Here is a 56,810-nt window from a genome sequence, read left to right as displayed (position 1 = left end):
GGGCTGGTGCCGCGCTTCGAGTACCTGCTGGATGACCTGACTGCGGAGCGGGAAGAGGCCCTGTTGGCCCGTACTGGCCCGCCGTTGGTACGACTGGCATGGCTGACCCTGCGCTATGGGCGGACCGAGGAGCTGGCCGAGCGGATGCCGGACTGGGTGGCACTGTTCGCGGAAGTCCATGCCACCCCCGAGGGTGCCGAGCACCTCGGGGTAGTGGTCCGTTACCTGCTCTATATCGGGGACAAGGCCGCCCGCGAAGCAGCGAGGCGGGTGGTAGATTCAGTCATGGATGCGCAACGAGCGGAGGAGCTGATGCGAAGCTACGGCGAGGAGCTCATCGAGCAGGGCGTGGCGAAGGGGCGTGCCGAGTATGTGCTGCGGGTTCTCGCCGCGCGAGGAGTGCACGTCGGCGACGAGGCCCGGCAGCGGATTCTCACGTGCATGGACATGGCGACCCTGGACCGCTGGTTCGATCGGGCCCTGAACGCCAGCACCCTCTCGGAGGTGCTGGACGACGTGGCTCGCTGAGGCTGCATCGTCTCCCCTGCCCCGCCCGCTCGACCCAGGGCCTCACTCCGGCCCGGCGGCCGAGCCGAGGGGCTTGACCACGGGGGCGCCCATCTCGGTGGGTTCCACCGCGAGCGCGCCCAGGCCGTGGTAGCCCTTGGTGCGCACCTCGCCTCCTGATTGGGTCCGGATCAGAGCGGCGGGCAACCTCTATTGGAGGCGGCGGGAATCGAACCCGCCGCTTGGTACGACCAGAGCGGGCCTGACGGAGTTTCGTAGGAGCCTGGCGGTAAGAAGCGGATGGGGTTTTTGCCGTTTGCGTCTTGAACACGTCGAACATCCAGGGGGGGCGATTCCACGCCTTCGAGCGCTTCAGCCGGAGCGCCCTGGGGCTCGCGGGGGCACGGACCGAGCCCTTCCGGGTGTGGCTGGAGGACTGGAGCGCGGACTCGGCCAACACGTACAACGGGACGGCGGGGCGAGCCTCCGCGAAGGCAGTGAGTGACTCATAACCAAGCTCGCGGACCCGCTCATACAGGCGAACCTTCCAGTTACCCTCCCAGGAACGTCCGTCGCTCATCGCCTTCTCCAGAGAGAGAATCTCACAGCCCCTATCCAACCCATACGAACAGGCATACCACGGCAAATGCCATGCGCACCGCCGGCCGAACGCCCACCTGTTTGTAGAATCCGCGAATACCAGGACTCTGTTTTTTCATATCGACGCGAAGGGAGAGGGCACCAGGTCCCATGCCGACTCCTTCGCGTGAAGGGATGGAGCCTCGGCGTCGTCACTTCAGCTCGCTCACGCGCCCTCGGGCTCGGGGCTCGGCCACGCGATGAGCCCCGCCCGTTCGAGCAGCTCGCGCACGCGGGAGGTAAACGCCACGTGCTCGGGGTTGCCCGCCGTCATGGGCTCGGGGGAGAGGACGAGGAGCCACCCCAGCGTTCCCACCGGCTCGATGCGCACAGGCGCGGGCAGCGGGGGCAGCCGTCCCCGGCGGCGCGACAGATAGGTCAGCCAGCCCACCCGCACCTCGACCCCCTGCTTCTCCAACAAGTCCACCATCTCCGAAGAGCTGGCCATGGCGAAATCAGGGTCCCACGCCGTGGCCATGGCGATGAGCACTTCGGCCAGAACCGAGACGCGCAGGAGCCGCTCCCGTATCGGGCTCTCCCGGGTCACCTTCAACAGACATGAATTGGGCGCCCACGAAGTATACATGCCACAATGGATGCTGATGTCCGTGGCCTCCTTCTTCGCATTCCACATTGTTTGACTGAAGCCCAGATCCTCGATGACATGCTTACCAACGTCCGTGCGATTCCTCCCCTTGAGGAGCCACTTCTCCAGTGCCTCCACTTCCATGCGAACCGGGTGGCCTGGCAACTCGCGGGGGAAGCCCCGGCCCGCCCTGTACCACTGAACGAAGGACGGGTCACACCGCGCCAGCATGTGGAAGAAGAGTTCCGCGCGCCGCGCACACTCCAGCGCCGTTTCCTTGCGCGGTCCCCAGTACGCACCCACGTAGTAGTCTTCTGTCATGCGTGCTCCTCCGTTTAGCGCGTGAGTGATGTATGATGAATGGTGGTGTTGTGCCATCTTCTCCGCACGAATTCCTTTCGAAGGAATTCCGCGACCTTGGCATCGGCGACATGCCACGTCAGCGGCAGTCCCAAGTCGTGGGCCAATTTTGCCTGTCTGCCGGCTTGTGTCATCAGCTGGTCGAATTTGCCCGAGTTCTTGTACCAGTACTTGGGGGTGCCATCCGGATTGAAGAAGGAGCAGTAGCCGGGACCCTTGGCTTCCAACAGCTCTTTGCCCCGAATGCCATCGAACTCCAGCTCTCCAATCATGTAGACCCACCACGCGGGCCGTCCCGTTATCTGCTCCTGGTACTCTCGGGCTCGCTGGGACTCGGTGGTGGGCTTCTTGTACGTCCACCTGCCGGGACCCTTCGCCACGGTCGTCTGGACGGACTTCCCCTTCTTGCCGCTCGTGCCTCCGGGGCCCCTGTCCCTTCCCCGCCATGTGGAGGAGGGAGAGGTCTCCCAGTGCCAGGCCCCCGGTGGTGCTCGCGGCGCCTCCCACCACGACCGCTCCGCCCAGCACCAGCTCGCCTCTGGCCGTGAGTGACAGCACAGGCAGTTGCGCCGGAGCCTCCCGCCGCCTCTCCGGGCACGGGAATGGCCTCGGGCCGCCGAGATGCGGAGTGCTCTCGGAACGAGGAGGCCCTCGAGTGGAGGCTGATGCCCGTGGTCAGGCTCCCGAGCGGAGCGCCCGTGGCGCACCCGGCCAGGAGAACGACGGCGGCCAGGGCCAACAGCGCCTCACGACGGCCCACCTTCACGACATGTCCACTCCCGGGAACGAGCCCGTAGGTCGTTGACGGCAACATGAGGAACCCCCGTTGGTCATACCGCTCCAACAGGGTAGTCCCCTTCCCTGACTCCGTGCGTTTCTACAGGTCCTTCGCGGCGAACGTCGGTTTCGCGAACATCGGCAGCGGCAACGTCACGCTCGACGGCAGCCCTTCCATGCTCCCTGTCCGCATGAACGCGAAAACGGCGGCCTTGGCTTTGGCATCCTCGCGCAACAGATAGAACGTCCCATCCCCGAGCCGTCAGCCGGCAAAGGAGTCTGGCTGACACCTTCTTGACAGTCCTGCCACATCAGGAACACGTCAGCATCCGGGAGGGATAAACTCCCTCTGGGATTCATGCGGGGCGCTTCCTCTTGGAAGCACGCGCAATCCCCGGGGGGCAGCAATGAAACACACGGAGCAGGCCATGTCGGCCATTACCTCGATTCACGGCGGAAAAGCTGGCGAATCCACCACCCACCGCTGGACGGATGCGCTGCTCGAGCCCTTCCGTTCCGTGGGAGACCCCGTGGCCGATCCGGTGGTCGAGTCGATCTTCGCCAACAACGAGGCCGCGGTCGTCACCCGCATGCTCAGGAGCCTCGCGGCCAATGAGCACCTCGTCCCGGCGGAGATGCCTGACGCGGTGGAGCACTACCTGAACCAGACGGACGACTGGCCGGCCTGGGCCGAGCCCGAGAAGGTCCGCATCGGCCAGCGGCTCTTCGGCCGCTACGGCATGCAGATGGCGTTGGCCCTCTTCACCTGGTCTCTTCCCAGTTGCTATGCGTGCGCCAAGGGAGCGCAGGTGCTGACGTCGACCGGACGCATCGACAAGTACGTGAACCACCGCATCATCGAGACGTCTCAGTTCCTCCTCGATGTGATGGCCGAGGGCGGATTGGAGCGGGGCGGCCGCGGAGTCCGCACGGCCCAGAAGATCCGGCTCTTGCATGCGACCATCCGCTACCACGTGCGCCACTACCCGAAGTGGCAGCCCGAGTGGGGAACGCCCATCAATCAAGAGGATCAAGCCATCACGCTCCTCACGTTCGCGCTGCTGCCCCGCACGTTGACGAAGCTCGGGCTCGACTTCACCCCAGAGGAGGAGGACGCCTTCTTCCATTGCTGGCGGGTGATTGGCCATATCCTGGGCATCGACGCGGCCCTGCTGCCCCGCGACCCGAACGAGGGCCAGCAACTCTGGGACGCCATCACCCGGCGCCAGGTGGCCCCGTCGGAGGCCGGGCGCACGTTGACCCACGCCCTCATCAACTACATGAAGGAGCTCGTTCCCGGGACGATGTTCGATGGCCTGCCGGCGGCGCTGATTCGCGAGCTGTGCGACAAGCCAATCGCCCAGGCCATCCTGACCGAGGAGCCGGACTGGGCCCGCCATCTGCTGGAACCCATGCGCGTGTTCTTCAACCTGACGGACGAGGCGCAGGACAGCTCCGGTATCGTGGCCAGGATCTCAGGAACCTTCTCACGCAAGCTGCTCGAGGGGCTCTATTCCATCGAGCGAGGCGACAAGCAGCTCATGTTCCACATTCCCCAGTCGCTCCAGGACGCGTGGGGCCTGGACACGCCGGCGACTCGCCACGTGTGAATCTCGAGACGAACCTGTCCACTCGAGTGGACAGGTCCGTTCGAGAGCGCTCCCTCACTTCCGCCGAGGCGCGCCTGGCTACTCGAAGATGGCCTTCACGTCATAGGAGCCACTGGTCCAGTCGGTCGCGAGGTACCACGTTCCCACTGTCGGGGTGGTCCAGCTGCACCCCTGCGAGACGCCCGTATTCGTCGAAGCACAGTTGTACTTCGTGCTCGATGCGGGCTTGAGGCCCTGGACGTACAGGATGAGCTGTCCCGGGTCGCTCGACGTCTCCGTGGGGCCCCGGGTGGTGATGGTCAGCTTCGTCGCCCCCGAGGGCACCTCGATCTTGAACCGGCCGTTACCGGTGAGTTCCGTCACGGCCACTCCATTCATCAATGACGCGTAGGTCGTGTCGTCGTTCCAGCCATCGATGCCATCGTTGATGGTGACCATGTTTCCCCAGGACGCGGTCGCGGGCGTCTTGGATTTGATGGACACGCGCCGCTGCCCCGTGGAGCTGTACGAGAAGGACTCCGGGCACAGGGTGAAGCGACCAGACGTCGTGCACGTGAAGACGTTGTTGTAGGACATGTCCGCGAAGCGCACGTCGGTCGGCGGATTCACGCCCGACTGGATGTCGACCCGCATCATGTCCGAGGCCGAAGGGATGGTGACGGAGAAGAGCTGGGCTTCATTGGGACCGATGTAGATGTTGGGAACCGGTGTGCCCAGCGTCAGCGGGATGATCTCGTTGGTGATGCTGTACCGGGCGGTCAGCACCACGTCCTTGAAGTCCGTCCTCCCCTCGACGCGGATGAGCCATGTCCCCGGTGCCGGGTTCTCGAAGACACAGACCTCCAGGTTGGTGGAGTCTTCGCTCCGGCAATCCGCTTCCGAGAGCGTCGGGCGGGCGCCCTGGCGGACAGCGAGGTCCGCATTGCCCCGGCCACCGGACATGCCCACCACCAACCGGTTCTTGCCCTGAGGCACCTCCACCTTGAAATACTGCACGGAGCCCAGGGGGCCCTTGAACGCCACCACGTTCTCCCCGCTGGCCAGTGCCCTCACGCCCTCTCCGGGCGTCGTCGCGAAGGTCGTTACCAGGCGGGCACCCGTGAAGGACCCGGTGCCCCGGACGGCCACGTACCAGGTGCCCGGCCGCGGGTTGGCGAACTCGCAGCTCTCCTCGTTGTTGGGATGGGTGGACGCGCAGTCGGACGTCGTGCCCGGCGCCTCGCCGTACTTCACGTACAGGTCCGCGTTGCCCGCGCCGCTGCTGAGCATCACCCGGAAGTCGCTGAGCCCGGATGGGACTTCGACCTTCCACACGCGCTCACTGGTCGGCGAACCCGCGAACGGCTGCTCCTCGAAGCCCGGCGTCAAGAGCGGGAGGTTGGAGGAGGTCGTCGCCCGGACGATGCCCTCCAGCGCGGCCTTGCTCTCCACCAGGACGTACCACGCACCCGCCTGTGGATTGTCGATGACGCAGGACCGGCCGGCCGGGACGTCGTTGTACGTCCAGGACGTCCCCTTGCACGTGAACAGGGATGTCGCGGGAACGGCCCCGTACCGGACATACAGTTGCGACGGGGTTCCGCCCTGGAAGACATGGTCCACGCGCAGTTGTGCCTGTCCCTCCGGAACGTCGATTCGCCAGTACCGGAACTCCCGCAGCGCGCTGGCGGTGAAGGCCACGGGAATGCCGTCCGCCAGCGGGGAGACCGGGCCGCCCCCGTACCACGCGGCCAGCATGCCGTAGACGATTCCCGGCGTGAAATACACCGTGACGTAGTAGCGCCCGGGCAGGGGATTGGCCAGCGAGCAGGGAGTCCTGCAACCGTCGCTGAGGTTCGTCGGCCAGGTGCCGTACTTCACCATGGCCCAGTTGCCGTGCTCGTTCGTGAGCGTGAAGTTGGCCTCCGACTGCCCGTCCGGAACGTCGAAGGAGTAGTGGAGGCGTTCGCCGCCGTACTGCACCGGCTGGTCCTGCGACAGCGCATACACCGGGGGATATCCCGCGGAGAAGCTCAGGCCCGAGAACGAGGTGAAGCCGCGCACCAGGATGTACCAGGTGCCTGGCGCCGGAGCCTGGAACCTGCAACCGGTGCCGCAGGCCGTACCCTGTCCCCGCGTCGGTGGAGTGCCATGCTGGACGAACATCTCGGCGACGCCCGTCCCCTGCGTCGTCTGGACGTTCAGGTACGGCAGGCCCTCGGGAACGGTGATGGAGTAGTAGCGGTCCTCGACCGGGCTGCCGGAGAGGCCGGTCACCTGCTGGTAGTTCTGCAGCGGTATCACCGTTCCGTTGCTCGTGGAGGCCACCACACGGGCAGTCAGATTCAAGTTGTAGAGCGCGGTGTCTGCCCGGAGTATCAGGTACCACGTCCCCGCTTGTGGATTGTCGAAGGTGCACGAAGCGGGGCCGCTCGAGTAACTGGCGAGACAGTCCAAAGCGCTGTTCCCGGGGAACGGGTCTCCCCGCTGGACGTAGAGCGAGCGGATGACGGACGAGGTCTCCACCACGAGCCGGGACTGCCCCGAGGGGACATTGAGCGTGTAATAGACCAGGTCATCCTTCGCCGCGCTGATGCCCGTCACCATTTGCCCATTCGTGAGCGCCACGGGCGTCTTCGTCGTTCCGGTCACCCAGGGGAGGATCTGCGTCGGAGACTTGTTGGTCGTCAGCAGGACGTAGTACCGGCCCGCCTTGGGCTTGAAGATGTCACACGTGACGTCGCAGTCGTAGAGCGTATCCGTGGGACGAGCGCCCAGCCGCGCCCTCACCGTGCTGGTGCCCGAGGAGTCGATCTTGAACCGGCCCTTTCCCGCGGGGACGTCGACGAAGAACATCGTCGGTTTGTTGGAGTAGTGGAACAGGTTGACGTTGGGGGCGAGCGGCAAGGGCTGATTGAAATAGACGACCAGCTTCGCATTGTCGTACGCCGACTGGCCTTCCACCCTCACGCTCCAGGTGTCGGCGGCTGGAGCCTGCACGTTGCACCGCTCCTCGTTGCCGCTCCCGCGTGAGCTGCAGTCGTAGAGGATGTTGGTGGGAATCTCACCGCGCTTGACGGCCAGGTTCGCGTTGCCGGTGCCACCCATCAGCGCGAAGGAGACTTCCGAAAGACCGGCGGGAAGGTTGACGTAGAAGTAGGTCAGCGAGCCGGTGGCTCCGCTGAGCGTGATGGGAATGCCGTCCTTGAGTTCCGTTCCAGGCAGCGTGACGGCGCTCGCCACCTGGGATTCGAGGGGGGGTGGATCTCCGGTTCCTTCCGTGCGGCCGCAGCCCACGGCCAAACTCCACATGAGACCAACGAACAGGACACCGTGACTTTCGATGCGCATGGTTTCGTTCCTGGGACCTTCATGTCCTCGAGATGCGGCGAGGACGGATTATTCACGGAAGGTCCGACATGAACGGTCACGTGGAGTAGGGGAAGGAAGAGTTCCTCTACCTGCCACCTGGTCACCGCTCCGAGAGGGTCGTGCCTGAAAGGCGTTCGCCCAGGCTCCAGAGGCGCCGGGCCGCTTCGGGGTCGACGGCATAGGGCATCACGCCGGTCTGCCGCGCCGATCCCTCGAGTTCCCCACCGGCCGTGGCCTTTTCATCTTCCACCCGGGCGATGTCGCAGTTCTCGCAGTAGACACCTCCCAGACCGTCGAGCCGCGGGCTCGTCGCGCACCAGACGCTGGTCGCGGCTCCCTGCGCGACCGTCTTGATGTTCCTCGCTGGGTCGACAATGGGCTCGCCGTGCGCGTCGAGGACGCCCACCGCCTGGAGTTCCTCCCGCGAGAGGTGTTTGCCGAGCCCCGTGGCCACGATGCTACCCGGGTGGACGGCAAAGGCACGCACCCCATATGACTCACCACGCGCGTCCAACTCGAGCGCGAAGAGGATGTTGGCTGTCTTCGATTGCCCATAAGCCGCCCAGCGGTCATAGGCCCGCCGCTCGAAGTGGGGGTCCTCGAACACGACCGGAGAGTAGTGATGGCCCCAGGAGGAGACCGAGATCACTCGCGCCCCGTTCGCCCGGCGCAGGGCGGGCCAGAGCCTCGCCACGAGCTGGAAATGACCCAGGTAGTTCGTCGAGAACTGTGACTCATATCCCCGTGCATCGCGCGCCAGGGGACACGCCATGATTCCCGCGTTGTTCACCAGGAGGTGCAGCGGCCGGCCAGTCGCCAGGAACCTCCCGGCGAAGGCGTCGATCGAGGCGGGGTCGAGCAGGTCCATCACTTCGAGTTCGACGTTGGCGAGCCCCTCGAGCGCGGCCCGGGCATGGTTGGGATTCAGGGCCGGGACGATGACCCTGGCGCCCGCGGAACCCAAGACCCGCGCGGTCTCCAGACCGAGGCCAGAATCGCCTCCCGTGACAATGGCGATCTTGCCGGTCAGGTCCCGGCCATGGATGACCTCGGCCGCCGTGGATGCGGCACCGAAGCCAGACTCGATTGGAATTTGGGGAGTAGGCATGCGAGGGAAATATCCCCGTGCCTCCGGATTTTTAATGCTTGAACGTCCTGAAAACATGCGTGATCGTTCGAAGATGAGCGATGATCCTTTCTCCGACATCCTCCGGCTCGCGAATGCCCGCTCGGTCTTGTCGGGCGGCTTCACGGCTGGAGGTTCATGGGCGATCCGTGTTCCGGCGCCCGAGAACATCAAGTTCTTCGCGCTCGTGAAGGGTGGATGCCAACTTCGCATCGATGGCGAGGGGGCTCCCGTGCGAGTCGAAGAGGGAGATGTGGTCTTCATCTCGGCGCAACGCTCCTTCGTGCTCTCGAGCGATCCACGGGCCATCCCAAAGGACGGGACGCGTGTCTTCGCCACGAGCACCACCCGGTTCCCGAAGCTGGGCGAAGGCGAAGACTTCTTCCTGCTCGGCGGACACGTGCGCATCGACGCGGCGAGCAGCGGCCTTCTGGAGGAGCTGCTGCCCTCGCTGATGCATGTTCGAGCCGCTTCGCCGCAAGCGACGATGTTGAACTGGCTCATCGACCGACTCGTTCACGAGCACGAGACGAACCTCTCGGGGGTCAGCCTCGCGTCGGAGCTGCTCGTCCAGCTCATGCTCGTGCAGACCCTGCGCGCGCATCTCGCGACAGCCAGCACCCTGCCGGCCGGGTGGCTCCGGGCCATGGGCGATCAGCGAATCGCTCCGGCGCTCCGGTTGATGCATCGCGAGCCAGGTCATCCCTGGCGGCTCGAGGAGCTCGCCAAGGCGTCCGCGATGTCCCGGACCAACTTCGCCGTGCACTTCAAGTCGGTCGCCGGGGTCTCGCCTCTGGCCTACCTGACCGCATGGCGGATGCGTCTGGCCCAGCGGGGATTGCGAGACGAGGACGCCTCGATCGCCGAGCTCGCGCGGTCGTTGGGCTACACGTCGGAGAGCGCGTTCAGCAACGCCTTCAAGCGCGTCACGGGCCGTGCACCCAAGCACTACCGAAGCGCGGCGAAGGCCGCGCGGCCCAGTGGGTAGTGAGTCGGACGCGGCACACCGCTACCCCAACGGCAACAGCAGTGTGGCCGTAGCCCCCCTGCCCGGCCCTTCGCTCTCCAGCGAGAGCTGCCCGCCCAGCATCCGCGCCGCCAGCGCGCTCGAGTGCAGGCCCAGACCATGTCCCCCCTCACGGGTGGTGAAGCCCTGGGTGAAGAGATGCTCGCGGAGCTCCGGCGCGATGCCCACGCCACTGTCCACCACCTGGATGCGCGCCATGTTGTCCGCCGCTTCGAGCCGCACGTGCAGCTGGCGCTGGCTGGTGGGAATCGCGGTCATCGCGTTCTTGGCGTTGCTGATGAGGTTGATCAGGATCTGCAACACCTTGTGCTTGTCCACCCGCACCGCGGGGAGTGCGGACAGCGACTGGACGATGTGGACGTCCTGGCGCTTGAGCGCGGGCAGCTGGATGCTCAAGGCATCCTCGACGAGGCGCGACAAATCACACTCCTCGGTGAGCAGCGTGCTGCGGGCGTAGGTCTGCTGCACCTGGACGATGGCCCGCACGTGCTCGATGTGCTTGTTCATCGCCTCCAGGCCCTCCTGCAGCGTCGAGTGCTCGCGGAGCAGCTCCTCGGCGAGGTGCGAGAGATAGTGCGGCAGCTGGGTGCCGAGGGGGTCGCGGGTGAGGAAGTCGGCCAGGGCGCCCTCGTGCTCATCGAGCATCGAGGAGACCTGCTTCACCCGCAACATGCGGGAGGTGCTCACCGTCTGGGTCAGCACCTGGGCGTTGATGACGGCACTGGTGAGGACGTTGCCCACGTTGTGGAGCACGTTGGTGGCCACCTCGGCCATCCCCGCCGCGCGCGCCGTGTCCACCAGCTGGGCCTGGGCGTGCCGGAGCTCGCGTGTGCGCTCCTCCACCCGCTTCTCCAGCTCGTCGTTGGCGCGGCGCAGGGCGACCTCGGCCTGCTGCAGTTCCGTGTACAGCCGCGCGTTCTCGAGGGAGATGGAGGCCTGGGAGGCGAGGTGGCCGAGCAGGGAGATGCGCGCGGGAGTGAAGGCGTTGCTGGCCAGGCAGTTCTCCAGGTAGAGCACCCCCCGGAACTCCTCCTGGCGAACCAGGGGCAGGCACAGCACCGAGCGGGCCTCGCCGCGCTGGAGCCACGCATCGGCCGCGAACGGGTGGGGCTGGGAGGCATCTCCGATGAGCACGTGCTCCCGGGTGCGCCGGACGTAGGAGAGAAGGGTCCACGGTAGGCGCTCGTCCCGAGGGCCGGCGGCGGGCCCCTCCGGCGCGGGGTCCACGAGGGCCACCACCGAGAGCTTGTCACCCTGGGGGAACAGCAGGGCGCCGCGCTGGGCCCCGGCGTTCTCGATGGCCACCCGCAGCAGCGTGTCCCCCAGCCTGTCCAGGACGATCTCCCCGGAGATGGCTTGCTGGGCCTTCACCAGGGTGAGCGCGTCGAGGTGCGTGGAGCTCGTGTCCGTGCTGGTCTCCTCCGAGGACGGGAGGGAGGGCGGGTGCACCCATTGGGCATCCAGGTGCTGGACCTTGCCCAGGGCACCCCAGCGCAGCCAGGCCTCCCGCGCCTTGCGGGCGTAGGCCTCGGCGATGGTGGGCACCGCGCGCTCGGACCAGAAGCGCGACGCCAGCTCGCTGGCCAGGGCCAGGTCATGGATGTGCCCCTGCTCGCGCGCGGCCTGGATGGACTCCTCGTAGGCGCGCAGGGCCTCGGCCTCATGGCCCAAGAGGCGCGCCAGCTCCGCGGACACCATGCGCTCGAGCGCGCGGAAGTTCTCGGGACAATGGCTCGTCCACTCCGCCAGCCGCGCCTGGTGCTCGCGGATCTGTTCGAGGGCCGGCCCTCGCTCCTCGGGTGTCATCTTCCCGAAGCAGGCGGCCAGGGTCAGGGCATGGAAGAAGTGGAAGTGCTGGAGCTGGACGCGGCCCAGCAACGACCAGCTCAGCTGGGCGGTCCGGTCCGCCGCCTCCCGCGCCTCGTCGTACGCCCCGCCCAGGAAGCGCGACTGCATCTTGATGAGCCAGTACATGCACCGGGCGATGGCCGTGCGCTCCGGGGTGAGCCGGGCTTCGAAGGACGCCTCGGTGAAGTCCTCTCCGTCGAGCGACTGGAACGAGGCGGTGCGGCCCCGGAGCTGCTGGGTGAGCCGCTGGTAGACGTGGACGACGTCGCGCACGTCCACGAAGCCGCTCGTCCGCGCGAAGTCCAGCCGCGCGACCGACTCCTGGTAGACCTCCTCCAGGGCGTGCCCCAGGGTGAGCCGCTGCGAGACGATGTGCGTGCAGCAGAAGCCGGCGATCTGGAAATCGCTGGCCTGGAGCGCGTACTGGAAGGCCGCGCGCAGGCTGTTCAGGGACTCGGGGATGGGCTGGAGCCAGTGGCTGAGCATCCCCATGCCGAAGAGCGCCCTGCCCCGGAGCGCGGCCACGTCGTAGCGCTCGGCGAGCGCGCACGCGAGCTGACCAAACGCCAGGCTCTCCTGGTAGCGATTGAAGGCCAACCCCAGCACCATCCCATACGTGGAGTACCCGTGGACGGAGGCCGGCGTGTTGCCGTGCCGGATGCTGAAGCAGACCAGCTTGCAGAGGTGGAGCAGGTACAGGTGCCGGTCCGTATTGAGCGCCGACGTGTTGAGGGCCACCAGGAGGCTCATCGTCGCCTCCTTCACCGGATCGCTCAGGCGGGGCAGCTCGACGAGGCTGGCGATGGACCTGTCTCCCAGCAGGGCGCCCACCTCCTGCTGGGCGGCCACCACCTCCTCCCAGGAGGGGTGCGGTGAGAGCGGCATCCCCATCATCGCCAGACCCTCCAGGAGGCTGTCGACAGCCACCTGGTTCTCGCCGGCGGCCACGTGCAGGTCGCACTTGAGCCGGTAGAGCGCGGCCATCTCCGCCGGAGTGCGCGGGCGGCCGCGGAGCTCCTCCACCATGCGGCGCGCGTGGGCGGCGTTGCCGCTCATGAACTCGCAGCTCGCCAGGTCCAACCGGAGCTTGAAGGCCAGCGCGTGATCCACCTCCCAGGGGTCTCCGGGGAGGAGCTGGAAGGCCATCGCCAGATAGGTGATGGCCGAGCGGTAGGCCGTCGACGCCTTGGCCCTCGCGCCGGCCTCGGCGTTCAGGCGCGCGACGCGGTGGCGCTCCTCGGGCTCGGTGAGCAGCTCCGCGCCGGTATTGAGCTGCCCCACCACCTCGAAGAGGTTCTTGCGCACCTCCTCCGGCGACAGACTCGCCAGCAGCAGGCGGCCCACGCGCAGGTGGACGGCCTTGCGCTGCGCCTCGGGGATGAGGGTGTGGGCCGCCTGGTGGATGCGGTCGTGGAGGAAGCGGTACTGCTCCGGGCCGGTGGTGGCCAGCACCCCCTCCTGGAGCGCCAGCTCGAGGCCCTGTTCCACCTCGTCCGGCTCCTCCATTCCCGAGATGAGCAGCAGGGTGCTCAGCGAGAAGGTGTTTCCCACGCAGGCCGCCAGCCGCAGCAGGTGCTGCGTCCGGGGGGGGAACTGGCGCAGCTTGGCCACCATGAAGTCGACGACGTTGTCGGAGTAGCCCTTCTGCCGGGCGCCCTGCTCATCCCAGCGCCAGGGGCCCTCGGGCGTGCGCACCAGCAGCCCGTCCTGGTGGAGCGTCTGCAGGAAGCGCAGGAGGAAGAAGGGGTTGCCTCCGGTCTTCTCACGGGCCAGCGCCGCCAGCGGCCCGACGAGCTCCGCGCTCGCGCCGGGCAGCGTGTCCAGGACGAGCTGCTGGACATCCTCGAGGCTCAGCGGCTCGAGCTGGACGTGGGACATCCGCGCGCCCGCCTGGCGCAGCTGCTCCAGCGTCTGCGTCAGCGGGTGGGCGGAATGGACCTCGTTGTCGCGATAGGCGGCGATCAGCAGGAGCGGCGGTGTCTCCGGGTGGGTCAGCAGATGCAGCAGCAGTTGGAAGCTGGCCAGATCCGCCCACTGGAGATCATCCATGAAGATCACCAGCGGGTGCCCCAGCGGGGCGAAGACGCCGAGGAACCGGCAGAGCACCCGATGGAAGCGCTGCTGGAGCTGGGAAGGCGGCAGCTCCTGGACGGGGGGCTGTCTGCCCGCGACGAGCTCGAGCTGGGGGACGAGATCCACCAGGACCTGGCCCTGGCCCTCCCACGCCTCGCTCAGGCCCTGACGCCACCGCGCCAGCTCCTCATCGGTGCCGCCGAGCAGTTGCCGCACCAACTCCTGAAGGGCCTTGGCCACGGTGGCGTAGGGGATGTCCTGCTGGAACTGGTCGAACTTGCCGCTGAGCAGGAAGGAGCGCTGCCGCACCACGGGCTTGTGCAGCTCGTTGACCACCGAGGACTTGCCGATCCCCGAGTAGCCGCTGACCAGGACGAGCTCCGGGCGGCCACGCTCGGCGACGCGCTCGAAGGCCTGGAGCAGGACCTTCGCGTGGCTGTCGCGCCCATAGAGCCGCTGGGGGAGCTGGAAGCGGCTGGGGTAGTCGTGCCGGCCTGGCACGAAGTCCTCGAGCACCCCCCGGCTCAGCCCCTCCCGGCAACGCTCGAGATCGGCCTTGAGGCCCTCGGCGCTCTGGTAGCGCTCCTCGGCGACCTTGGCCAACAGCTTCATCACGATGGCGGACAGCACGGGCGGCAGCCCCCGCACCCGCTCCGACAGGGGCCGCGGGGCCTGCGCCATGTGGGCGTGGAACCACTCGAGCGCGTCGCGACCCTGGAAGGGGCGCTCGCCCGCCAGCAGCTCGTAGAGGGTGATACCCAGGGAGTAGAGGTCCGTGCGGTAGTCCACCGAGCGGTTCATGCGCCCGGTCTGCTCCGGGGACATGTAGGCCAGCGTGCCTTCGACCAGGGAGGCTTGCGTCATGTCCACATGCTCGACGAGCTGGAGGCTGGCGATGCCGAAGTCGAGCAGGCGCGTCTCGCCCGAGGGCGTGAGGATGATGTTGGAGGGCTTGATGTCCTTGTGGACGATGCCGCGGCGATGCAGCTCCGCGACCGTCGAGGCCAGGGCGATGGCCAGCTCCACGGCCCGGGTCACCTCGAGCGGCTCGCCGGTGGACTCGGACAGGGGCGTGCCGTCCACGTCTTCCAGCAGGAGCACCGGCCGGCCCTGGAGCTGCTCACACGCGTGGGCCCGGATGACGCCGCGCGCGTCCTGGAGCCGCCGCAGGATGCCGAACTCGCGCAGGTAGTTCTCGCGCTCACGAGGGCCGGGAGCTGAAACCCGCGGCGTCTTGAGGATGAGCCGCAGACCATCGGCACCACGCACCGCGCGAAACAGCAGGCTCGTGCCCGTGGTCTTGAACGCCCCGAGCAGGGAGTAGCCAGGAATATTCAGCATCCAGGCGGAGCCTAGCGCCTCGGGTGCGCTTCCTTGAAGTGCCAGAAGCCTCCGAGCAGGCAAGTGCCACGCCCCTGACCACGGCCTCCCTCGGCCTCTTCCCCCCCTCGACAGGTCCCCATCCGCACTCGGCGTAGCACCCGAACCGTCCACTCGAGCGTCGACGGGGGGCGCCCGGCGACGTCACCGTGCCGCCGCCACGGAAGGCGGATGGAGTTCGCCGTCGAGCCATGTCCGCAGCTGCGTGAGTGCGTCGCTGAAGCGTGCGTGGCCCACCTCCGGCTCGAGGTCCTGGTTGGCGCGCAAGGACTGGTTGGGAATCCGGCCCTGGATCCACGCGTCGCAGAGGGAGTCGATGAGCAGCACGTGCTCCTTCATCACGGCGTCCATGCCGAGCTCCGAGACCCGCTGGTAGAAGCCGGGGTCGATCTTCTCCGGGTACATCCAGCGGCCGTTGCGTTTGACGGGACGCAGGACGGGGCTCAGCCGGATGACCGGCCCATCCTGGACGACGTCGCGCTCGTCCCGGGGCAGCCGGTGGCCCAGCGTGACGTGCGCGACGAAGCTGGCGGAATCGGGCGGGTCATCGACGATGCAGAGCGCCGCCTTGCGGATGTCACTGGCGAGGCCCGGCTCCTCGGGGACGTGCAACAACCGCTTGTCCTCCACCTCTCCGGTGGCATCGGGAGGAAGGGACAGCACCATGCCCGTGCCCAGACTGAGCACGCGAATGGCGGAGGGCTCCACTCGCGCCGCGCCATCTCCCACGTGGCTCAAGGCCTCCACCACCCCGGCCATCGTGGGGTTGTTGTAGCCGCCCATCGCCCCGTCCCAGAAACGCCGATCCAGGAAGGTGGCGGGCTCGTCGAAGAAGGTAATGGGCGCGTTGCTCGAGGCATGCACCGCCTGGGCGAAGGTGGGATTCCTCGCGGGCGAGCGCGAGGCCGCCGGGCTCCCCGATCGGGTCCGGAAGAAGATGGCACGCCGGCGGTCATAGTCGAACGCGGTGATGACGATGTCCGCCAGGCCCTGACCGGCACGGGCCTTCCACTCCTCCATCGTCAGCCGGGCGAAGCCCTCCTGCTTCGACTCCGAGAAGGCCCGCTCGAGCCCCTCCAGCTTCTTGCGTGCCGCGTAGCGCGCCTCCAGGTCCTGGAGCGCGGGAATGGCCGCCAGCATGCGCTGGTACCACGGCCGCTCGACGAAGATGCTCCGGCGCTTCGCCTCGTCGCGGAAGAGCTGCAGCAGTTGCCCCAGGGTGAAGTCCGCCGCCAGGCCCGCGGCGACGATGCTCCCTCCCGAGTTGGCCACGACGAGCTGGAACCTGCGAAGCACCTCGTGGCCGCGCGTCTCGGGACCGAAGAGCTCGATGAGCGCCCGAACCTCGATGAGTGCCCAGGTGCCTCCTCCATCCAGCGACAGAATCTTGAAATGCTCCATGGTGCGCCCCCTCATGCGCCAGGACACCTGGAGGAGGGCCCTGAGTGGAAGCAGGCCTGGCCCAGGTCGTCGGCTCCCGAACGACCGCCTGCCTGGATTGGAGGCGATGACGGCTCCCCCGAACCGACTTCCCCGTAGCGGAGTCCGCTGACCAACAGTCCGCCCAATCCAGCCATGGCAGCCATCCCCAGTATCTTCTCGTTTTACTTGATTTCAAGAACTAATCGACTATACAAGTTTCCCCATCATCGGCAGGAACCTGCATGAGGGGAAAAGAATGAGGGGAGCAAAGCTGCGACTCACGACGCTGCTGGCATCCACCGTGATGGTGGGCTGCGGCGGTGCACGCGATACAGACAACGCGGACCCAGCGAACCACGACACCGAGGCCGCCACGGTCCAAGCCGCCGTTGTCAGTGCTGCTGCGCAACCGGTCAACACCGTCCTGTCCTGGGTACCGCTGCGGCTGAACGTCTACTACAGCTTTGGCGTCACGACGCCGAACTATACCAACCGCGTCCTGCGTCATTATGACAGCCTGGCGCGCACGGACGTCATCGGAACTTCGGCGACCGAGAAAGCGGACTCGAGCTTCCGCGTCGTGGCCGGTCTGGCCGACAAGGATTGCTATTCGCTGGAGTCGCAGAACTACCCGGGCAAGTACCTGCGGCACGCCAACTCACGGATTCGCCTCGACAGCCGCGACAACACCCGCGTGTTCGACGAGGATGCCACGTGGTGCACGCGCCCTGGCTTGTCGGGGCAAGGCGTCAGCCTGGAGTCGTTCAACTTCCCCGGCCGCTACATGCGCCACGCCAACGCGGAAGTGTGGCTCGCGCAGCGGGGCGGTTCGCTGCCCAGCGATACGGCGGTCAGCTTCAACGAGGACTCGAGCTGGAAGGCCATCAGCCAGGCCAGCAGTGACTTCAAGGCCTGGGGAGACGAAACCCTCAACAAGATCGAGCAGGACTTCAGGAAGCCCGGCAGCAACCTCTACTACGAGGGCACGGATCGCCAGGCGACGGCCTTCAATTGGGACGCGGGCACCCAGCTTCACGCCTTGATCGCGGGCGGTAGAATCCAGCAGGCCGAGGCCTTCGCCAACGAAATGCACCAGGCCTACTGGTGCTACACGAAGAACCGCTGGGCGTACAACGCCGTGGCCTATGGATGCGGTGATCGGTACTACGACGACAACGCCTGGGTGGCCAAGGGCTTGATGGAGCTGTACCAGAAGACCAACAACGCCACCTATCTGAACAGGGCCAAGGAGGTCCTGGCGTTCAGCATGAGTGGGGAGAACACCCCGACCAGCAACCCGAACGGCGGCATTCGTTGGCATGAGGGGGACACCGGCGGCCATTGCCTGTGCGCCACGGCTCCGACCATGGCGGCCAACCTCATGATCTACCGGGCCACCGGAACCCAGCAGTACCTGACCGACGGCTTGCGGCTGTACAACTGGGTGAAGGCCAATCGCTTCGGCTACGGCCCTGGCTACCGAGGGTATGAGAACGCCGTGGTGGCCCAGACGGCCCTGCTGTTGTTCAAGATCACGGGCAACTACACCTACCTGGATGACGCGCGCCACATGGCCTACGCCATGGAGTCGACGTACATCGACTGGCAGACCCGCGCGCTGAGGGAAACCGGGCAATGGGGGGGTCACGACATGACCAATGCCTATGTGGACCTCTACGAGACGGATGGCGACATCAACTGGTTGAACATCGTCGCGGGCTACCTCCAGTTCGTGCGTGACAATGGCAAGGACGCGAACGGCAGGTACCCCGAGTGGTGGAACAGCGTGGGGCAGCCCGGCAACCCCGTCCTGCTGTACCAGGCCTCCGCCGCCCGCGCTTTCGCCCGGATGGGGAACACCCGCGGGGGAACGATCAAGCCGAGGGATCCGGTCGCGATCTTCAGGGACTGCAACTACACGGGAGACTGGAGGGCGGGCCTCTGGGTGGGCCGCTACAAGCTGAGCGACCTCCAGTTCCGCGGAATCGCGGGCAAGGACATCTCCTCGGTGCGGGTGCAGCCCGGCTACAAGGTGACCTTCTACGAGAATGCCGACTTCACGGGCGCCTCGATCGTCAAGACCGCGGATGACAGCTGCCTCGTCGCCGCGGGGTGGAATGACCGTGCCAACTCGCTGGTCGTCGAACCGGTTGCGCCCACCGTCGTGGTCCACAATGACTGCAACTTCACCAGCCCGGGCATCAACCTCCCCGTGGGCAGCTACGATGAAGACACCCTGAGGACCCTGGGGTTCAGCCCGGATGTCATCTCCTCCCTTCAGGTGGCCGACGGGTACGAAGCGGTGCTGTACGACGGTGGCCGGTTCGATCAGACCTCCCTCACCACCGGCACCAACAGCTGTCTGGTGGGCGCGGGCTGGAACGACAAGGCCGCCTCGCTCATCGTGAGGAAGAAGGCCGCCAGGTAGGCCGCCCGTCCGGGTGTCAGTCCAGGTGTCAGGGGAGTCGGGTTGGCGCCTGCTGCTCGCGCTAGACGAATCCTCTGACACCTTTCGCGGCGTAGCGCGGCAGCAACACGGTGAACGTGGTCCCCTCCGCCTCGGTGGAGCGCACCTCGACGAGGCCCTCGTGGGAGCGGGCGATCTGCTGAACGATGAAGAGGCCCAGACCCAGGCCGGACGTCGGATGTCCGCCGTCCGTGGCCCGCCGGAAGGGCTCGAAGATGAGCGGGAGCAGGTCCGGAGGGATGGGCGCGCCCCCGTTGCGAACCTCCACGCACACGGTCTCCCCCCCGTCGCGCAGCACGAAGTCCACGGGAAGTCCCTCGGGGCTGTAGTCCAGCGCGTTCTTGCCGAGGTTGCCCAGGAGCTGCGCGAGCCGGTCCGGGTCCCACTCGCCCTGGAAGTTTCCCGCCATGCTCAGCCGGAGCTGCCGCTGGGGGTTGCCGACCTCGAGTTCCTCCACCACCTGCCGGCAGATGGCGAGGAGATTGGCCGGGCGGGGGTTGATGGGAATACCGCCGCCCAACCGTCCGCGGGTGAAGTCGAGCAGGTCGCCAATCATCCGCCCCATGCGCTCGGCGCTGTTGGCGATTCGGCGCACGGCTTTCACGTGGTGCTGGACCTCGCGATCCGAGCGCATCATCGCGTTGACGGACAGGAGGATGGCGTTGAGCGGATTGCGCAAGTCATGGGAGACGATGCCGATGAAGCGCTCGCGGAATTCCGCCGCCTGCCGCAACTCCGTCTCGGCGCGCTTGCGGTCGGAGACATCGGTGTTGACGGCGACCGCGCCCACGATGTCCTCCCCCATGCGAACGGGGGCGGCGGCGCAGCGCACCACCATGTCCTTGCCTGTCAGCAGATGGCGGACAATGACTTCTTGAGTGGTCGGCTGCCCATGGATGGCCCGCATGAAGGGCTCCTCTTCCATCGTGAGCCGGTGGCCGTCCTCGGCGGAGCGGTTCTGGAGTCGATCCCCCAGGGTGGCGACGTGCTGATTCAGCTCCGCCAGTGATTCAAAGCCCAGCATCTCCAGCGCCGGAGTGTTGGCCAGCCGGATGCCGGTGGCATCTCCCACGTACAGGGCATCCGGGATGCTCTGGATGATGGCCTCGAGGATGGCCGCGTTGCGCGCCAGTTCCCGCGCGGCACACTTGCGCTCGGTGATGTCCAGGGCCGTGCCCAGGAAGCGGATGGGCCGCCCCGAGGCATCGCGGTGGACCCGGCCTTGAGCGCTCACCCACCGCTCCTCCTGGTTCTCGAGGGGACGGGTGCGAAACTCCATGGCGAAGGTCCCCGGACTGCCCGGCGCGAGGCTCTCCCCCACGCGGTGCTCCACCTGGAGGCGGTCCTCGGGATGCACGCGCGAGAGGAAGGTGGGGTAGTCCACGGGAGCACCCACTGACAGCCCGAAGAGGGCGCGCAAGCGCTCGTCCCACTCCAGCGCGCCCGTAGTGGGGTCCATGTCCCAGATGCCCAATTCCATGGCCTCCGTCGCCAGGCGGAGCCGTTCCTCGGCGACGCGCACCTTCTCGGCGGCGAGCGCATCCCTCCGTCGGCGTGCCCACACCAGCTCCGTCACGTCCGAGGCAACGGCGATGACGGCATCCACCTGGCCCTGGGCATCGCGCATGGGCTCGTAGACGAAGTTGAAGTACGCCTCCTCGATGCCCCCGCCTTCCAGACGCGCCAGCCTGGCGGGCAACTCCGTCCCGACATAGGGCACTCCGGTGGCGAGCACCCCGTCCAGTAGCGCCTCGAATCCCTGGCCCGCGGTTTCGGGCAGGGCCTCGAACAAGGGCCTGCCCAGCACCTGCTCGGGGCGGCGGCCCCAGAGGCAGCACATCGAAGGATTGGCCAGCTCGATAAGGCAGCGGGGGCCCCGGAAGATGGCGATGGCGGTGGGCGCCTGCATGAACAGCGAATGGAGCCACTCCCGCTGGCGCTCGGCGTGCGCGCGGGCCTGGGCGGTCAGGGCCAGGGAGTCGTCGCGCTCGCGCACCGCCTCACGCAGTTGCTGGTTGGCGGCCTGGAGTTCCTGGCCCCGGTGAAGCAATTCCGCCTCTATTTCCAGGTTGCGATTCTGGAGGGCCGCCGTGCGCTCGCTCTCTTCCTCGCGGCGGCGGGACAGGCGCACGAAGTCCGTCACGTCCTCCACCCGGTGGAGGAGGAAGAGCACCTCGCTCTCGGGGGAGAGGACGGGGGTGTTGATGGGACTCCAGTAGCGCTCCTCGAAACCACCGCCTTCGGCCTCGGGACGCCGGATGTCGTACTTCTGCACGGCCATGGTGTCCGGCGCGCGAGTGGCCATGGCCCGCTCGAGCGAGGCGCGCAGGTTGCGCACCCCGGTGGCGTTCGGATCCGCCGGGTTGTCGGGGAACACCTCGAAGAAGGGGCGGCCGAGGATACCCTCGCGAGTCGTCAAGGTGGCACGCAGGTAGGCATCGCTCACCGCCACGAGGGTGAAGTCCGCGTCCGGGATGGCCACCAGGTAGGGGCCCGGGCTCTGCTCGAAGAGGAGCTGGAAGTCAGGTGGGGACAGCGGGGGCATGGAGCACGGGGCGGAGGGAGTCAGGGAAGAAGTCGCGGGGAGGAAGTCATGAGCGGAGTGGCTCGCCAAGGGCTGGCGACACCCTCCGCCATATCCCCCCGTGTTTCAACAGAGGGCTTCGTGCGCGGCTTCTGGCGATGGCCCCGAGGGCCGAGCACGCAATCGATTGACCTCCGCGCGGCGCCGGAGAGGTCCAGACCATTTCACACCCCTCGGCGCGCCGGGTCATGGAAGATTCCAGCCCATGGACCAGACCACACGCGGGCACTTCACCCAGTTGCACAGCACGGACGCCGAATCCCGCGCGGCCTCCTTCATGCACCTCCTGGAGCTCACCCAGCAGCCAGTAGCGTGGGCCTACGAGGTCTGGGATGAGCTGCTGACGCTGCTGCGCGAGGGCGACAACCACCAGCGGGCCATCGGGGCGCAGTTGCTCAGCGGTCTGGCCAAGAGCGATCCCCAGCAACGGATGCTGAAGAATCTCGATCAGCTCATGGCCGTGACGAAGGATGAACGGTTCGTCACGGCGCGGCATTCCCTCCAATCGCTCTGGAGGGTGGGGACCGCCAGCCAGGCCCTCCAGAAAGAAGTGGTGGACCGCCTGAGCCAGCGCTTCCGGGACTGCGCCACCGAGAAGAACGGGACCCTCATCCGCTACGACATCCTGGAAGTCTTCCGGAAGATTTACGACCAGGTGCACGACGAGCAGCTCAAACAGCATGCCCTGGCGCTGATCGAAACCGAAGAAGACCCGAAGTACCGCAAGAAGTACTCGGGGCTCTGGAAGGACCTCGTCGCCAAGAAGCGCGGCGCGAAGGGATAGTGCCTCGGCGGCACTTGCTCTCGCTCACTCCGCCGCGGGAGCGGGTCTCGGCCACGCGATGAGGCCCGCCCGGTCGAGCAGCTCTCGGATACGGGAGGAGAACGCCACGTGCTCGGGGTTGCTCGCCGTCATGGGCTCGGGGGACAGGACGAGGAGCCACCCCAGCGTTCCCACCGGCTCGATGCGCACGGGCGCGGGCAGCGGGGGCAGTCGGCCCCGGCGGCGCGACAGGTACGTCAGCCAGCCCACCCGTACCTCGAACCCCTGTTTCTCCAACAGCTCCACCATCTCCGATGAGCTGGCCATGGCGAAGTCCGGGTCCCACGCGGTGGCCATGGCGGTGAGCACTCCGGTCAGAACAGAGGCACTCAAGAGCCGCTCCCGTATCGGGCTCTCCCGGGTCACTTTCAACAGACATGAATTGGGCGCCCACGAAGTATACATACCACAGTGGATGTTGATATCCGTGGCCTCTTTCTTCGCATTCCACATCGACTGACGGAAGCCCATATCCTCGATGACATGCTTACCGACGTCCGTGCGACTCCTGCCCTGGAGGAGCCACTTCTCCAGAGCATCCACCTCCGTGTTGACCGGGTGGCCTGGCAGTTCACGGGGGAAGCCTCGGCCCGCCCTGTACCACTGGACAAAAGACGGGTCACACCGCGCCAGCATGTGGAAGAAGAGTTCCGCGCGCCGCGCACACTCCAGCGCCGTCTCCTTGCGCGGTCCCCAGTACGCGCCCACATAGGATTTCTCCGTCATACCTATCTCTCCGCTACTTTACTGGGCGCGTATAGTGGACGGTGGTGCGAGAAGGCCTCTTGAAACAGCGGCGGGCCGCCCCCTTTTCCGAGGGCTCACCCGCCGCGTTGCTTCACTTCGTCTCTTCGGCGAAACCCATGTAGAACGACTCGGGAGTCCCCTCGTCAGTCAAGTCTATCCGCACATAGACGCTCCGGGGAGACTGGATGATGTCGTAGCTGTATATCCGATCGAGGTAACCGCGCGAGAACGGCTGCCCCTGCTTGGTTCGATTCACATCCTCGATCCGCGAACTGGGGGTGATGTCACTTCCATCTACGCAAAGCCGTCCCTTGAATGTGCTCTTTGGCCAGTATTGAGGAGCCCCGCGGAAGGGGTCGGTATTCGAATGCAGGACAACAGCGAAGCTTTGAAGTGCCTCATCCGAAGACGGTGCGATGGCGTAAACCCCTGCCTCGTCCCACACATAGACGTTGGAAGAGGTGTCGATCATTCGTGAGTGCTTGCCAAAAACCTGCTCCCACGCAGTCAACGAGCCCGGAAGAGGAAGCGCACGGCCATTGTATTGAATGCTCGTCCCTCGAACCAGCAAGTCACACGTGGCATCCTTTGGCTTCTCCCGAGTACAGGAGAAGCTGCCCGCCCCCATCGCGAGCGCCATCGTGAGAACGATTTGTTTGAGAAACCTCATGCCAGTCCTTCAATACCTTGCAAGGTGCCACGAACTTTCGCGAGTAGGGCCTCGGGAGCGCCATACGCCTCACCTTGCGCGCGAATGCGGGCCTCAGCTTGCTTCGCTTCCGTGAATTGGCGGTTGATGATGGCTCCCCGCTCCAGGAGTTGGAGCTTCGCGGGGTTCGTCCTCGCCCATTGGCGAGCCCATTCAAAAACCCAGGACCGGCCATCCGTGGCCGCGTTCTGGATGTCCTCCGGGTGAACGAAGTACTTGAGTGCTTCCCGGACAACTGTCTCCACAGTCCCCTTCCCCGTCCAAACCCCGGCAATGAGACCACCGATCTCCCGCACCACTTCCATCGCCAATGCGGCGGCCAACAGATGCAACGGGTGATCGTCGTGGTCCTTGGAGAGTTGGCTATGAGTAGGATGGAGAAAGGAGGGATTGCTCAAGAACTCCTCTTGGGATTTCGTCACGTTCGTTGCATGTTTTCTGGCCTGGGCCGAGAGGATCGCGTTCGGCAATTTGGACATCAACTTGGAGAGTTCATCGATCATCCTGCCCATCAGAGGATGATTCTTCACGAATTCCTCCTTGAACCCCAGGAGTACCTCCAGTCGTCTCACCTGCTTCTGGTCAAGGTACTCGGAAGGAATGTCCTTGAGGAGAATGAGCAGGATCTCCGTGGAGGCAGTGCGCTGACCCGGCACATATTCCTTGGTTGCCGTCAAGTTCTCGTTGAGGACATACGCCAGGCTGACCTGGATGTCGTTCGATCCAAATTTGCCCGTGACCAGGGGATACCTCGGACTGGGAGCCTGGACTTTCCTATGAGCCCAGGGGTAGACCTGCAGGTGTCCTAGTTTGAGGAGCAGCAACTCCGTGAAGTTGCTATGGGAGTAGAAGTCCTCGAGGGTGTGAAGCGCGTTTCCCAGGAAACGCAATCCTTCCGGCGTCATACCGAGAGCAGCGGCCGCACGCAGTTCATTCTCGACATAAGCCGCGGAGGTGACCCAATCGCCCTTGCGGTTCGCGATGTAGTTGAGCATGCCCGTTGCCGGATCGATGGCGACCTCCTCTTGCGTCCATTTCTTGCGGAAGTCTTTGTCATCCCGGGAATGGTCCTCAATGCCGTGAGGATTGTCGATGTGCTCTTCTGCCCGATACACACCGAGCATTTTCGGCGTGACCCGGAAGGTGTCCAGATTCCCGAACTCTCCACGTGCCATGACATCCAAGACTCGAGTCAATGCGCCCCGGGTGAAGCCCTCGAGGATGTTCCGGCTGTTCGCAGGACGTATCAACGCCGGATCGATGGCTTGTGAGTGATCCCGGAGCCAGTTTCCGAAGTAGATCTGACGCCGACGTTCAGGAAGAGGAAAAGCGTCTCTCAGAGCATCTTCGATGGACTCATGCCCGAAGGACAGCCCTGGCGCCGTGCCCACGTCCAGCACCGAAGAACTGGAGCGGGCCCGCCTTCTCGTCACGGGCGCGCTCTTGCACGCCCGTGTGCCGCTGGAGCGCCTTCTGGAAGAAAGCAGCGTCCGTGCTCAACCGCTGGACCCGGCCCGCGCGCACGAAGGTGGCGAACGGGCCGGAGGGAGGAGGAGCCTGCCAGGAGAAGAATAGTGCGTGCGCGAACTCGGCCCCTTCGTCGCGCGGCCCGTCCCCTTCCTGGCTCGAGTACTCGGTGCGCAGCAGGTTGTCCACGTGGTGGCCGAACTCCTCGACGAGTGCGAGGAGCAGGGTCGCCGCCTTGGACTTGTCCCGTTCCGCCAGGAACACCAGTTGCCGGTCCACGAGGATGACCCGCCGTGCGTTGTCGTAGCCGGCCTCGTGTCCCACGAGCCCCGAGGCCACGACCTCGATCCCCGGTGTGAGCAACGTCCTGCCCAGCAGCGCCTTGTGCAGCGCCTGGTAGGCCGCCACCGGCACGTCCGCGCCAAAGACCTTGGCCAGCTTCGACGCGAAGGTGGCCTCGGCTCCGCGAGCCGCGACCGCGCACAACGCCGCGCGGGCCACGTCGCTCTCCAACCGCTCCACCGGGAAGAGGGGCTCGCACGGCGACGAGTCATGGGCCTTCGCCAGAGGGCCAACTCCAAGACCCTCCCACCCACTCCGGATTGATGGCCTCTCCGCATGGCTCTTCATCGGCTCCCCCTCGGGATGCGCAGCCGCGCACATGAGCGCGCTCGACAGCATCGGCTCGGAGATTAGCCAAGGAACCCCAAGGGAAACATACGACCAAGGGGCCACGGCGCCTGGATGAAAGCGGTTGGCGCGCGGAGACAAGGCCCCCAGGCCGAGCCCAAGGAGATTGAATCGGCCACTCGCGGCAGCCCATCGCCGCGAGCGGCTTCCGAAAGACAACCTACAGCGCGAACACCTGCTCGGGAGGCGCGTCGCGCGCGTCGCGGGGCCGCGAGTTGTAGGCGAGCGACTCGGCCAGACGCTCGGGCTTCTCCGTGCGCGGCGCCCTCATCAACTGGAGGAAGGCCTCGCGATCCAGGCGCAGGCGCGGGTTGGAGACGCGCTCGTGGCCAATCGTGCTGAACGTGCGCCCGCCGTAGTCATGCGCGGGGAACACGAGCGTGTCGTCGGGCAGCGACAACAAGCGCTCCAGGCTCTCGTACTCGGCCTCGGGGTCACCCGTGGGCAGGTCCGTACGGCCCGTGGCGCCGATGAGCAGCGTGTCACCCGTCAATACCCGGTCGTCCAGCACCAGCACGAGCCCATCGGCCGTGTGGCCCGGGCTCGCCCAGACCCGCACGCGCACGTCGCCCACCGCGAGTTCGTCCCCCTCGCCCAGCGGCCGTTGCACCGCGTGCGCGGGCGCCCCCATGTGCACCGCGCCCATCATCCGCGCGAGCTCCCGCCCCCCGGACAGATGGTCCGCGTGGGTATGGGTGTCCACCACGGCGATCAATTGCAGCCGGTCCTTGCCCAGCCGCCGCAGGTAGCCCGGCACGAGCTCCAACACCGGATCCACGATGATCGCCTCGCGCGTCCACGCGCTGGAGATCAGATACGTGCGACAACTGGCCCCGCCGTTCAGCTCCTCGAAGATGAGCCCCTTCACCCCAACCCCCGTCCGTGCCGCGAGTGGTACCCGCGTCAAGCTAGGCACGGTCCACCCCCCGGCGAGGTCCAGCGGCCCGCCAGCCTCCCCAGGCGCTCGGAAGTCGACGCTCCGGAGCGGACGTCAGCGGGCGGCGGTGGGCACGGCCGCGTTCAGGTGCGCGTGAAGTGTCTGGGTGCTGACATACAGGAACTGCGCGTCCCCGAAGGCCAGCCCGTCCCCGTCGAGCAGCGCCTGCTCCTCGCCGCCGAGTTGCACCGAGTTGACGTAGGTGCCGTTCATCGAGCCCGCGTCGCGCAGGGTGCACCCCCCATCCGCCTCGCTCCAGCGCAGCATGGCGTGCACCTTGGACACGGACGGGTCATGCACCACGACGGAGCAGCTCGACTCCAGCCGGCCCACGGCGAAGACCTCGCCATCCTGCTTGGGGTGGAGGAAGAGCACCTGCAGGTGCTCGAAGCCCTGCAACATGGCGAGCAGCCGGTCCGTCAACCGCGAGCGGTGCGCCATGAACACCGTGCGCGAGCCGCCCATCTGCTGGGCCACCATCTGGAACACGAGCGAGGGCGGCTGCTGGATGAGCGCCACGGGGCCATGTTCGGCCACGAACGTCTCCACCTCCACCCGGGCCCGCGCCCGTAATTCCTTCACCGAGGGCATGGCGCGCCACGCTAGGCGCGCGCGCCGCGCGTGCCAAGAGCCTTGGCTCGGGTATGGTGCACCCCCACACCCTCCAGGCAGCCGCAGGAGAGCGCACTCATGGCGAAGGCGAAGTACGTGCTGGCAGTGGACCAGGGGACGACCGGGACCCATGTCTCCATCCTCGACGACAGACTGCGGGTGGTGGGGAGCTCCTACCGGGAGTTCCCCCAGCACTTCCCCAAGCCCTCGTGGGTGGAGCACGACCTGGACGAAATCTGGGCCACGGTGGAGCAGTGCATCCGCTCGGCCCTCAAGGACGCCAAGCTGTCGGGCAAGCAGATGGCCGCGGTGGGCATCACCAACCAGCGAGAGACGACCGGGCTGTGGGAGCGCTCGACTGGCAAGCCGCTCTCGCGCGCCATCGTGTGGCAGGACCGGCGCACGTCCGAGCACTGCGCCAAACTGCGCGAGCAGGGCGAGGAGGCCCGGGTGCGCGAGACGACGGGCCTGGTGTTGGATCCGTACTTCTCCGCCACCAAGCTCTCCTGGCTGCTCGAGCACGTGAAGGGAGCGCGCAAGCGCGCCGAGAAGGGCGACGCGTGCTTTGGCACCATCGACACCTGGCTCGTCTACAAGATGACCGGGGGCCAGTCGCACGTCACCGACGTCACCAACGCCAGCCGCACCCTGCTCATGGACGTGAAGCGCCTGGCGTGGGACGACTCGCTGCGCACCCTCTTCGGCGTGCCGGCCGCGTGCCTGCCGGAGATCCGCGGCTCGGCCGAGTCCTATGGCACCACGCGCGGCATGCGCTCGCTGCCCGACGGCATCCCCATCACCGGCATGGCGGGCGACCAGCAGTCGGCGCTCTTCGGTCAGGCGTGCTTCGCCCCCGGTGAGGCCAAGTGCACCTACGGCACGGGCGCCTTCCTGCTGATGAACACGGGCGAGACGCCGGTGACGTCGAAGGCGGGGCTGCTCACCACGGTGGCGTGGAAGATTGGAGACCAGACGACGTACGCGCTCGAGGGCAGCTCCTTCATCGCCGGGGCCGCGGTGCAGTGGCTGCGCGACGGGCTCAAGGTCATCAAGAAGTCCTCGGACGTGGAGGAGCTCGCCGCGAGCGTGAAGGAGAGTGGAGACGTGGTGTTCGTCCCGGCGCTCGCGGGGCTGGGGGCACCGCACTGGCGGCCCGAGGCGCGCGGCCTGTTCGGGGGCATGGACCGCTCCACCACGGTGGCGCACCTGGCGCGCGCGGCGCTCGAGGGCGTGGCGATGCAGATTCATGACCTGGCCGAGGCGATGCGCCAGGACAGCGGCCGGCAGATTCCCGCCTTCAAGGTGGACGGGGGCGCGTCGGCCAACAACCTGATGATGCAGTTCCAGGCGGACATGCTGGGCACCGAGGTGGTGCGCCCCAAGGACCTGCAGACGACGACGCTTGGGGCGGCGTTCCTCGCGGGTCTGGGCGCGGGGGTGTGGAGCAGCACGGACGCCATCCGCCAGGCGTGGAAGGTGGGCAAGGTCTTCAAGCCGAAGATGAAGCCCGAGGTGCGTGAGAAGTACCTGACCAAGTGGCGGCGCGCGGTGGAGCGCGCCTGAGAGGAGAGAGCACGCCATGGCCTACGACAAGACGCAGTTGAGCACCGCGGAACTCGAGCGGTTCCTCGCCGAGCACACCGGGTGGAAGCAGGAGGGAGGGATGCTGCGGCGCACCTACGAGGCGCCGAGCTTCCTCGCGGGCATCGAGTTCGTGAACCGGGTGGCGAAGGCGGCCGAGGCGGCGGACCACCACCCGGACATCGACATCCGGTGGCGCAAGGTGACGCTGGCGCTGGTGACGCACGACGCGGGCGGACTCACCTGGCGCGACACGAAGCTGGCGGCCGAGGCGGACACCCTGTTCGCCCAGGTGGCGTCCGCGAGCTGATGCGCGTGAGACTGCTCCTCGCGGGGGTGGTGCTGGCGGCGTCGGGGGCGTGGGCCCAGGACGACGTGCCCGTGAGCACCCGGCCCGAGCGGCTGTACCTCAACTCGGGGATGCTCATGGGCTCCTCGCGAGAGGTGGGGATGGGCGGCGCCTACGTGGGCATCGCCGAGGGCGTGGTGGGCTTCGCGAGCAACCTGGCGGCGCTCGCGCACCGCTCCCCCCGCCTGGACAAGGAATGGGACGTGGGCGTCACCCTGTCCTGGATGGATCTGCCGCTGGCGGAGGCGCGCGGCAAGGATCTGGACAACGACGGCGCGCCCGACGACGCCCCGGAGACGTTGCAGCTCTTCGGCGCCGTCATGTTGCAGTACCACAACGTGGGCCTGGGCTTCTCGCTGCGCAACTACAGCGTGGGCTACTGCAACACGCCCGCGTGCGACCGGGATGATCTCATCCGCGTGTCACAGCTCCACGCCTCGCTGGCGGGCGCGGTGGCGCTGGGCCGGGACGACTTCATCCTCGGCTTCGGCATCTACAGCGCGCAGGCCGTCTTCAATCACCGGGGAGAGGGCGACTGGTTCTACGGCAACACGGGCGTCGCGTTGGATCTGCTCTACCGGCCCCTCGGACGGCCCTACCGGCTGGGCCTGTCGGTGCGGCCGGAGCTGCGCGGACCCTGGAAGCGCCAGGAGGGGCAGGCGTCCTTCATCGCGGGCCGGCAGCTCTACTCGGCCGTGGTGTCCCCCTCGACGGTATCCCTGGGCGCGAGCTGGCGCATGGGCGAGGGCGCCGAGCTGTACAACCGGCTCTCGCCCGCCGCGCGTCAGCAGATGCTGGAGGGCGACTACTTCGCGGAGGTGCCCCCCGAGGCCGACAGCCGAGCCGTCGAGGGACGGTGGCTCTTCAGCGTGCAGGCAGACCTGCTCTCCCCGGTGGAGAACGCGGTGTCGGTGCACTCCTTCACGGCGCTCACCCCCGCCGAGCGCGTGGGGGAGTCCCCCCTGGTACAACCGCGCGCGGGGGTGGAGTACGAGCCGTTCCTCGGACGGTTGCGCCTGCGGATGGGGGCGTTCATCGAGCCCTCGCCCTTCGAGGGCCGCTCGCCCCGGCCGCACCTCACCGGGGGCTTCGAGCTGTTCCTCTTCCGCTACCTGGATGACTGGGCGGTGACGGCCTCCTTCGACCTGTCCCGGCGCTATTCCGACTTCGGCATCTCCGTGGGCTTCTGGCGCTGAGCCCCTTCCGGGCTCGAGCGCTCAACCCCGGCGGCCCGGACGGCGCCTCGCGGCCTGACGGCCTCCGGGCAACTGCCGCCCCGCGTCGTCCAGATGGGCGGAGCGCAGGGGCCGCGCCGCGTGGGTCTCCACGCCATTGGCGTCCTCGGGCAGCGGCCGATCCTCCTCCCGCCGGAGCGGGGGAGCACCGAGCAGCCGGGGATCCGGCTGCCAGTTGAAGAGCAGGATGGCGATCAACACCATCATCACCACCGTGCGCCGCAGGGACGCGGATTCCTGGAAGAGTGGATGTGGAGTCATCAGCCTCCCAACAACCGCCGGGGAAAATCTCAGCCCGCCTGCTTCAGGAACAGCGCCAGTTTCTCGTAGGCCAGCGCCAGCGCGGGAATGGGGGCGCTCTCGTTGGCCTGGTGGGCCTGGGCCGTCTCGCCCGGCCCGAAGTTCACCGCGTCCACGCCCAGCTCGGAGAAGCGCGCCACGTCCGTCCACGCCTGCTTCGACGCCGCCGGCAGGCCCGTGAGCGCCATCAACCGCTGGAAGAGCACGTTGTCCGCGCACACCCGGCCGCTCGGCGCCAGGTCGATGAACTCCAGCTCCGCCGCGTCGCCCACCAGCTCCCGCACGTCCTCCTGCGCCCGGGCCACCGACTTGCCCGGCGCGAAGCGGTAGTTGAGGTTGAGCTCGAAGGACTCCGGCACCACGTTGCGCGCCCGCCCGCCCGCCGCCTTGGTGATGCTCATCACCTCGTGGAAGGTGAAGCCGTCCTGCACCACCTCGCGCCGGGGCCGGGTGAGCAGGTGCGCGAGCAGCGTCCCCGCCTTGTGGATGGCGTTCTCCCCCTGCCACGGCCTCGCCGAGTGCGCGCTGCGGCCCTTGAAGCGCAACGTCACGTGCAGCGTGCCCACACACCCCACCTGCACCACCCCGTCCGTGGGCTCCATGGCGATGCCGAACTTCACCCGCTTGAGCTCCGGCCGCGCGTCGAACAGCGGTCCCAGTCCGCTCTCCAGGTAGGGGCCCTCCTCGCGCTCGTAGAGCACCCACACCAGGTTCACCGGCAGCCGCTCGCGGGGCAGGTCCTCGGCGAGCGCCATCATCACCGCCAGCCCGCCCTTCATGTCCGAGGCGCCCAGGCCGAACACCCGCTCGCCCTCGATGCGCGCCGGCCGGTCCTCCGGGTGCGCGGGCACGGTGTCCAGGTGGCCCACCAGCGCCACCGTGGGCCGCTCGTCCTGGAGGTGGCCCAGCACCAGCGAGTGGCCCAGGCGGAACACCTCGCTCGCGGGCAGGTGCGCGCGGGCCCAGTGCTCCACGTGGTCGGCGAGCGCCCGCTCCTCGCCAATGGGGCTGGGGATGCGGCACAGGGCCAGGGTGGACTGCGCGAGGCGGGTGGCGAGTTCGTTCATGGAAGAAGGGGCTCCCGGGGGGGGCCGTCAGTAGAGCAGCCCGTTCTCGGGCTGCAAGGGGGGAGGCAGCTCCGTCTCTCCGAGCATCTGCCGCAGGTTGATCTCGATGGTGCGGGCGAGCGCCGTCATGGGGATGTCGCTGTAGCCATCCTCGAAAGGCGCCTCGACGTCGCGGCCCACGGCATCCATGGCGATGAAGAGGAAGGCGATGATGGCGGTCACGAAGGGCGTGAGGATGCCGAGTTCGGCGACCACGCCGAGCGGCAGCAGGGCGAGGTAGGCACGCACCATGGCGTGGGGCAGCACGTCGTACTGGCGCGGAATGGGGGTGTTCTTGATGCGCTCGCAGGCCCCGAGGATGTTCATCAGGTCGGTGAGCGAGTTGTTGAGGATGGTCAAGCGGAGCATGGACTCGACGCCCGGGGCCTCGCTGAGCACGCGGCGCAGCCGCGCCGACATCCACACGACGATGGCCGTGGGCACGTTCTGCTCCTCGCGCAGCGCCTCCAGCACGGACGGGTGGAAGAAGGGCTGGAGGGAGGGGAAGGGATCCTGGCGCCGCAGGTGGCAGCGCAGCGCGTTCACGAAGCCGATCTGCGCGTACACCAGCTCGCGCGCGTCCGTGGTGATGGACTCGAAGAGCACCGGGGTGTCGACGCGTCCCTCCTCCGGGACCTTGAGCACCTCCAGGGAGGCGTGGTCCATGAGCGAGTGGGGGGCGATGAACGCGCCCCGCGCCTTGCCGAAGCGGTCGCGCACGGCGCCATCGCTCACCCCGAGCGTGCCGCCGTGGGGAGAGGCCTCCACCGCCGTGCGCAGCAGGCGCGAGGTGGCCCGCGGCATGCTGGACATGGTGGACGCCTCGTTGGAGAGGGAGCCGGGTAGGAAGGTGAGCACCTGACGGGCGAACGTGCGCGACGTGTTCACCAACGAGCCCCACAGCGTGCGCGCCTCCCACCACCGGTCATAGGCGGAGTTGTTGCGGAAGGTGAGCAGGATGCCAACGGTCGCGGCGAGCACGGTCACGGGCAGCGCCGGCACCGCCAGGAAGGTGAGGCTGAACTTGCTGTACGCGATGACCACCGCGGTGGCCATCAGCACGTGCACCACCACCGGACGGCCGGTGTACTTGAGCACGATGTGCCAGGACAGCGTCTTGCCAACGATCATCACGACCCTTCCCGGAGTGGCCCCGCCACCCCCCTGAAACCCTGGACCGGCGGCGCCTAGACGGAGACAGCGAAGTCGCGCAGCGCCGAGTTGAGGCTCGTCTTCTTGTCGGTGCTCTCCTTGCGCTGCCCGATGATGAGCGCGCAGGGCACCATGTAGCGACCCGCCGGGAACTGCTTCTCCTTCATGCCGGGGATGACCACGCTGCGCGCCGGCACGCGGCCCTTGTAGACCTTCTCCTCGGGGCCGGAGACGTCGATGATGGGCGTGGAGGAGGTGAGCACCACATTGGCTCCGAGCACCGCCTCCTCTTCCACCACCACGCCCTCCACGACGATGCAGCGGCTGCCGATGAAGGCGCCGTCCTCGATGATGACGGGCGAGGCGGTGGGCGGCTCGAGCACGCCCCCGAGTCCCACGCCACCGGACAGGTGCACGTCCCGGCCCACCTGCGCGCAGCTGCCCACCGTGGCCCAGGTGTCCACCATCGTCCCCGCGCCCACGCGCGCGCCGATGTTCACGTAGCCGGGCATCACCACCGCGCCGCGCTCCACGTGCGCCCCGTAGCGCACCACGCCGGGCGGCACCACCCGCACGCCCGCCGCCTCCAGCCCCTTCTTCAACGGAATCTTGTCGAAGAACTCGAAGGGCCCCACCTCCATCACCTTCATGTCGGAGATGCCGAAGAAGAGGAGGATGGCCTCCTTCACCCAGGCATTCACCTTCCAGCCCCCGGCGCCCTTCTCCGCGACCCGCAGGGCCCCCGAGTCCAGCAGCGCCAACGTCTCGCGCACCGCCTCGGCGTACCCGGACTCCTTCAACTTCGCCCGGTCCGCGAATGCCGCGGACACCTTCTGGGACAGCTCTTCGATGGAGGACATGGTCACTTCTTCAAGCACGAAACGCCTGGGGACGCATCATCCTCCTGCCTCAAGCCGGAGCTTGCGAGGACTCGGCCAGGGGGTGGATGGCCGTGGAGATCTCCGTGCTCCACCGGTCTCCCGCGGGCTCCAGCGCCGCCCGCGCCTTGCCCGACACGGTCACCCCCCGCCCCGACACTCCCCGGATGTGCGACAGAGGCACCGCCCACAGTTGCTTCGAGGCGCGTTGATGGACGAACACCACCGTCTGGCCAATCGCCTTCACGCGCCCCAAGAGCTTCCCGTCTTCGTCCCACACCTTCATCGCGTGCTGGATCGAGCGCCGCTCGAAGGGGGAATTCAACCAATCCGCGTTCATGGCTCCACCTCCCTGGACCCAACCTCGAACCGCCAAGGTGGGGTCGGGACCGGCCGGAGGGGAGTCCCCCCTCCGCGCCGACTCCCTGGCTACTGAACGGACGCGTGCTCGTCCCCCAGGGACAGGACCTGCCGCAGCCCCTCCACCACCACGGAGAGGACGATGGTGTCCCCCACGGACTGGACGAGGTGGGTGGGAATCTCGATGAGCGCCGGGCGGAAGAGCGGGTGACGCGCGCGGAGCTCCTCGGCGACGGCCCGGTCCAACTTCACCTGGAGGGCGTCGATCCGCCAGGTGTCTACATCCAGGAAGAAGCCGGCCACCTCGCCAATCACCTTTCCATCCGCCCCGATGATGGCCCGCTCCATGAGTTTCTCGTCTAGAAGATGCATCGCGCGACTCCCTATCGATAAATGGTGCTCCCCTCAGGAAGGTATGCCGCCTGGGCAGGCGAACCATCCGGGAGGACGCACGCGCGGGGCCTGCCTCCCGGCTGGCGGGAGCCCCTCCGAGCGACAGGGTTCCAGAGGATTGACGCCCGAGCCGACTGGCGCCATGCACCCGGTCCCATGGCCCCTCCCCGTCCGCCCCTCGCCACCGCCTACGACGCCGAGCACTTCCGCCAGCTCGGGCACCAGCTCGTGGATCAGCTCGCCGACCACCTCGCCCGCGCCACGCGCCGCGAGGGCCCCGTGCTGCCCTGGGCCCCGCCCGAGGTCCACATCGCGAACTTCCCCGCGGACTTCCCCGAGGAGCCCACGGGGGACGTCCCCGCCCTGCTCGCCCGCGTGGTGGAGGGCTCGCACCACCTGCACCATCCCCACTACGTGGGCCATCAGGTCTCGGCCCCCCTGCCCCTCGCCGCCCTGTGTGACTTCGTCTCCTCGTTCCTCAACAACGGCATGGCCGTGTACGACATGGGGCCCATCGTCACGGCCATGGAGCACAACGTGCTCGGCTGGATGGCGGGGACGCTCGGCATGCCCAAGGGCGCGCGGGGCGTGCTCACCTCGGGGGGCTCGGCGGGCAACCTCACCGCGCTGCTCGCCGCGCGCCAGGCCAAGGCCGGCTTCGATGCGTGGAATGGAGGCGCCACGGCCGGACCGCCGCTCACGGTGCTCGTCCCCGAGACGGCCCACTACTGCCTGGCGCGCGCCACGCGGGTGATGGGCTGGGGCAGCGGGGGCGTCACCCCCGTTCCCGTGGACGCGCACTACCGCCTGCGCCCGGAGGCGCTGGAGGACGCGCTCGCCACGGCCCGACGCGCCGGCCGCCATCCCATCGCCGTGGTGGCCAGCGCCGGCTCCACGGCCACGGGCGCCTTCGATCCGCTCGAGGCCGTGGCGGACTTCTGCGCGAAGCACGGGCTGTGGTTCCACGTGGATGGAGCCCATGGGGCGTCGACGGCGCTCAGTCCACGCTATCGACACCGGGTGAAGGGCATCGAGCGCGCGGACTCGGTGGTGTGGGACGCGCACAAGATGATGATGATGCCGGCGCTCATCACCGCCGTGCTCTTCCGCGAGGGCCAGCGCTCCTTCGACGCCTTCGCGCAGGAGGCCAGCTACCTCTTCACGGGGCAGGACACGCGCTCGTGGCACGACGTGGCGATGCGCACGCTCGAGTGCACCAAGGAGATGATGGCGCTCAAGCTGTACACGTGCCTGAAGGTGCTGGGCACGCGAATTTTCGCGGATGCCGTCACGGCGAGCTTCGATCTGGCGCGGCGCTTCGCCGAGCGCCTGGAGACCGCCGGGGACTTCGAGCTGGCCGTATCCCCGGACTGCAACATCGTCTGCTTCCGGCACACGCCGGAGGGAGTACCCCCGGGCGAATTGGACGCGCTCCAGGTGCGCCTGCGCGAGTCGCTCGTGCGCGGCGGGGACTTCTACCTCGTGCAGACGATGCTCGGAGGGAAGGTGTGGCTGCGCACCACGCTCATCAACCCGCTCACCACGGACGAGGACCTGGAGACCCTGCTGGAGTCCCTGCGCCGGGCGGCGTGAGGGCTAGCGGAATGAATCCACGATGAAGACCGCGGCGGTCGTGGAATCAACGACGGCGGTTCCGGGCGGGGACTCGGGCCGCTTGCGCAACTGACCCAGCCCCATACGGGCGACGGCACACAGGGGGATTTTGTTGCCGCCATTCATCGGCTGGGCCTCGTAGTAGCGGATGACGGCCTGTGAACCACCAGTCCAGACGCGCCCGTAGAGCCGCGATGGCGCATCGAGAAGGCCGAGATCATTCTCGAGCATGCTCTCGATGGGTCCCTCGTACAGCGTGATGGGGGTAGCCGACTGGTTCGCGTCGATCTGAACCACGGCCGCCTCGCCGACGAACAGGCGCAGGTAGTTCATCGCCTTGCGAGCCTCTTCCGAACACTCCTCCGGTCCTGGAGTCCCATCCGGGCGAAGGGCCACTCCCCCAGCGGGGGTCACACATCCAGCCAGCGACATCAGCAAGACGGACCAGCACGAGCGCACAAGCTTGGAGGAAATCATGGCTCCGCTCCTACTTCGCAACGAGGTCCGGATCTAGCTGGATGAAGGCCTGCCGAAGTCCATCATTCCGATAGACTTCGAGGAAGACCGAGGTCAGCTTGCCGTCTTCCATGAACGCGCTCCTGTCCGCGACGATGGCGACGACACCCGACTCACCGGGGTCGATCCTGGAGGGAAGCGATCGTGTGGCGACAGCGCGCTCCTGGCCTTTCGCGACGGTCAGGACACGTGCCGACGTCATGATCCAGGGCTGTTCCGAGGACAGGTTCTTGATGCGAAAGACGACCGCCGCCTTGCCCTTTCCCTTGTACAGGGTCGCGTTGACGTCGGCCGCGTCGTCCTTGCCGGTCACGTAACCCGCGAGCTTGAACGGCGTCTGCGCCAACGAGCCCGAGGTCAGCAGGGCGGCCAGAGCATGGTCTCCCGAGTGCTCCTCCTGGCGATAGCGCGCGACCTCCTCTTTCAGGGCGTCGTTTTCATCGAAGGAGCGCATCAGGGCGTCGTGCATGGCCGCGTAGCTCTCACGGTCCTTGAACACGTCGATTTGCTGGTCCGCCCAGCCCCACTCTCGAAGGCCCTGGGGTCTCAGGAGGAAGGCCACCTCCGTCCCATCCACGAGCGTCACGACCAGGGGGATCGCTTCGTCGGAGGCAAGCTCGTGGAGGGGTTCCAAGATGACCTTGTTGCGGACCACCGCCAGCGGCTCGAGCCGACCCTCCCAGCCGAGCATCTTCGTCTTGTCCGGATCCACGGCCTTCTCGAACCGGAGCGCGGTGACGACCTGCGCCTTCACGTAGACGCGGTGGGTGGTATGGCCCGGGTGCTCCTACAGCAGGAGGGAACGAACAGAGAGCTTCTCGCTCCCACCCGCCCGGGCCGCCGGCGCCATGAGGACCACGAGCAAGATGAGCTGGACAGCCGTCCTGGGAAGTCGCATTGTCCGGGTAACTTATGAAGGCGGGTGCAAGGCCGTCAAGCCGCTAGGCGCCGCGACGGGAGGCGTGGGCAGTCACACACCGCCTGCGTCGGGCCAGAAGGGTTCGCTCTTAGAGCGAGGTCTACGCCCGGCGTCGGTCGTGGACGCTCGCGGCGATGTGCGGTGGACCGGCGAAGTGCGCGCGGTAAGGTGGGCACGCGCATCGGCTGACGAGCGGCGATGCGCGTAGCGGACCCACGTCGACCTGTAGGACCCGAGCCATGGTGAAGCTGAAGCGCCTGAAGATAGAGAAGTACCGGAACGTGAAGCCAGGGACGGAACTGCACTTCCGGGACTCGCTCAACGTGATGCTGGGGCGCAACGGCACGGGCAAGACGACGCTGTTGAACCTGATCGTCCACGTTCTGAGGTGGGACTTCTCACAACTTCAGGCGGAGGCTGCCAGTCTCGAATACGACTTGCATACAGCCCAGGTGGAACTGGCCGTGCGTTTGCGCACGGAGACGCTCCGCGAGCCGTCAGGAGACAGCACGAATGCCCAGCCCTTTTCGAATGAGCTACTAGCCCTGGGATTGGTTCAAAAAACTCCTCGATACGCAACGGTCCTGGAGATTGACATCATCCGACCCGGGCAGGAACCCTGGGCACTTCGGCTAGACGGCAAGGTGCTCAGCTTGAGCAACCAAGGAGGGAAGACCTACACCATCACCCATGAACAATCATGGCCAGGACAACACAACCTCCTACCACTTCTGGGTCTTGTTTTCTCGACGCCGTCTCTCCAGAACATCCAAGACGTGGGCCGCGCACTGCTATCCGCCAACGAGGGATTCTCATCTCTCATCCAAAGATTCGATGAGTCCCTTGGATATTTCGAGCAGGTGATTGAGCGGGAATCCATTTCGGTTTTCAAGCTTCAAAACGAAGAAGGCCAATACAAAGCCAGTCCTGGTTGGCCCGTCTCTTTCGCTCAAAAACTGGAGAAAACCCTCGAGTCGAATCCAGACGTCGAGGACGTAGCCATCAACTCACAGGATGAAGAGCATGAGTTCCTGCACCGACTCGTGGAACTACTCGGTTTCAAATCCGCACAGGTCCGGCTCCAGCGTACAGGTCGATCACCTGCCCCTTTCGCACGGCTCGAATTCGGGAACCTCCAATTCTACTTTACCCGGCGGGACGGTTCCATCATCAACCACTCGCTCCTGAGCTACGGGCAGAAGCGACTGCTGGCCTTCTTCTATTATCTAGCCACCTACTCGACATGTGTCGTAGCCGATGAGCTGGTCAATGGCATGCACCACGAATGGATCGAGGCTTGCCTGGAGGATCTCGGCGAGCGCCAGGCCTTCCTGACGAGCCAGAATCCGCTGCTGCTCGACTACCTCTCCTTCGAGTCCGCTGAAGAGGTGCGCTCTTCATTCGTCCTCTGCCGCACGGAATTTCACGAGGGCCGCGAGCAATTGGTCTGGGAGAACATGACCGCAGAAGACGCGGAAGGATTCTTCAAGGCGTATCAGGTGGCCATCCAGCACGTCAGTGAGTTGCTCCGAACGAGGGGGCTGTGGTGAACCGCACCGCCACATGCCTCTCCGTGCTGATCCTGCCGGAGGATTCTGGACCGAAGGCCTTTGAAACGCTCCGAGCCCTCGCGAAGGAACTGCTCAAACAGGTGGACGAGCACGTTCATACGAACAGGATCTCCTTCGAGCCCGTTCGGAACGAACTGGCGCTCCAGGCGATCCACTCCACCATCTGGAAAAGCACAAGGGCGAAAGATCGGCAAAAACAGGTGGAACTCATCCGCACGATCGCGACCCAGGTCCTGATGGTGGACGGATGGGTCCTCTTCCATTTCGACGGGGATCGGGAATGGAGCACTCGCGATTCGAGTGAAAATGTGAAGAAGTTCCAGACGCTTGTCTATGCGCGCGTCCGGGAACTCGTGGTGTTGAAGCTCACCGAGCTACGGGATGGATCCACGCCGCAAGCACTCGAAGCCCGGGCCCATGCACGGTTGACCCGGCTCAAGACCGTGGTGCCGTTCTACAGCATCGAGGCGTGGCTCTTTCAGAACAACCGTGAGGCCATCCGGCTCTGCCAGGAGTCCTACAGCGGACGGGATGTCGAGCAGTTCCAAGCATGGGCCCAAGACCGCACCGCGCTCGACGAGGTGCTGAAACCCAAGGAAGCCGTGAGCATGGGTGCCGCGCACAACCTGGACCTCGCGTCCCACGGATTCCCGGCGCGAGAAGTCCACGCTGCGGGCAAATCCTTCGCCGCCACCGTGGACACACTGAAGCAGGATGGTGAGTTGCGCGACGCCCTGGCCCGGACCTATGCATACTGAATCACGGGCCCCTGCTCATAACTTGCGCAGGGCGCGGCCAAGCACGGGCAAAAGCGCCAGGACGAACACGTTGAGCCCGATGGACCAGGTCACAATGCCTTCCACCACCGTGCATCCACATGCCGGGTGCCCAGCGCCATCAGCACCGGCAGGAAATCCAGGCTGAAGCGCTACGCGATCAACTTCACCCAGCCGTTGTTGTAGTAGTATAGCATGTGGTCAAGGAACTGGCCCACCATGCTCCAGGCCGCCATCAGCCGCTCGGCGGGCCAGTGACTGCGCACCACGCTCTCAACCCGCTCACTACGGACGCGGACCTGGGGGCCCTGCTGGAGTCTTTGAGCCAAGCAGCGTGAGGGTATCGGAACGCGTCCACGATGAAGACCGCCGCAGATATGCGCGGATGATTCACCGCCTCCGTGACTCTTCCGGGCACGCATCCAGCCCTAGAGTTTCATCCAAACGAAGCAGACTCTCGCCGCGCGGCCGCTGGCCGCGAAGGAACTTACCGAACAGGGTAGATTATAAGCACCCATTGAGATCATCAGAGCGGGCTGATATATGTGGCGCCTTTTCCTGACGTGCAGGGACATTGGCTCTGGGGACATCTCATGTTGAGGGTTTGTTGGATTGTTGCGTTGCTCATGCTCGCGGCAGGATGCGCGACGACGAGGGTTGTCAGCCTCGACACCGGGCAAGGGGCGCCAATCGTCTACACGCCGATTGAATCTGCTCCGGTCGAAATCAGCGAAGCGGAGTACAAGAACGCGGTCACGCAGCTCGTGCTCGACCTGGAGCTGAACGTTGCACTGAATGAGTTCGAGCGTGGCGACTCACGATCATTACTCGCATCCTCTGGGGGGATCGTCGACGGCGCACAAGGCCGCACGGTGCTACCGTCATATGAATGGATTTGCCAGCGACAAAGTGCACCAGGTCGTTGACCAAGCCTGCTCGCAGGTGGGTTCACGTTCAAGCCAATGGAGCAGCGAATGATAGCGCTCTATTTCGCGCTCGATACAGTCTGGGAAGGCGTTGCGGAGGCGATAAAGGATTTGACGAATCCTGCTGCTCTGCGGGCGATGATCACGACAATGATTGGAACCGCACTCGTCATGCTTGTCGCACCCGAGCCGGTGACGAAGCTCATCGCGATCGCGTTGACGGCATCCTTGATTGCGTATCTCGGTACGGGTCCTGTGTGGCACATCGGGCAGGCATTCCTGCAACTCTCGGCCGAATCAAGGAACGCGAAGAATTTTTCCGAACTGAAGGACGCGGGGCACCGCTTCGGGAAGAGACTCGGCGACAACGGAGCTCGTGTTCTGGTTGTCGTCGCGTTGGCAGCGCTCGGCGGAAAGAACGCCATGGCTGCGCAAGCCCCCAAGCTGCCGGGCGCGGCGCAGGCTGCACTGAGGGCGCAGGCCGAAGGTGGGTTCCAGTTATCCGCAGCTTACACGGGCGGGGTGCAAGCGATTTCCCTTCCCTCGACTGGAGTACTGAACGTAACGCTCGCTCCAACTGCTGTTGCAGCGGTCGCCATGGGTCCCGGGAGTGGGATTCAAGGTGATCCCGAGGGACCCGTTCACCACATTTGCACGGACAAAAACGAGATTTCCGAAGCATCGGGCGGTCCTTGGACGCCTCAGTTCGAGAAGCTCTTCAAGCTGGCCAACATGGACCTTGATGACCCTGCGAACTTGATCCGCATCAAAGGGCACAAAGGGCCACACCCCCGCGAATACCATCAAGAGGTGCTCGACCGTATCGTCAAGAGAATGAATAGATGCAAGGGCCCCGCACAGTGTCGGGTCTCGTTGGTGGAGGAACTTGCTATGATCGCACGAGATCTTATGACGGAGGGTACAAGGCTGCGTCACCTCATTACGAGGAACACCGAGGGATAATGCATGGAGCGACGCTTTTTCCGCCTGACCATCGATGTTCATGTACCAGGGCGTTGGTATCTCTCGGATCCAACCAACCTCGCGGGAGACGAGATCGACGACATCTGGCAATTTACCGATGGCCGGCCTGTAGAGGTTCGCGATCGAATACGTGTTCCCATTTTCAAGCCCGGCGAACCGATCGACATCGAGTTTGCCGGGGCAGCGCAGACCCCTATCGTCAGCGAACGGGTCGCGTCCGTGTTCCGCGAGCAGGCGCCGCAGGATGTTCAACTCCTTCCTGTTGAGGTTGAAGGAGAGGCTACGCCTTACTACGTGCTCAACGTCGCTCGTGAACTCCACTGCATTGACGACGCCGCGTGTAAAGAGGTTCAATTCTACACGCCGAAGGATGGGCGACCCGAGCTAGTCGGCGAGTACCGCGCCGTTTCCGGTTTGCGAATCGACAAGTCAAAGGTCGGTGACGCTCGCGTCTTCCGGCTATGGGGCTGGCATCCGCCGATCATCGTCGATGGAGAGCTCAAGGAAGCACTGGAGCGAACCGGCATCGTGGGCGGATTGTTCGACGAGGTATAAGCGTCGGTCGCCCCCTCCGTGGCCCGGACCTACGCCCACGGGTGAATCACAGCTCTCTCTATAGGTGTCTCCGCGAAGCCCTTACCATGAAGGGAGGATGCGGATGTCCTCCGGGAACACGGGGTCCACTTCGTACTCGCCGAGGAATTCTCCGCTGACGCCCTGGATGACGACGCGCTGCCCCTCCTCGAGTTCGCTCACGTCGATGCCCGTGCCGGCATTGACGAACACGAAGGTGGGACCGGTACCGTCATCCACCGCGAACTTGTATCCGAAGGGAAGGTCATTCTCGATATCACTGACGATGGTGCCCTTGATGCGGACGAGGCGGCCCTCGGTCTCCTCGCTCACGTCGCCGGTCTTCACGGGATGGGGTGGGGGCGCGTGCGCATCCCCCAGCACCTCGATGGACGTCGGTGCCACGCTGAGCACCTGCCCGAAGGAGTTGGTCAGCGTGCCCGTCACACGGACCACCTGGCCGACCTCGATGTTCGCGTCGAGCGCGTCGAGGATGTAGATGCCGACCTTCTCCTCCTGGATGGCGAAGCCATTGTCATTGGGAAAGAAGGCTCCCGTGAATGACGTCGCCACCCCCACCACCGTCACGGTGGTGCCCAGGGGTTGTTGGCGAGCGGCGGCGATGGAGCCGTTTGGGGGCTGCGCCACGACCGGGCCAGGAGCGGCAATAGCCACCACCGCGAGTAGCGCGGCCAGTCCGGCCACCCACTGCATCCTCATTGCAACCATGACGTGCTCCTGGTTCTGATTCCCGGAGGAAGCGTTGAGCGCCAGCGCTGCATGGCGCGTCTGGGCTTCTAGTCGGAAATCCACGGAGTGACAGTCGTCCCCGGGTCGCACGACTCTGTCTCCCCCTGGGCTACGGGGTGTGTGAGGAAATCGGCTCTGGCGAAGGCAAGCAATTCCAGACAGGAGCGAGTGTGAAGTGAAGATCCGCGATTTCTTTCAATAGATGTCAACGGCATCGTAGGCGGGCCCGTGCTCGATTGACCCGGCAGCGGACCTACGCCCCCCGGTGAGTCACGGCCCTCTCTCTTCGAGCGCGATGCCCAGGCGGTTACGTGCCTCCGGCAAGGGAAGCGTGAAGAGTTGCTCCAGGGGCTCGGCGATGAGGCACCGGGCCCGCCGGGCCAGGGCCTCGCCGCGCGCGGAGGCCTCGCGCAACGCGGCGCCCTGCCCTGGGCGGACGAGGGGGTAGAGCCGCCGACCCCACCGGGCCGCGCGATCGTAATCGGGGCTGTAGTGCTGGGCGGACACGAAGGACCAGACGCCGAGCTCACCCACGAGACTGGTGTCGAAGCCGAGCAGCACATGGAAGGCGTCGTGGAGCAGGGGATAGCGGACCTCCAGGCGAGAGGTCCTCGCCAGTTCCTCCGCCACTTCCCGCGAGACGATGAAGGGCTTCAACCGCTGGTCATCCATGAAGCGCGCATACTCACGCCCGAAGGTTCCCTCGGGAAACCGTCGCAGCGCATCGAGGTCGATCGACGGAAAGGGCTCCTCGAGCAGTTCCAGCTTCGCATCGAGTTCAGGGTAGGCCCTGCCACCCGTCGCCGCGCCTTTCAGGGCCGCCGCATCGCCAATCCGGCCCGCCCTCGCGCTCTGGACCGCTCGCCACAGCATGCGCCACTTCATGGTGTCTCCCCCCCGCTCTCTCCACTGGAGCCGAGCTGCTGGACTCGGGAGTCTACATGAAGTCCCCTCACAACTTGCGCAGGGCGCGGCCGAGCACGGGCAAGAGCGCCAGGACGAACACGTTGAGCCCGATGGACCAGGCCACCAATGTCTTCCACCACCGCGCTTCCACATGCCGGGTGCCCAGCGCCATCAGCACCCACAGCACCGGCAGGAAATCCAGGCTGAAGCGCTGCGCGTTCAACTGCACCCAGCCGTTGTTGTAGTAGTGCAGCATGTGGACGAGGCACAGGCCCACCATGGTCCAGGCCGCCCACCGCAAGCGGCGCTCCGGCCGCGCCGCCAGCGCCACGAAGAGGAAGGGACTGGCCAGGGTGAGCGACGTGCCCATGCCATCGATTCCCACGGGCGCCAGCAGCCGCTTCCCACCGAAGTGGAAGTGGGGCCCCTCCAGGAACATGTGGAAGAAGTTGAAGGGCACGTACGCGGGATGGAACAGGCCATAGCGCTCCACGCGCGCGGCCAGGAAATCGTCCAGGGGCATTCCCGCGTAGCCCGTGTTGAAGGGGTCCCCGAAACGCAAGGCATTGAGCAGCAGGTACACGCCGCCACAGACGCCCACCAGCACGAGCGCCCATGCCCCCTCGCGCACCTGCCGTCGGCGGCCCTCCTCCGCGTGACGCCACCAGACCACCCACAGGATGAAGGGAATCAAATAGACACACAGCTGGCGCGACAGGAAGGCCAGCCCCGCCCACAGCCCCGCCCGAGCCCCTCGCGCCGGTCCCAGCGCCTCCTCCAGGGCCAGCAGCGAGCACGTCACCGCCACCACGTGCGCCAGGAACCACACGCCCTCGCTCTGCACCACGCAGAACCAGAAGGCCGTCCCCGCCAGCAGCGCCGCCACCAGCCAGGGGCGATCCGCCTCGGGAATCTCCAACCGCCGCAACACCCGCCAGGCGAGCCACGCCACGAGGCCCGCGAGCACCAGCGCCACGGCCCGGTAGGGCACGTGCTCGTGCCCCGTGAGCGCCACCACCGGCAACACCACCAGGGTGGGGAACGGGGGAAAGGCCACGTAGTAGCGGTCCCCGTACAGGCTCAGGTCCTCCACCGGACCCGGCACATCCAGCCGCCCCGCCAACCAGCTCTGCGCCTGTAGCCCATAGAGGTTGGGTCCCCCGTAGTACGGCAGACGCAGGCTCAGGCCGAGCGCGATCAGGGCCAGGAGGACGAGGAGGACTTTGCGCGAGGAAGGCGGGAGGACCATGGGTGGAGGGCGCGGGTACTTACCACAGCCACCGTGCCCCATCGCCTTCAGGCATGACACGCGAGCGCGCGGCCTGCCTGTGTTATGGAGGCCCGCGACAGCCCCCCTCCCACCATGACCCCCAACACACTCCCCACGGCGGAGCCTCGTCTCCCTCCGCGCTCCCTGCTCCTGGCCACCTGCGCGCTGCTCCTCGGCGTGGTGCTCTGGCACGCATGGCTCAGTGACGACGCCTACATCCTGCTGCGCTCGGTGGACCACACGGTGCGAGGGTACGGTCCGCGCTGGAACATCGCCGAGCGGGTGCAAGCCTTCACCTGCCCGCTGTGGACGCTGCTCGTCACGGCCGTCTACGCCCTCACGCGCGAGGAGTTCTTCACCACCCTGGCCCTCTCCGTCACGGTGACCCTGGGGGCGCTCGCCCTGTGCCTGCGCGCGGCGCCCACGCGCACCCATGCACTGCTCGCGGTGCTGGCGCTCACCGGCTCGCGGGCCTTCGTGGACTACGCCACCTCCGGTCTCGAGAACCCGCTGTCGCACCTGCTGCTGGGCGCATTCCTGCTCGTGTTGGCTCGGCCGGAAGCCGGAGGCGCGTACCGGATGGGTCTGTTGTCGCTGCTGGCGTCCCTGCTCATCACCAACCGCATGGACCTGGGACTGGTGGTGGGGCCCGCGCTGCTCTGGGAGGCGTGGCACGCGCGGAGCTGGCGCACCGCGGGGCTGCTGGTGCTGGGCCAGGTGCCCTTCCTCGCGTGGGAGGTCTTCTCGTTCGTCTATTACGGCTTCCCCTTCCCCAACACGGCCTACGCCAAGCTCAACACCGGCGTGCCCTCGGGAGAGATCGCGATCCAGGGACTGCACTACCTGGACATCTCCACGCGCTATGACCCGCTCACCTCGGTGGCGCTGCTGGCGGGCTGCGCGACGGCGGTGCGCTCGCGCCGGCCGGTGCTGGTGGCGAGCGCGGTGGGTGTCGCCCTGTACCTGCTCTACGTGGTGCGGGTGGGCGGAGACTTCATGGCGGGCCGCTTCTTCACCGCGCCCCTCTACGCGTCGGTGATGATGGGGTTGCTCGCGCGACCCACCCTGTCCGCCCGTGGAGTGCGGCTGGCGCTCGGGGTGCTGGTGCTGGCACAGGTGCCCGGTCCGCTGGGCGCCGCCGTGGCCGAGGCGGCGGGCGTGAAGCCCCTGCGCTGGTACAACACGCGGCAGAGCGAGCCCCAGGGAATCACCGACGAGCGCGCCGTCTACGCGGAGGGCGCCGGCCTGCGCCACTGGCGCCCGGGACGGCCGTGGCCCGCCTACTACTTCTGCGACGAGGGACGCGCGGACCGCGCCAGCCACCCCGAGGGGGCGGTGCTCCCGGCCTACAGCATCGGCATGAAGGGCTTCTGCGCCGGGCCCGCCCTCCATTACGTGGACATCTACGCCCTGGCGGATCCACTGCTCGCGCGCACGGTGCGTCCGCGGCGCTACTGGCGCATCGGCCACTTCGATCGCGACGTGCCCGACGGCTACCTGGAGACGCTGAGCACCGGACGCAACGTCATGAAGGATCCCGCCCTCGCCGAGTACTTCGACAAGCTGAACCTCGTGGTGCGCGGTCCCCTCTTCACCCGGGAGCGCTGGCGCGCCATCTGGGAGCTCAACCGCCAGCGCACCGCGCCCTCGCCAGGGTCCGCGCGCTGAGCAGGGGCGCCGAGCCTCCGTTGCGTATCCATCCCCACCTCCTCGTCATGCGCCGCGGCCTGTGGTGGGGCGGCTAGGGTGATGGCGTACCCAAGCGGGAACGAGGAGGCACTCCGATGAAGGGACTCACGGGCAAGGTGGCACTGGTAACGGGGGGAAGCTCGGGAATCGGGCTGGCGACGGCGAGGGAACTGGGACAGGCCGGGGCGAAGGTGGCGCTGGTGAGCAGGGGGAAGGAGCGGGGCGAGGCGGCGGAGCGGGCCCTGCGAGAGGAGGGGCTGGAAGCGCTCTACGTGCCGGCGGACATGGGGCGAAGCGAGGACATCCGGCGGATGGTGGGCACGGTGGTGGAGAAGTGGGGGCGGCTGGATGTGGCGGTGAACAACGCGGCGCTGGGGGACATGATGCTGGTGCCGCTGACGGAGCTGCCAGAGGAGGAGTTCGACCGCATCCTCGGGGTGGACCTCAAGGGCGTGTGGCTGTGCATGAAGTACGAGATCCCCGAGATGTTGCGAGCGGGAGGCGGGGCGATCGTCAACGTGTCGTCCATCAACGGGCTGGCGGGGACACCGATGGGGTCGGCGTACACGGCGGCGAAGCACGGGATGCATGGGCTGAGCAAGACGGCGGCCATGGAGTTCGCACGGCAAGGCATCCGGGTGAACGTCGTGTGCCCGGGGGCGCACCGCACGCCCATGCTGGAGGGGCTGATGGAGAAGATGTCTCCGGGAGACCCGAGGAAGGCGGAGGAGCAGTACTACCTGGCGAGGATTCCCATGGGGCGCTTGGGAGCGCCCGAGGAGTGCGGCAGGGCCATCACCTGGCTGCTGTCGGAGGAGGCCTCGTACGTGAATGGCTGCGTGATGACGGTGGACGGCGGAGTCATGGCGGGAGTGTGAACCGCCACCGTCTCCATCGGGGGGGTGGGATGGCTCCCTTGCCGGACCGGGCGTTAAGCTGCCGGCCATGAGCCCTCCGCTCTCCGCCACCGCACGGGAAGACTCCACCCCGGTTCTCACCGAGGCCCGACCGGCTTCCTTTCCCCGATGGGCGGGAGCCGTGGTGCTATCGCCCCTGGGCGTGAGCTACCTGGGCCTGGACGACGAGGGCTTCGCCCACTTCCTTCGCGGCACCGGTGCGCCCTTCGCCTCGGTCGGCGCGCTCACCTTCCTGTTCGCGCTCCTCTCGCTGGGCCGCTGGGGCCTGCGGGTCATGCTCTCCCAGAAGCATCCGTATGAACCCTGGCTCTGGGACCACTCCTGGCGGCACGAGTTGCAAGACCAGCGGTTGACGCAGCTCCTGGTCTCCTGGCCCGTCAGCCTCGTCCTCCTGGCGGTCCTCGCCGTCGTTCATTGGCTGTTCTACAGCCGGGTCTTCAGCCAGGGGCATGTGTTGCCCGGTGCGCTCCTGGGCCTCGTCCTGCTCGGCTTCGACATCATCATCTTCACGAGGGTGCTCGGGCCCACGGTGCTTGGCACCCTCGCCCTGCTGCGCTTTGGCCGGATGCGCCTGCTCCTGCCCGGAGTGCCCCTGGAACTCGGCTCCCGGTGCCAGGTGCACCTGGAGGCCCGGAGCCTCGCCCGCATGTCGAACGTGAAGGTCGAGCTGCGGCGCATCCGGGAGTGGGCGGAGACGACGGGCTGCGGCGACGAGCGGCTCACCCAGTCGGTGACCCACATCGAGCACTCGCACACGTACACCGTGGACGCGGCGGCCCTGCACGAAGGCAAGGCGCTCGCCCTTCCCCTCGAGCTGCCCGAGGGCGGGCCCGAGCACTCGACGGCGCTCCACGCCTCACGCAGCTGCCACTGGGAGCTCAAGCTCTCCAGCGAGGTGTCCAGCGTGCACCTGGACACCACCTTCGTGCTCCCCGTCTATTACGTCGTGGGCGGGCACCCCGCGCGGGCATCCTGATCCTCAACCCAGCGCCATCGTCATGCGCACCAGGCGGTTCATGCGCAGCCCCTGCTCCAGGGGACCCACCCACTTCTCCTCCTGGAAGCCCATGCGCGCCCAGAAGCGGCGGCCCGCTTCATTCTGTTCCACCGCCGCCAGCCTGAGCAGTCGGCCGCCCTCGGCTCGCACCCAATCCGCATAGGCCCGGAGCACGGCCTCGCCCCGTCCCTGGCCTCGAGCCTCGGGCACGAGCAACAGCAACCCCAGGTACCACTCCCCGGGCGAGGGGTAGTCCCTCAATCCCTCGAGGACTCCGACGCTCCGCCCGTGCGCGTCGCGCAAGGCCAGCAGGTGCGGCTGCTCCGGCGTCAGGCCCGGGGGCCGTTCGGAGGGTATCCGGCGGGCTTCGTCCTCGGTGGCGGGCCGGCCATAGACGAGCTGGTGGTAGTCCTCGCAATGCTCGAGCAACGGCTGCAAGCACTCCACGTCGGCGTCGGCCACGCGCTCGGCGAGGAGGTCCGCGGCACGGAAGAGGCGGGTCATGCGTCCTTCCTAGCACGCCTCGCCTGGCGGCTCGGGTCAGCTCCCCTTCATGAAAGCCTGGAGGCGGGGGACCATGAAGTCGAGGAAGGCGCGTACCCGCCGGGGCACGCGCTGACCTCCGAGATGGAGCGCGTGGACTTCCTCCGCATCGCCCATGCCATCTCCGGCCAGCACCTCGACCAACCGGCCCGCGGCGAGGTCCGACGTCACATGGAAATCAGCGAGCCGGGCGAGCCCGACGCCCGCGATGGCCATCCGCCGCACCGTCTCGCCGTTGTTGGCGAGCAGGTTGCCCCCAACGGTCCGGTCGACGATGCGCCCGCCCTGCTTGAGGGGCCAGACGGGCGCGGACCGGCGGAAGTTGAAGCCCAGGCAGTTGTGGTGATCGAGATCGTCGCTCGTGCGGGGCACCCCGTGCCGCTGGAGATAGGCGGGTGAGGCCACGATCTTGCGTCGCGCGGTGCCAATCCTGCGCGCGATCAGGCTGGAGGACTCCAGTGCGCCCACGCGGAAGGCCACGTCGGTGCGGTCGAGATAGAGGTCGACGATTTCATCGGAGAGCGACAGGTCGACGCGGATGTGGGGATGCGCCGCCCAGAAGGCGGGCAACAGCGGCTCCACCCCGCGCGCGCCAAAGGCAACCGAGGCGTTGACCCGCACCGTCCCGCTCGCATGTTGCGCCCCGAGGGAGAGGTCCTTCTCGATGTCGTCGAGTTCGGTGAGCAGCGACGTGCTGCGCTCGTAGTAGACCTGCCCCTCGTTGGTGAGGGAAAGACGACGCGTGGAGCGCTCGATGAGCCGCACCCCCAGCCGCGTCTCGATGCGGCCAATGAGCTTGCTGACCGTGGAGGGGGTCATCATCATCTGCCGTGCCGCCTCGGAGAAGCTTCCCGCCTCCACGACGCGCACGAACACCTGCATCTCACCCGCACGATTGTCCATTCCACGTTCCCATCCGTGAACCGGCTTCACAGAAGCATGTGGTGCCGTGCCGGATTATCAAGCGCGGCGTGCACCCGCATCGAGAACCGAGCTGGGCTGGAAGCCCACGCATCGCTCGGTCACCGAGTGAATCGAGCGGGAGCTTGCCGGCTGACGCCAGAGCCGGAGACTCCGTGCGCGCCCCAGTTCCTCAGGACTCGGGGCGCATCCGCTCGCGGAGATAGGCGTCGTAGGCGTCCTTCATCGGAAGCTCCTGGTCCACGCGCAGCCTGCGGCGCGTGGAGCGCACCGTCTGGCCCGTGACGGGATTGATCCCCTCCTTCTCGTACTGCTCCCACACCACGCCCGAGCCCCGCCGCTGCCAGGGCGGCAGCTCGTTGAAGTTGATGCCGCGCTGGAAGAGCAGCTCGTTCTTGAAGCCCACGGACTGGCCGTGCAGGACCCGCGAGGCCTGCGCAGCGCTCTGGCCCTCCTTGCGCAGCGTCCAGTAGCACCAGCCATTGAGCGCGCACCGGGTCGCGTCCGCCTGACGCCAGCGGAAGTAGTCCAGCACCGCGTCCTCGTTCACGCCCAGCCACACCCGGCTGTCGAACACGGCCGGCACCCCCGCCGCGTGCGTGAAGGTGGCGCTGGCCAGGCCCGCGCTGAGCGACACCAGCTTCTCCACCTCCCGGTCGTAGAGCGACCACTCCGGCCGGAAGAGGACGGAGATCTCATCGCTCTCCGTATAGGCGTAGAGGCCCTGCAACTCCTCCAGCAGCGCCGAGGCCGTGCGCACCATCTGCTCGTGCATCCGGACGTCGAAGGGCTTGTCGTAGTGCGTCTCGGTGAAGCGCGAGAACCCCCGTCCATCCACTCGCAGCACGCACCACGCCCCGCGCAACAGCCGCAGGGAGTGGAAGAATTCGCCCTCGCGCATCCGGGACTCGAAGTCACTCGGGTCCATCTTCCACCCTCCATGGCCTGACGCGACAGTCTGACGACTCTACGGAACGAACTGGCGCACGTAGAAGCCTTTCTTCCCGACCACTGCCGCCCCCCCGCTCCACTTGCGGAGGAAGTGCCGGACTGGGGTACGGTCTGTCTCCGTGCTCCCGCCCCCCCTTCGCGCTCGGGTGTTCCGCCTCATCATGCTCGTGCTCGCCCTCCTGGGTGTGGGCTGGGCGGTCTCCGGCGCGCTGATGACGTGGCGGCTCACGCGCCGGGCCCGGCCCTACTTCCCCGAACCAGCTCCGGCGCTCGCCCAAGGTACCGTCGAGGAGCATCGTCTCATCGTGGCCGATGGCACGAAAGTCGGAACCTGGCTGGCGCGGGGGGAGCCCGGCGCGCCCTGCGTGCTGATGCTGCATGGCAACGGGGGCTCTCGCACCTCGCTGCGCTCTCTCCTCGAGGAGTTCTCTGGACGGGGGTACTGCGTGCTGGCCCTCAGCCTGCGCACCCATGGGGATTCCGAGGGTGAGGTGAATGACTTCGGCTGGAGTGCCCGTCAAGACGTGCTCGCCGGTATTGCCTTCCTCGAGCGTGAGGCGCCGGATCGCCCGAGAATCGTGTTCGGCACCTCGCTCGGGGCGGCGGCCGCCATCTTCGCCTCACGGGAGGTGGGCTCCCGCGTTCGGGGCTACGTGCTCGAGTCGCCCTACAGGGACCTGCGCACCGCCGTGAGCAACCGGCTGAAGAGCAACCTGCCACCGGGGCTCGACCGACTGGCGTTCCACGGCATGTGGCTCTTCGGAGACGCCTTCCTGCCCCTGCCCGCGGAGCAGCTCCGCCCGCTCGACCACGTGGCCGGCATTCCCCAGGAGGTTCCCGTGCTGTTCCTGGCCGGGGCCAGGGACCGCCACGCCCATCTAGACGAGGTGGAGGATCTCGCGGGACGCATCTCCTCCCATGCACGGCTGGAGGTGTTCCGCGAGGGCCGCCATGGAACGCTCCGGGACTCCGAGCCCGAGCGCTACCAACGGCTCCTGCTCGACTTCGTGAGCGCCTCCGTGCCCGGTGAGACCCGAGGAACGCGGCTCCACCCCGACCCACCTCGCCGGCTCAACCCGTGACGGGCACCATCGCCCCTTCCGGGTGCGAGCCCTCCACCATGAAGAGCATCCGCGTGGCGAACCGGAAGCCCACCCGCTCATAGATGCGGCCGGCCTCCTCGGTGATGGTGCTCAGGAACAGCAGGTCCACGCCCCCCGCGAAGGCCTCCTGGGCCAGGCGGGACGTCAGCGCGGTGCCAAGGCCCCGCTTGCGGAAGCGCTCGAGCGTCGCCACCCCGCCGAGCTCGGCGATGCCCTCGGAGGGCGGGGTGAACATGCCCACCACGGCGGGCTCTCCTTCCACCCGCCCCACCATCGCCCGGCCCCGCGCGAGCTCCTCCAGCGTCTTGGACACCTCCTCCTCGGAGGCCTCATAGGGCTCGTCCGGAGAGAAGCCCCGCCGCGCGGTGGTGCAGTACGCGCACACCTCCTCGCGCGAGGAGCTGGACGTGAGGACCGACAACGCGAGCCCCTCCGGCACCGCCACGGGCGTGAAGGTCCCGGGCGTGCAGACCATCACCCGGGCCTCGGCCTCCTGGCGGAAACCGGCGGCGAGCAGCGTGTCCGCCAGGCCCGGGGCCAGCTCGGAGACGTACTCGAAGCGCGGCACCCTCCCCCGTCGCTGGAACTCCTCCCGGAGCCGCCGCAAGGGCTCGCGCACGTCCCCGGTGAGGGGCCCGTCCGGAATGGCGTAGTTGAAGTAGATGAGCGGATCGAAGGCGTGGAGGAACACCGTGAAGGGCGGCACGGAGAGCGACTCGTAGCGCTGCGCGGCGGCGCGGCGCATGTACGACTGCAGGCGGTCGATGAGTGGGCTCATGGCGAATCCTCGGAGGGTGGGCGCCGGGTGTCTTACTTCCCGGGGCCGGGGAGAACGAAGAGTCGCGCGGAGCCCGGAAATCGATTAGAGCGCCAATCGCCATGCTCGTCTCCGTCGTCATCCCGGTCTACAACGAGATCTCCACGCTCGCCGAAATCATCCGCCGTGTCACCGCGGTGGACTTCCCGAAAGAGCTCGTCCTCGTGGACGACTGCTCGCGCGACGGCAGCCGCGAGCTGCTCCAGCGTCTGACCACCGAGGGCCTCTCGGTCGTGGGCGGCACCCCGAAGAACCGCAACGAGGTGCGCGTGCTCCTGCAGGAGAAGAACCAGGGCAAGGGCGCGGCCCTGCGGCGTGGCTTCGCCGAGTCCACCGGGGACATCATCATCGTGCAGGACGCGGACCTCGAGTACGACCCGCGCGACATCCCCCGCGTGCTCCAGCCCATCATCGATGGCGAGGCGGACGTCGTCTTCGGCAGCCGCTTCACCGGCACGCCCCGGCGCGTCCTCTACTACTGGCACTCGGTCATCAACAACCTGCTCACCACGTTGAGCAACATGACGAGCAACCTGAACCTCACCGACATGGAGACCTGCTACAAGGCCTTCCGCGCCGAGGTCATCCGCTCCGTCACCGTGGAAGAGGACCGCTTCGGCTTCGAGCCGGAGATCACCGCCAAGGTGGCTCGCGGCGGCTGGCGCGTCTTCGAGGTGCCCATCAGCTACCACGGGCGCACCTACGAGGAGGGCAAGAAGATCGGCTGGAAGGATGGCGTGCGAGCGCTCTACGTCATCGGGAAGTACGCCCTCAAGCGCTGAGCCGCCCACCGGGGCCACGGGCTTCACGACGGCCCGTCCCGCGGTCCCAGTGCCCGGCACGACGGGCATCCCCAACTTCGGGGCGTGCTACCTCGATACGTCCTCTATGGCTGCGCGGGTTGGGTGCTGGAGGTGTGCTTCACCGGCATGGAGAACGCCCTGAAGGGCGACCGGACCTGCACGGCGAAGACCTACCTGTGGATGCACCCCATCTACGGCGCCACGGCCCTGAGCCTGGAGTCCCTCCAGGAGCGGCTGCGCTTCCTGCCCCGGCTCCTGCGGGCGCTCGCCTACACCGCCGTCATCTTCGGAGCGGAGTTCACCAGCGGCTGGCTCCTGCGCAAGGCGCTCGGCCGCTGCCCCTGGGACTACGAGGACAAGGGTTGGAGCGTGAAGGGGCTCATCCGCCTGGACTACGCCCCCTTCTGGTACGCCACCGCCCTGCTCTTCGAGCCCATGCACGAGGCCTTCCTGCTCGTCACCCGCGAAGCCCTGCGCCACGCGCCCGGCGCCGCTCCCGCGCTCGAGGCCCCCGGCTCCCTCTCCGGCTCCACCGGCCAGGGCATCGGTGATGCCGCCCGCTCCAGCCGCCCCACCCACGAGACCGGCCAGCCCTCGCTGGCATGAATCCGTACGAAATACGACAAATAAGGAAAACTGGAGTAGAAGGTTCCGGGGTTGGACGCTCTGCGGCCGGGCCCCGGGCTTGACGTTGCCTTTTCTTTCTGCAACGGGGGCTGCGTAGTAGGTTGCCGCGCGATCCCACTGTTCCGTGGGAATTGACGACGTAGTCCGGAAAGTTCCCGCCCCCGTATGTTCGACTGGCTCCACACTCTCTTCTCGCGTGACCTCGCCATCGACCTGGGCACGGCCAACACGCTCATCTACATCCGCGGCCAGGGCATCGTGTCCAACGAGCCCTCCGTGGTGGCCGTCCAGCAGGACGCGCGCGGCGGCAAGAAGGTGCTCGCCGTCGGCAAGGAGGCCAAGGAGATGCTCGGTCGGACCCCGGGCAATATCGTGGCCATCCGCCCGATGAAGGACGGCGTCATCGCCGACTTCGAGATCACCGCGGCGATGTTGCGCTACTTCATCCAGACGGCGCACAACCGCAAGTCGCTCGTCTCCCCGCGCATCGTCATCGGCATTCCCTCGGGCATCACCGAGGTGGAGCGCCGCGCGGTGCGCGAGGCCGCCGCCAACGCCGGCGCCCGTGAGGTGTACCTCATCGAGCAGCCCATGGCGGCCGCCATCGGCGCGGGCCTGCCCGTCACCGAGCCCAGCGGCAACATGATCGTCGACATCGGCGGTGGCACCTCCGACGTGGCCGTCATCAGCCTCGCCGGCATCGTGTTCGCCAAGAGCGTGCGCATCGGCGGCGACAAGCTGGACGAGGCGATCATCCAGTACGTCAAGCGCAAGTACAACCTGCTCATCGGCGAGCGCACCGCGGAGCTCATCAAGATGGGCATCGGCACCGCGTACCCCACCGAGGAGGTCATGACCATGGAGATCAAGGGTCGCGACCTGGTGGCCGGCGTGCCGCGCACGCTCACGGTGAGCAGCGACGAGGTGCGTGACGCGCTCGCCGAGCCCGTCAACGGCATCGTCGAGGCGGTGAAGCTCACGCTCGAGCGCACGCCGCCGGAGCTCGCCGGCGACATCGCCGACCGCGGCATCGTGCTCGCCGGCGGTGGCGCGCTGCTCAAGAACCTCGACACGCTCCTGCGCGAGGAGACGGGTCTGCCGGTGTTCCTCGCCGAGGATCCGCTGTCCGCCGTGGTGATGGGCGCGGGCAAGGCGCTGGAGACGCTCGACATCCTCCGGCAGGTCTGCCAGCCAGGCTAGGCCGTCTCCCCTGCCCTCCGGCACCAGGCGGACGGGCAGGCGCCGTGGGTAGAGGGACTCCGCCGTGTTCATCTCATTGGGCAACGCAACACAACCCAAGAGAGGAGCGGAGGATGATCGACCCTGGAGAAATCCACGAGGGAATGACGGTGCGCGACGGGACCGGGCGCAAGCTCGGGACGGTGGAGAACGTGGGGACCACCCACTTCGAGCTGGGCCAAGGCTCGCCCGCCCGCCGGGAATACGCGGTGCAGTTCCACCGCGTCGCGCGCGTCCAGGGTGCGGACATCTACCTCACGCCGACGCACCCTCCGCTGCCCCCCGAGGAAGAGCCTCCGCCC

General features: G+C 67.0%; 50 protein-coding genes and 3 pseudogenes (2 of these 53 cut by a window edge). 23 read left to right on the top strand and 30 right to left on the bottom strand.

Annotated elements, in window-relative coordinates:
• Both D187_RS19080 and D187_RS59090 read left to right on the top strand, forming a co-directional pair.
• On the top strand, positions 1-528 hold the 3' portion of the coding sequence (locus D187_RS19080) for an Rpn family recombination-promoting nuclease/putative transposase (RefSeq protein WP_002622035.1). 447 nt of this gene lie to the left of the window's left edge; only the last 528 of its 975 coding nucleotides appear in the window; its start codon lies off the left edge, out of view; its stop codon occupies positions 526-528.
• A 302-nt stretch (positions 529-830) separates the two neighbouring features.
• Positions 831-1,019, top strand: a complete 189-nt coding sequence (locus D187_RS59090; RefSeq protein ID WP_002622033.1) for a lipocalin-like domain-containing protein — start codon at positions 831-833, stop codon at positions 1,017-1,019.
• On the opposite strand, the pseudogene D187_RS57910 reads toward D187_RS59090, so the two are convergent.
• The 3 genes and pseudogenes from D187_RS57910 to D187_RS57905 form a co-directional block, all read right to left on the bottom strand.
• Positions 956-1,087, bottom strand: a pseudogene (locus D187_RS57910) (NUDIX hydrolase); the annotation flags it as partial. The gene D187_RS59090 and the pseudogene D187_RS57910 sit on opposite strands and share 64 nt — an antisense overlap.
• A 225-nt stretch (positions 1,088-1,312) precedes the next feature.
• On the bottom strand, positions 1,313-2,053 hold the full coding sequence (locus D187_RS19070; RefSeq protein ID WP_002622032.1) for an Imm52 family immunity protein: 741 nt from the start codon (positions 2,051-2,053) through the stop codon (positions 1,313-1,315).
• A gap of 14 nt (positions 2,054-2,067) precedes the next feature.
• Entirely contained in the window at positions 2,068-2,364 is a 297-nt protein-coding gene (locus tag D187_RS57905; protein ID WP_002622031.1) for a Tox-REase-5 domain-containing protein, read from the bottom strand.
• A gap of 67 nt (positions 2,365-2,431) precedes the next feature.
• Between D187_RS57905 and D187_RS57900 the strand changes: the two genes are divergently transcribed.
• Positions 2,432-2,644: a hypothetical protein gene (locus D187_RS57900; protein WP_245591760.1), complete on the top strand. Its 213-nt coding sequence runs from the start codon at positions 2,432-2,434 to the stop codon at positions 2,642-2,644.
• 325 nt (positions 2,645-2,969) lie between these two features.
• On the opposite strand, the gene D187_RS58775 is transcribed toward D187_RS57900, so the two are convergent.
• A complete protein-coding gene (locus tag D187_RS58775; protein WP_002622029.1) occupies positions 2,970-3,104 on the bottom strand; it encodes a hypothetical protein in 135 nt (44 codons plus the stop codon).
• Positions 3,105-3,297: 193 nt separating this feature from the next.
• Between D187_RS58775 and D187_RS19055 the strand changes: the two genes are divergently transcribed.
• Entirely contained in the window at positions 3,298-4,479 is a 1,182-nt protein-coding gene (locus D187_RS19055) for an oxygenase MpaB family protein (protein WP_002622028.1), read from the top strand.
• A gap of 78 nt (positions 4,480-4,557) precedes the next feature.
• Here the strand turns inward: D187_RS19055 and D187_RS19050 are convergent, their stop codons facing one another.
• On the bottom strand, positions 4,558-7,809 hold the full coding sequence (locus tag D187_RS19050) for a PPC domain-containing protein (protein ID WP_020918131.1): 3,252 nt from the start codon (positions 7,807-7,809) through the stop codon (positions 4,558-4,560).
• A 121-nt stretch (positions 7,810-7,930) separates the two neighbouring features.
• The gene (locus D187_RS19045) at positions 7,931-8,938 is read right to left on the bottom strand and encodes an oxidoreductase (RefSeq protein ID WP_002622026.1); all 1,008 of its coding nucleotides are present in this window, start codon (positions 8,936-8,938) and stop codon (positions 7,931-7,933) included.
• 73 nt (positions 8,939-9,011) lie between these two features.
• On the opposite strand from D187_RS19045, the gene D187_RS19040 reads away from it, so the two are divergent.
• Entirely contained in the window at positions 9,012-9,944 is a 933-nt protein-coding gene (locus D187_RS19040; protein WP_155893443.1) for an AraC family transcriptional regulator, read from the top strand.
• Positions 9,945-9,965: 21 nt separating this feature from the next.
• Here D187_RS19040 and D187_RS19035 read toward each other — a convergent pair whose 3' ends face one another.
• Both D187_RS19035 and D187_RS19030 read right to left on the bottom strand, forming a co-directional pair.
• The gene (locus D187_RS19035; RefSeq protein ID WP_002622024.1) at positions 9,966-15,245 is read right to left on the bottom strand and encodes a trifunctional serine/threonine-protein kinase/ATP-binding protein/sensor histidine kinase; all 5,280 of its coding nucleotides are present in this window, start codon (positions 15,243-15,245) and stop codon (positions 9,966-9,968) included.
• Positions 15,246-15,428: 183 nt separating this feature from the next.
• A complete protein-coding gene (locus tag D187_RS19030) occupies positions 15,429-16,685 on the bottom strand; it encodes a patatin-like phospholipase family protein (protein WP_002622022.1) in 1,257 nt (418 codons plus the stop codon).
• A 277-nt stretch (positions 16,686-16,962) separates the two neighbouring features.
• Between D187_RS19030 and D187_RS19025 the strand changes: the two genes are divergently transcribed.
• Positions 16,963-19,134, top strand: a complete 2,172-nt coding sequence (locus D187_RS19025; RefSeq protein ID WP_002622021.1) for an AbfB domain-containing protein — start codon at positions 16,963-16,965, stop codon at positions 19,132-19,134.
• A gap of 61 nt (positions 19,135-19,195) precedes the next feature.
• Here the strand turns inward: D187_RS19025 and D187_RS50080 are convergent, their stop codons facing one another.
• Positions 19,196-21,718 carry a PAS domain-containing sensor histidine kinase gene (locus D187_RS50080; protein WP_051256420.1) on the bottom strand — a complete coding sequence of 841 codons (2,523 nt, stop codon included), beginning with the start codon at positions 21,716-21,718 and terminating at the stop codon, positions 19,196-19,198.
• A gap of 244 nt (positions 21,719-21,962) precedes the next feature.
• Here D187_RS50080 and D187_RS19015 point away from each other — a divergent pair, with 244 nt between their 5' ends.
• Positions 21,963-22,541: a hypothetical protein gene (locus D187_RS19015; protein WP_002622019.1), complete on the top strand. Its 579-nt coding sequence runs from the start codon at positions 21,963-21,965 to the stop codon at positions 22,539-22,541.
• A gap of 24 nt (positions 22,542-22,565) precedes the next feature.
• Here the strand turns inward: D187_RS19015 and D187_RS19010 are convergent, their stop codons facing one another.
• The 6 genes from D187_RS19010 to D187_RS18985 all read right to left on the bottom strand — a co-directional run bounded on the left by D187_RS19010 (position 22,566) and on the right by D187_RS18985 (position 27,721).
• A complete protein-coding gene (locus tag D187_RS19010) occupies positions 22,566-23,306 on the bottom strand; it encodes an Imm52 family immunity protein (protein ID WP_002622018.1) in 741 nt (246 codons plus the stop codon).
• 112 nt (positions 23,307-23,418) lie between these two features.
• Positions 23,419-23,997: a DUF7738 domain-containing protein gene (locus D187_RS19005; protein WP_043430569.1), complete on the bottom strand. Its 579-nt coding sequence runs from the start codon at positions 23,995-23,997 to the stop codon at positions 23,419-23,421.
• Positions 23,994-25,427, bottom strand: a complete 1,434-nt coding sequence (locus tag D187_RS19000; RefSeq protein ID WP_002622016.1) for an HET-C-related protein — start codon at positions 25,425-25,427, stop codon at positions 23,994-23,996. The genes D187_RS19005 and D187_RS19000 overlap by 4 nt, the downstream gene beginning before the upstream one ends.
• Positions 25,393-26,004 (bottom strand): hypothetical protein, encoded by a 612-nt coding sequence (locus tag D187_RS18995; RefSeq protein WP_155893441.1) that lies wholly within the window; start codon positions 26,002-26,004, stop codon positions 25,393-25,395. Before D187_RS18995 ends, D187_RS19000 begins: the two co-directional genes overlap by 35 nt.
• Before the next feature lie 349 nt (positions 26,005-26,353).
• Entirely contained in the window at positions 26,354-27,061 is a 708-nt protein-coding gene (locus D187_RS18990; protein WP_002622014.1) for an MBL fold metallo-hydrolase, read from the bottom strand.
• A 123-nt stretch (positions 27,062-27,184) separates the two neighbouring features.
• Complete coding sequence (locus tag D187_RS18985) at positions 27,185-27,721, bottom strand: FHA domain-containing protein (protein WP_002622013.1); 537 nt, start codon at positions 27,719-27,721, stop codon at positions 27,185-27,187.
• Positions 27,722-27,820: 99 nt separating this feature from the next.
• Between D187_RS18985 and glpK the strand changes: the two genes are divergently transcribed.
• From glpK to D187_RS18970, 3 genes are read left to right on the top strand one after another with little or no spacing between them, the layout of a single operon-like run.
• Complete coding sequence (gene glpK / locus D187_RS18980) at positions 27,821-29,305, top strand: glycerol kinase GlpK (protein ID WP_002622012.1); 1,485 nt, start codon at positions 27,821-27,823, stop codon at positions 29,303-29,305.
• A 16-nt stretch (positions 29,306-29,321) separates the two neighbouring features.
• The gene (locus tag D187_RS18975) at positions 29,322-29,633 is read left to right on the top strand and encodes a 4a-hydroxytetrahydrobiopterin dehydratase (protein ID WP_002622011.1); all 312 of its coding nucleotides are present in this window, start codon (positions 29,322-29,324) and stop codon (positions 29,631-29,633) included.
• Positions 29,633-30,868, top strand: coding sequence for a hypothetical protein (locus D187_RS18970; protein WP_002622010.1), 1,236 nt, complete (start codon positions 29,633-29,635; stop codon positions 30,866-30,868). The genes D187_RS18975 and D187_RS18970 overlap by 1 nt, the downstream gene beginning before the upstream one ends.
• 21 nt (positions 30,869-30,889) lie before the next feature.
• Here the strand turns inward: D187_RS18970 and D187_RS18965 are convergent, their stop codons facing one another.
• From D187_RS18965 to D187_RS18940, 6 genes are all read right to left on the bottom strand, one after another.
• Entirely contained in the window at positions 30,890-31,168 is a 279-nt protein-coding gene (locus D187_RS18965) for a hypothetical protein (RefSeq protein WP_002622009.1), read from the bottom strand.
• Positions 31,169-31,197: 29 nt separating this feature from the next.
• Entirely contained in the window at positions 31,198-32,274 is a 1,077-nt protein-coding gene (dapE, locus tag D187_RS18960) for a succinyl-diaminopimelate desuccinylase (protein ID WP_002622008.1), read from the bottom strand.
• A 27-nt stretch (positions 32,275-32,301) separates the two neighbouring features.
• A complete protein-coding gene (locus D187_RS18955; RefSeq protein WP_002622007.1) occupies positions 32,302-33,444 on the bottom strand; it encodes a bestrophin family protein in 1,143 nt (380 codons plus the stop codon).
• A 56-nt stretch (positions 33,445-33,500) separates the two neighbouring features.
• Positions 33,501-34,325: a 2,3,4,5-tetrahydropyridine-2,6-dicarboxylate N-succinyltransferase gene (locus D187_RS18950; protein WP_002622006.1), complete on the bottom strand. Its 825-nt coding sequence runs from the start codon at positions 34,323-34,325 to the stop codon at positions 33,501-33,503.
• Positions 34,326-34,374: 49 nt separating this feature from the next.
• Positions 34,375-34,683: a hypothetical protein gene (locus D187_RS18945; RefSeq protein ID WP_002622005.1), complete on the bottom strand. Its 309-nt coding sequence runs from the start codon at positions 34,681-34,683 to the stop codon at positions 34,375-34,377.
• An 89-nt stretch (positions 34,684-34,772) separates the two neighbouring features.
• Positions 34,773-35,075, bottom strand: coding sequence for a PRC-barrel domain-containing protein (locus D187_RS18940; protein ID WP_043430563.1), 303 nt, complete (start codon positions 35,073-35,075; stop codon positions 34,773-34,775).
• 177 nt (positions 35,076-35,252) lie between these two features.
• Between D187_RS18940 and D187_RS18935 the strand changes: the two genes are divergently transcribed.
• Positions 35,253-36,689, top strand: coding sequence for a pyridoxal phosphate-dependent decarboxylase family protein (locus D187_RS18935; RefSeq protein ID WP_002622002.1), 1,437 nt, complete (start codon positions 35,253-35,255; stop codon positions 36,687-36,689).
• Positions 36,690-36,692: 3 nt separating this feature from the next.
• Here the strand turns inward: D187_RS18935 and D187_RS18930 are convergent, their stop codons facing one another.
• Positions 36,693-37,187, bottom strand: coding sequence for a hypothetical protein (locus tag D187_RS18930; protein ID WP_002622001.1), 495 nt, complete (start codon positions 37,185-37,187; stop codon positions 36,693-36,695).
• Positions 37,188-37,197: 10 nt separating this feature from the next.
• Positions 37,198-38,001, bottom strand: a pseudogene (locus D187_RS18925) (DUF2381 family protein); the annotation flags it as partial.
• A 383-nt stretch (positions 38,002-38,384) separates the two neighbouring features.
• On the opposite strand from D187_RS18925, the gene D187_RS18920 reads away from it, so the two are divergent.
• The 4 genes and pseudogenes from D187_RS18920 to D187_RS18905 all read left to right on the top strand — a co-directional run bounded on the left by D187_RS18920 (position 38,385) and on the right by D187_RS18905 (position 42,957).
• The gene (locus tag D187_RS18920) at positions 38,385-39,695 is read left to right on the top strand and encodes an AAA family ATPase (protein WP_002621999.1); all 1,311 of its coding nucleotides are present in this window, start codon (positions 38,385-38,387) and stop codon (positions 39,693-39,695) included.
• Positions 39,692-40,474 (top strand): hypothetical protein, encoded by a 783-nt coding sequence (locus tag D187_RS18915; protein ID WP_002621998.1) that lies wholly within the window; start codon positions 39,692-39,694, stop codon positions 40,472-40,474. The genes D187_RS18920 and D187_RS18915 overlap by 4 nt, the downstream gene beginning before the upstream one ends.
• A gap of 614 nt (positions 40,475-41,088) precedes the next feature.
• A pseudogene (locus D187_RS18910) lies at positions 41,089-42,381 on the top strand (AHH domain-containing protein).
• Between the two features lie 3 nt (positions 42,382-42,384).
• On the top strand, positions 42,385-42,957 hold the full coding sequence (locus D187_RS18905) for an imm11 family protein (RefSeq protein WP_002621995.1): 573 nt from the start codon (positions 42,385-42,387) through the stop codon (positions 42,955-42,957).
• A gap of 81 nt (positions 42,958-43,038) precedes the next feature.
• Here D187_RS18905 and D187_RS18900 read toward each other — a convergent pair whose 3' ends face one another.
• From D187_RS18900 to D187_RS18890, 3 genes are all read right to left on the bottom strand, one after another.
• Entirely contained in the window at positions 43,039-43,704 is a 666-nt protein-coding gene (locus D187_RS18900) for a hypothetical protein (protein ID WP_002621994.1), read from the bottom strand.
• 291 nt (positions 43,705-43,995) lie between these two features.
• Complete coding sequence (locus D187_RS18895) at positions 43,996-44,610, bottom strand: Coq4 family protein (protein ID WP_002621993.1); 615 nt, start codon at positions 44,608-44,610, stop codon at positions 43,996-43,998.
• 67 nt (positions 44,611-44,677) lie between these two features.
• Positions 44,678-45,880, bottom strand: a complete 1,203-nt coding sequence (locus D187_RS18890; protein WP_002621991.1) for a glycosyltransferase family protein — start codon at positions 45,878-45,880, stop codon at positions 44,678-44,680.
• A 114-nt stretch (positions 45,881-45,994) separates the two neighbouring features.
• Between D187_RS18890 and D187_RS18885 the strand changes: the two genes are divergently transcribed.
• The 3 genes from D187_RS18885 (at position 45,995) to D187_RS18875 (ending at position 49,483) form a co-directional block, all read left to right on the top strand.
• Positions 45,995-47,569 (top strand): hypothetical protein, encoded by a 1,575-nt coding sequence (locus tag D187_RS18885; protein WP_002621989.1) that lies wholly within the window; start codon positions 45,995-45,997, stop codon positions 47,567-47,569.
• A gap of 116 nt (positions 47,570-47,685) precedes the next feature.
• Positions 47,686-48,468, top strand: coding sequence for an SDR family NAD(P)-dependent oxidoreductase (locus D187_RS18880; RefSeq protein ID WP_002621986.1), 783 nt, complete (start codon positions 47,686-47,688; stop codon positions 48,466-48,468).
• Positions 48,469-48,535: 67 nt separating this feature from the next.
• Entirely contained in the window at positions 48,536-49,483 is a 948-nt protein-coding gene (locus tag D187_RS18875) for a hypothetical protein (RefSeq protein WP_155893440.1), read from the top strand.
• 3 nt (positions 49,484-49,486) lie between these two features.
• On the opposite strand, the gene D187_RS18870 is transcribed toward D187_RS18875, so the two are convergent.
• The 3 genes from D187_RS18870 to D187_RS18860 all read right to left on the bottom strand — a co-directional run bounded on the left by D187_RS18870 (position 49,487) and on the right by D187_RS18860 (position 51,896).
• Positions 49,487-50,008: a GNAT family N-acetyltransferase gene (locus D187_RS18870; protein WP_002621984.1), complete on the bottom strand. Its 522-nt coding sequence runs from the start codon at positions 50,006-50,008 to the stop codon at positions 49,487-49,489.
• Between the two features lie 36 nt (positions 50,009-50,044).
• Positions 50,045-50,950: a LysR substrate-binding domain-containing protein gene (locus D187_RS18865; RefSeq protein ID WP_002621983.1), complete on the bottom strand. Its 906-nt coding sequence runs from the start codon at positions 50,948-50,950 to the stop codon at positions 50,045-50,047.
• A gap of 190 nt (positions 50,951-51,140) precedes the next feature.
• Positions 51,141-51,896, bottom strand: coding sequence for a tRNA(His) guanylyltransferase Thg1 family protein (locus tag D187_RS18860; protein ID WP_002621982.1), 756 nt, complete (start codon positions 51,894-51,896; stop codon positions 51,141-51,143).
• 184 nt (positions 51,897-52,080) lie between these two features.
• On the opposite strand from D187_RS18860, the gene D187_RS18855 reads away from it, so the two are divergent.
• Complete coding sequence (locus D187_RS18855) at positions 52,081-53,001, top strand: alpha/beta hydrolase (RefSeq protein ID WP_155893439.1); 921 nt, start codon at positions 52,081-52,083, stop codon at positions 52,999-53,001.
• Here the strand turns inward: D187_RS18855 and D187_RS18850 are convergent.
• Positions 52,991-53,800, bottom strand: coding sequence for a GNAT family N-acetyltransferase (locus D187_RS18850; protein ID WP_002621980.1), 810 nt, complete (start codon positions 53,798-53,800; stop codon positions 52,991-52,993). The two genes, D187_RS18855 and D187_RS18850, sit on opposite strands and share 11 nt — an antisense overlap.
• Before the next feature lie 101 nt (positions 53,801-53,901).
• Between D187_RS18850 and D187_RS18845 the strand changes: the two genes are divergently transcribed.
• The 4 genes from D187_RS18845 to D187_RS18830 form a co-directional block, all read left to right on the top strand.
• Positions 53,902-54,621: a glycosyltransferase family 2 protein gene (locus D187_RS18845; RefSeq protein ID WP_002621979.1), complete on the top strand. Its 720-nt coding sequence runs from the start codon at positions 53,902-53,904 to the stop codon at positions 54,619-54,621.
• A gap of 84 nt (positions 54,622-54,705) precedes the next feature.
• Complete coding sequence (locus D187_RS18840) at positions 54,706-55,248, top strand: putative ABC transporter permease (protein WP_002621978.1); 543 nt, start codon at positions 54,706-54,708, stop codon at positions 55,246-55,248.
• 186 nt (positions 55,249-55,434) lie between these two features.
• Positions 55,435-56,469 carry a rod shape-determining protein gene (locus D187_RS18835; RefSeq protein ID WP_002621977.1) on the top strand — a complete coding sequence of 345 codons (1,035 nt, stop codon included), beginning with the start codon at positions 55,435-55,437 and terminating at the stop codon, positions 56,467-56,469.
• Between the two features lie 113 nt (positions 56,470-56,582).
• Positions 56,583-56,810 carry the 5' portion of a DUF2171 domain-containing protein gene (locus tag D187_RS18830; protein WP_002621976.1) on the top strand. 12 nt of this gene lie beyond the right edge of the window, so only the first 228 of its 240 coding nucleotides appear in the window; it begins with the start codon at positions 56,583-56,585; its stop codon lies off the right edge, out of view.

It is taken from the genome of Cystobacter fuscus DSM 2262 (genome assembly GCF_000335475.2).
GTDB classification, from domain to species: domain Bacteria; phylum Myxococcota; class Myxococcia; order Myxococcales; family Myxococcaceae; genus Cystobacter; species Cystobacter fuscus.
Note: the sequence above shows the minus strand (reverse complement) of the source record. Positions and strands in the feature narration are given on the sequence as shown.

What these genes read in the sequence shown, in the direction of transcription:
- D187_RS19070 (WP_002622032.1), bottom strand. Translation starts at nt 2,053, where the DNA reads ATGACAGAAGACTACTACGTGGGTGCGTACTGGGGACCGCGCAAGGAA.
- D187_RS57905 (WP_002622031.1), bottom strand. Translation starts at nt 2,364, where the DNA reads ATGATTGGAGAGCTGGAGTTCGATGGCATTCGGGGCAAAGAGCTGTTG.
- D187_RS19055 (WP_002622028.1), top strand. Translation starts at nt 3,298, where the DNA reads ATGTCGGCCATTACCTCGATTCACGGCGGAAAAGCTGGCGAATCCACC.
- D187_RS19050 (WP_020918131.1), bottom strand. Translation starts at nt 7,809, where the DNA reads ATGCGCATCGAAAGTCACGGTGTCCTGTTCGTTGGTCTCATGTGGAGT.
- D187_RS19045 (WP_002622026.1), bottom strand. Translation starts at nt 8,938, where the DNA reads ATGCCTACTCCCCAAATTCCAATCGAGTCTGGCTTCGGTGCCGCATCC.
- D187_RS19040 (WP_155893443.1), top strand. Translation starts at nt 9,012, where the DNA reads ATGAGCGATGATCCTTTCTCCGACATCCTCCGGCTCGCGAATGCCCGC.
- D187_RS19035 (WP_002622024.1), bottom strand. Translation starts at nt 15,245, where the DNA reads ATGCTGAATATTCCTGGCTACTCCCTGCTCGGGGCGTTCAAGACCACG.
- D187_RS19030 (WP_002622022.1), bottom strand. Translation starts at nt 16,685, where the DNA reads ATGGAGCATTTCAAGATTCTGTCGCTGGATGGAGGAGGCACCTGGGCA.
- D187_RS19025 (WP_002622021.1), top strand. Translation starts at nt 16,963, where the DNA reads ATGAGGGGAGCAAAGCTGCGACTCACGACGCTGCTGGCATCCACCGTG.
- D187_RS50080 (WP_051256420.1), bottom strand. Translation starts at nt 21,718, where the DNA reads ATGCCCCCGCTGTCCCCACCTGACTTCCAGCTCCTCTTCGAGCAGAGC.
- D187_RS19015 (WP_002622019.1), top strand. Translation starts at nt 21,963, where the DNA reads ATGGACCAGACCACACGCGGGCACTTCACCCAGTTGCACAGCACGGAC.
- D187_RS19010 (WP_002622018.1), bottom strand. Translation starts at nt 23,306, where the DNA reads ATGACGGAGAAATCCTATGTGGGCGCGTACTGGGGACCGCGCAAGGAG.
- D187_RS19005 (WP_043430569.1), bottom strand. Translation starts at nt 23,997, where the DNA reads ATGAGGTTTCTCAAACAAATCGTTCTCACGATGGCGCTCGCGATGGGG.
- D187_RS18985 (WP_002622013.1), bottom strand. Translation starts at nt 27,721, where the DNA reads ATGCCCTCGGTGAAGGAATTACGGGCGCGGGCCCGGGTGGAGGTGGAG.
- glpK (WP_002622012.1), top strand. Translation starts at nt 27,821, where the DNA reads ATGGCGAAGGCGAAGTACGTGCTGGCAGTGGACCAGGGGACGACCGGG.
- D187_RS18975 (WP_002622011.1), top strand. Translation starts at nt 29,322, where the DNA reads ATGGCCTACGACAAGACGCAGTTGAGCACCGCGGAACTCGAGCGGTTC.
- D187_RS18970 (WP_002622010.1), top strand. Translation starts at nt 29,633, where the DNA reads ATGCGCGTGAGACTGCTCCTCGCGGGGGTGGTGCTGGCGGCGTCGGGG.
- D187_RS18965 (WP_002622009.1), bottom strand. Translation starts at nt 31,168, where the DNA reads ATGACTCCACATCCACTCTTCCAGGAATCCGCGTCCCTGCGGCGCACG.
- dapE (WP_002622008.1), bottom strand. Translation starts at nt 32,274, where the DNA reads ATGAACGAACTCGCCACCCGCCTCGCGCAGTCCACCCTGGCCCTGTGC.
- D187_RS18955 (WP_002622007.1), bottom strand. Translation starts at nt 33,444, where the DNA reads ATGATCGTTGGCAAGACGCTGTCCTGGCACATCGTGCTCAAGTACACC.
- D187_RS18950 (WP_002622006.1), bottom strand. Translation starts at nt 34,325, where the DNA reads ATGTCCTCCATCGAAGAGCTGTCCCAGAAGGTGTCCGCGGCATTCGCG.
- D187_RS18945 (WP_002622005.1), bottom strand. Translation starts at nt 34,683, where the DNA reads ATGAACGCGGATTGGTTGAATTCCCCCTTCGAGCGGCGCTCGATCCAG.
- D187_RS18940 (WP_043430563.1), bottom strand. Translation starts at nt 35,075, where the DNA reads ATGCATCTTCTAGACGAGAAACTCATGGAGCGGGCCATCATCGGGGCG.
- D187_RS18935 (WP_002622002.1), top strand. Translation starts at nt 35,253, where the DNA reads ATGGCCCCTCCCCGTCCGCCCCTCGCCACCGCCTACGACGCCGAGCAC.
- D187_RS18930 (WP_002622001.1), bottom strand. Translation starts at nt 37,187, where the DNA reads ATGATTTCCTCCAAGCTTGTGCGCTCGTGCTGGTCCGTCTTGCTGATG.
- D187_RS18920 (WP_002621999.1), top strand. Translation starts at nt 38,385, where the DNA reads ATGGTGAAGCTGAAGCGCCTGAAGATAGAGAAGTACCGGAACGTGAAG.
- D187_RS18905 (WP_002621995.1), top strand. Translation starts at nt 42,385, where the DNA reads ATGGAGCGACGCTTTTTCCGCCTGACCATCGATGTTCATGTACCAGGG.
- D187_RS18900 (WP_002621994.1), bottom strand. Translation starts at nt 43,704, where the DNA reads ATGGTTGCAATGAGGATGCAGTGGGTGGCCGGACTGGCCGCGCTACTC.
- D187_RS18895 (WP_002621993.1), bottom strand. Translation starts at nt 44,610, where the DNA reads ATGAAGTGGCGCATGCTGTGGCGAGCGGTCCAGAGCGCGAGGGCGGGC.
- D187_RS18890 (WP_002621991.1), bottom strand. Translation starts at nt 45,880, where the DNA reads ATGGTCCTCCCGCCTTCCTCGCGCAAAGTCCTCCTCGTCCTCCTGGCC.
- D187_RS18885 (WP_002621989.1), top strand. Translation starts at nt 45,995, where the DNA reads ATGACCCCCAACACACTCCCCACGGCGGAGCCTCGTCTCCCTCCGCGC.
- D187_RS18880 (WP_002621986.1), top strand. Translation starts at nt 47,686, where the DNA reads ATGAAGGGACTCACGGGCAAGGTGGCACTGGTAACGGGGGGAAGCTCG.
- D187_RS18875 (WP_155893440.1), top strand. Translation starts at nt 48,536, where the DNA reads ATGAGCCCTCCGCTCTCCGCCACCGCACGGGAAGACTCCACCCCGGTT.
- D187_RS18870 (WP_002621984.1), bottom strand. Translation starts at nt 50,008, where the DNA reads ATGACCCGCCTCTTCCGTGCCGCGGACCTCCTCGCCGAGCGCGTGGCC.
- D187_RS18865 (WP_002621983.1), bottom strand. Translation starts at nt 50,950, where the DNA reads ATGGACAATCGTGCGGGTGAGATGCAGGTGTTCGTGCGCGTCGTGGAG.
- D187_RS18860 (WP_002621982.1), bottom strand. Translation starts at nt 51,896, where the DNA reads ATGGACCCGAGTGACTTCGAGTCCCGGATGCGCGAGGGCGAATTCTTC.
- D187_RS18855 (WP_155893439.1), top strand. Translation starts at nt 52,081, where the DNA reads ATGCTCGTGCTCGCCCTCCTGGGTGTGGGCTGGGCGGTCTCCGGCGCG.
- D187_RS18850 (WP_002621980.1), bottom strand. Translation starts at nt 53,800, where the DNA reads ATGAGCCCACTCATCGACCGCCTGCAGTCGTACATGCGCCGCGCCGCC.
- D187_RS18845 (WP_002621979.1), top strand. Translation starts at nt 53,902, where the DNA reads ATGCTCGTCTCCGTCGTCATCCCGGTCTACAACGAGATCTCCACGCTC.
- D187_RS18835 (WP_002621977.1), top strand. Translation starts at nt 55,435, where the DNA reads ATGTTCGACTGGCTCCACACTCTCTTCTCGCGTGACCTCGCCATCGAC.